The organism is Sphaerisporangium aureirubrum, from assembly GCF_042658925.1.
GTDB lineage: Bacteria > Actinomycetota > Actinomycetes > Streptosporangiales > Streptosporangiaceae > Sphaerisporangium > Sphaerisporangium aureirubrum.
Genome location: NZ_JBHSRF010000043.1, coordinates 1 through 56,481 on the forward strand (window position 1 = coordinate 1; position 56,481 = coordinate 56,481).

The window sequence follows — 56,481 nt, forward strand, 5'->3', positions numbered from 1 at the left end:
GGCCGGGGAGGAGGTGGTGGGGCTGGAGGCTCGGCGGGGGGATGAGGAGCGGTGGGGGGAGGTGGAGGGGGCGCTGGCCGAGTTGGAGGAGCGGTTGTCGGGGGTCGCTCGGCGGGAGGGGGAGCTGGCGCGGGCGCGGGACGCGTTGCCGGCGCGGGTCGCTGAGCTTGAGGAGCGGTTGGTGGCGGTGCGGGGGGATGCGGCGCGGGTGCCGGGGGCGCGGGTCGTGCGGGACGCGGCGGTGCTTCAGGCGGAGCATGTGGTGCGGCGGGACGCGTTGGAGGGGGAGCTCGCGGAGGCCGAGGAGGAGCGGCGGGCGGCCATCGATGAGGCGCAGGAGGCGCGGGACCGGTTCCAGGCGGTTCGGCAGGCCCGGATGGACGGGATGGCGGCCGAGCTGGCGCGGGCGCTGGCGCCGGGGGAGCCGTGCACGGTCTGTGGCTCGGCCGAGCACCCGGCACCCGCCGAGCTGGAGGACGCGGGGCCTACCGCCGAGGACGAGCATGAGGCCCAGGCCCGTGGTGAGGCGGCGCAGGAGGCGCGGCAGGTGGCCGAGGGGCGGGTCGCGGGGCTGGCGTCCCTGCTGGAGGAGGCCGCCGCGCAGGCCGGAGGGCTGACGGTCGCGGAGACGCTGGCGGCGTGCCAGGAGGCCGAGGCGGAGCTGGCCCGGCTCGGCGCGTCCGCCGAGCAGGAGTCCCGGCTGGTGGCCGAGATCGCTCAGGTGCGGGCCGAGCTTGAGGACGCGATGGGTGGCGCGCGTGAGCTGGCCCTGGAGGCCGCTCAGGGGCGGGCCGCGGAGGTCGTGCTGCGCGAGGAGCGGGAGCGCCTCACCCGTGCCCTCGACGCCGCCCGGGGTGAGGACCCCAGCGTCACCGCCCGGTGGAGTCGCCGCACCGAGGAGTTCCGCCTCCTCCAGGCCGCCGCCGAGGCCGCCGCCCGCGCCGTCGAGGCGGAGACCGCCCACCACCAGGCACGTGCCGCCGCCCGCCTCGCTCTCACCCGTCCCCGGCTCACCGCCGGATGGGACCTGCCGTGGCACTCCACGGCGAACCCCCTCGGGCGGGACGCGGAGTCGGACGCCTCTCAGGGCGGGGAGGGGGTGGAGGAGCCCTCGGAGGAAGGAACGGCAGAGGTGCTCGCCGAGGCGGAGAGGGTTCTGGGATGGGCGGAGGCCGAGGCGGGGGAGGAAGAGGGGCTGGTCGAGGAGTGGGGGCGGGTGGAGGGGGAGCTGGCCGAGGCCGGGGAGGTGGTCGTGCGGGTGGGGGTCGAGATCGCGGGCGAGAAGGCACGGCGGGAGGGGCTGCTGGGGGAGGCCGAGCGCCTGGCGGGGGTGCTCGACGGGGCTCGGGGGCAGGACGCGTCGCTGACGGCGCGGATCGAGCGGCTGGGGCACGAGGTCGAGTCGCTGCGGGACGCGGCGGAGGCGGGACGGGCGGCGGAGTCGGCGAGAGGTGAGGCGGACGAGGCGTGGGCACGGGCCGATCGGGCGGCGGTGGAGGCCGGGTTCTCCGGCGTCGCGGACGCCCGGGCGGCGCCGCGTACCGCGGCGTCGCTGGAGGAGATGACCGAGCGGCTGCGCGCGCTGGACGCGGAGCGGGTGGCGGTGGGCAAGGCGTTGTCCGACCCGGTGCTGGTCGCGGCGGCGGGCCTACCGGAGCCGGATCTCGGCGCGCTGGAGGCGGCGCACGACGAGGCGGAGCGTGCGCACGCGGCGCGGGCGTCGGCCCGCGACCAGGCGGCGGCGCGGCACGGGCAGCTCGTGGGCCTCGCCGCCACGCTGGACGTCACGCTGGCGGACTGGCGTCCGGCGGAGGAGCGTCATCTGCTCGCCAAGCGGCTGGCCGAGCTGGCCGGCGGCACCTCCCCGGACAACACCGAGCACACGCGGCTCTCGTCGTACGTGCTCGGGGAACGGCTCCGGCAGGTCGTGGACGCCGCCAACCACCGCCTGGAGCACATGTCCGGCGGCCGGTACCTCCTGCTGTACGACAAGCGGAAGTCGGCCGCCGACCGCAAACGCGCCGGTGGCGGGCTCGGGCTGCGCGTCCTGGACGGCTGGACCGGGACCGACCGCGACCCCGCCACCCTCTCCGGCGGCGAGGCGTTCATGACGTCCCTGGCGCTGGCCCTGGCCCTCGCCGACGTGGTCACCGCCGAGGCGGGCGGCGTCGAGCTCGGCACGCTGTTCATCGACGAGGGCTTCGGCACGCTGGACGAGGACACCCTGGACGCCGTGCTCGACATCCTCGACGACCTCCGCGACGGCGGCCGCGCCGTCGGCATCGTCAGCCACGTGGCCGAGCTCAGGTCCCGCGTCCCGGCCCAGCTGAGGGTCCAGAAGCATCGTCACGGCTCGACGTTGTCGGTCGCCGTCCCGGGCTGACCCGTCAGAACGAGAGCGGGGGCAGCGTGATGGGGGCCAGGAGGTAGGCGCCGACGGCGAGGCACGCGGTGGAGACCAGGAGGAAGAGGAAGACGTAGAAGCCGGCGGGGAACGGCGTGAGGCGGGCCAGCTGGTCGGCGTCCGAGTCGGGGGCGCGGCCCCGGCGGCGTTTGCGGCGCAGTTCGAGGATGGGACGGATGCCGCCGAACAGGAGGAACCAAGACGCGGCGTGGGCGCCTAAGCCCTGGACCTCGGGCGGCGTGAACATGGAGAGCGTGAAGACGGCGCCGCCGATGGTGATGAGCGCGATGGCGCCGTAGATGTTGCGGATCATCAGGAGCATGCCCGCCAGCAGGAGCAGCACCGTCCACAGGAAGATGGTGATGTAGCCCGCGGCGGTGAGCCAGGCGGCGCCGAGCCCGATCAGCGACGGGGCGACGTACCCTGCGGCGGCGGTGAAGATCATGCCCGGCCCGGTGGGGCGGCCCCGGGTGAGGGTGACGCCCGAGGTGTCGGAGTGCAGGCGGATGCCCTGGAGCTTGCGCCGGGTGAGCAGTGCGACGATGGCGTGGCCGCCCTCGTGCGCGACGGTGATGAGGCCCCGGGACAGGTGCCACGCGGTGGGGTGGAGGACGACGCCGAGGGCGGCGAGCGCGGCCAGCAGGATGATCCACAGAGGTGGGCCGGGCTGTGTCGTGATCAGGCGCGACCAGAGAGCGTCGAGCGTCTCCAGGGTGTCACCTCCGTCGATGGGCCCCCGTACGGCGGGACATAGCATCCCATGATCGGGAGGAGATCGGGTACGGCAGGCGATTTCCCGGGAGGGCGGGACGGTTCACCGGGTGTTTGGAATGGGGGGCTAAGGTCAGACACCGGTTGGGGGAAGGAGGGGTCGTGGTGGAGCGGCGGACGCGCGGGTTGCGGGGGTTGGTGCGGGGGAGCGGGCGGGGCGGGGAGCACGGGGAGGTGGCTCCGGAGCGGTCCATGGATCCCCGGGGGCGGGAGGGGGAGGTCTCGGAGCGGTACAGCGTGGTGGACAACGCTGTCTACGTGGACGGATGCCGGGTCGCGTCGCCGCCCTCGCTGTCGGAGGCGGTGGCCGCGCTGCGGGCGCGGCCGGGGAGCATGGCGTGGATCGGGCTGTACCGGCCGCCCGAGAGCGAGATGCTGCACATCGCCGAGGAGTTCCGGCTGCACGAGCTCGCGGTCGAGGACGCCATCGTGGCCCACCAGCGGCCGAAGGCCGATCGGTACGGCGAGACCCTGTTCCTGGTGCTGCGGGCGGCCCGCTACCTCGACTCCCCGGAGAAGGTGGAGTTCGGCGAGCTGCACGTCTTCGTCGGCGCCGACTTCGTGCTGACCGTCCGCCACAGCGAGGCCCCCGACCTGGCCAAGGTCCGCCGCCGCATGGAGGACGACCCCGACCTGCTGCGCCAGGGTCCGCAGGCCGTCCTGTACGCCATCCTGGACGCGGTCGTCGACGGCTACGCCCCGGTGGTCGCGGGCCTGCAGAAGGACATCGACGAGATCGAGGTGCAGGTCTTCGGCGGCGACCCGGCGGCGCCGAGGCGCATCTACGCCCTGTCCCGCGAGGTGATCGAGTTCCAGCGCGCCACCCGCCCCCTGCTCGCCATGCTGGAGGGCCTGATCGCGGGCTCCACCAAGTACGGCGCGGACGGCGAGCTGCAGCGCTACCTGCGCGACGTGGCCGACCACGCCATCACGGTCGTGGAGCGGGTGGACAACTTCCGGCAGATGCTCCAGGACATCCTGATCGTCAACTCCACGCTGGTGAGCCAGGCGCAGAACGAGGAGATCAGGAACGTCACCCAGGCCAGCTACCAGCAGAGCGAGGAGGTCAAGAAGATCTCCTCCTGGGCGGCCATCCTGTTCGCCCCCACCCTGGTCGGCACCATCTACGGCATGAACTTCACCCACATGCCGGAGCTCGGCTGGGTCTTCGGCTACCCCTTCGCGGTGGCCCTGATGGGCGCCGTCTGCCTGACCCTCTACCTGGTCTTCAAGCGCCGCGACTGGCTGTGATCACGAGCCGCGGTTCGGGGTAGGTCCGCCGGTATGGAAGACCGTGATCTGGAACTGCACGCCGTCGGGATGGACGAGTTCGGCCTGCGCGTCGGCATGGTCCGCGAGGACCAGTGGGACGCCCCGACGCCGTGCGAGGACTGGACCGTCCGGGACCTGGTCAACCACCTGGTCGTGGAGCAGCTGTGGGTGCCCCCGCTGCTCGGCGGCGCGACCGTGGACGAGGTCGGCGGCCGGTTCGACGGCGACCACCTCGGCGACGACCCGGTGGACGCCTGGAACCGCGCCGCGGCCGACGCGCAGGCGGCGTTCGCCGCGCCGGGGGTGCTGGAGCGCGAGGTGCGCCTGTCCTACGGGACGGTGCCGTGCCGGACCTACTGCAGGGAGATGACGGCCGACCTCGCGGTGCACGCCTGGGACCTGGCCAGGGCCCTCGGGGTGGACGAGCGCGTCGACCCCCGGCTGATGGCGGCGGCCTACGACCACCTGGCCCCGATGGCGGGCGAGCTGACCGGCACGGGGCTGTTCGCCGCCCCGGTGCCGGTCCCGGACGACGCCGACGCGCAGACCCGCACCCTCGCCCTCACCGGCCGCCGCCCCTGAAGAGGGATCAGCCGAGCATCTTGCGGGCGGCCTCCTCGATCTCCGCCTCCGACAGCAGCACGTGCGCCGCCGCGTCCCCGAGCGGCACGAAGCTGTCCTTGGACGTGACCCGGGCCACCCGCCCGCCGAACCCGGCGTCGGCCAGCGCCGCCATCACCGACTCCGACACCCCGCCCGAGGCGCGGGTCTCGTCGGCGATCAGCACCTTGCCGGTGAGGTCGGCCGCGCGCAGCAGGTCGTCCACCGGCAGCGGCGCCAGCCAGCGCAGGTCGAGCACCCGGCACCCGTACCCCTCGGCGGTCAGCCGGATCGCGGCCCGCAGGCTCATCCGCAGGCCGTTGCCGAACGTCACGATGGTGAGGTCCCGCCCGTCGCCGTACGCCCGCCCCCGCCCGATCGGCACGTGCGTCTCGGCCCACCGGGACGGCGGCGCGTACGGCGAGAGCCAGCCGTTGTCGCCGTCGTCCATCAGGTCGCGGGTGTTGTACAGCGCGATCGGCTCCAGGAACACGCACACTTCGCCGTCGGCCCTGGCGGCGGCGACGCAGGTGCGCAGCATCGCGGCGGCGTCGTCGGGCCGGGCGGGGGAGGCGACGACCAGCCCGGGGATGTCCCGCAGCGCGGCGACGGAGTTGTCGTTGTGGAAGTGGCCGCCGAAGCCCTTCTGGTAGGCGTACGAGGCGACCCGCACGACCATGGGGTTGCGGTAGGCGCCGTTGGAGAAGAACCGCAGGGACGCCGCCTCGCCGCGGAGCTGGTCCAGGGCGTTGTGGAGGTAGGCGAGGTACTGGATCTCGGGGATCGGCAGCAGCCCGGACACCCCCGACCCGAGGGCCAGCCCCAGCACGGCCTGCTCGTCGAGCACGGTGTCGAACACCCGGCCGGCGCCGAACCTCTTGAGCAGGCCCCGGGTGACGCCGTACACGCCGCCCTTGCGCGCGACGTCCTCGCCGAACACGATCGCCTCGGGGTAGGCCCCGAGCAGGTCGGTCAGCGTGCGGTTGATCGACTGGGAGAGCGTGAGCGGGCCCTCGCGCTCGGGCGGCGGCGTGCCGAACAGCGCGGCGCGGTCCGGCGCCCTGCGGGTGACCCGCGCGGCGACCTGGGCGGGACGGCGCGGCGCCAGCGGCTCCATGACCTCGTGGGCCGAGCGCAGCCGGGGCCGCCGGGTGGACTCCAGCGCCAGCTTGAGCACGTGCTCGCGGATCGTCTCGTACCGCCCGAGCAGCTCGTCGGGCACCGCGAGCCCTGCCTCGACGAGCAGCCGGGCGGTGGTCACCAGCGGGTCGTGCTCCAGGTCGGCGGCGATCTCGCGCGGCGTGCGGTACGCCGACTCGACGTCGGAGCCCGCGTGGCCCATCAGCCGCACGGTGCGCAGGTGCAGGAAGGCGGGGGCCCGGCGGGTGCGGACGTGCTCCGCGGCGCGGCACGCCACGTCGTACGCCTCGGGCAGGTCGCAGCCGTCGGCCCGGAAGCGGGGGATCAGGGGGTGCCCGGCGGACTCCACCCAGCCGCGAGGGGTGCGCACGCTGATGCCGATGCCGTTGTCCTCGCAGACGAACAGCACGGGCAGCGGCAGCCCCTGGTAGGCGCAGTAGGCGGCGGTGTTGAAGCCGGTCAGGGCGCTGGCGTGGTTGGCCGACGCGTCGCCGAAGCCGCACACCACGATCGAGCCCTCCGGCCAGGGTGTGCCGGGGACGCCGAGCTTGCGGGCCCGCTCGATGGCGAACGCGACGCCGACGGCGCGGGGAAGGTGGCTGGCGATGGTGGAGGTCTGCGGGATGATCGCGAGGTCGGGGTGGCCGAACACCTTGTGCCGCCCGCCCGCGATGGGCTCCTCGGTCGCGGCGGCGAGCCCGAGCAGCACGTCGCGCAGCCCTTCCTCGGCCAGCCGGCCCGCCTGCGCGGACCGGGCGAGGTAGAAGGCGCCGGAGCGGTAGTGGAGCAGCGCGGGGTCGGTGGCCCGGACCGCGGCGGCCACCGCGGCGTTGCCCTCGTGACCGGCCGAGCCGATCGTGTAGAAGCCCTCGCCCTGCTCGCGCAGCCACCGGGCCGCGATGTCGAGCAGCCGGCTGGCGACCTGAACCTCGAACAGGTCGCGGCACCGGGCTCCGGTCAAGGTCGTGCCGGGCCGGATGGGAAGGCCGGGATCACGGCGTTCCCCCGGCGTCAGCGCGGCGACCGACTCGGTGAAGTGCGTCTCGACTGCGTCGCGGGCCACATCACCGATTATGTCGCCCCCTGGCGGGCCGCGTCCCGGGGCTTGCCGGATACGGCTCACCCCGGGACGGCCCGCCGCTGTCCGTCGCGGCGGAAATGCGTGGTTCGTCCGGGCCGGGTCAGCCGTCCCGGCGGAACTGGGCGATCGCGACGCCGAGCAGCGCGGCCCCCATCGCCGCGATGATGATCAGCTCGACCCCGACGGGCACGTGCCAGTCGAACCAGTGCACGCCCGGGTTGAGCGCCTGCATGGCCTGCGGCGTCACGTCCAGGTGGGTGAAGACCGCGTGGCGCATCGGGTCGACGGCGTACGTGAGCGGGTTGATCTTCGTCAGGAAGGCGAGCCACCCGGGCAGGTTGGCCAGGGGGAACATCGCGCCACTCAGGAAGATCATGGGCATGATCGCCATCTGCATGATCCCGAAGAACGACTGCATGTTCTTCATCCGCGCCGCCAGGCTCACGCCGAACGCCGTGATGGTGAACGACGCCAGGAACATCTCGCCGAGCAGCGTGAGGATCAGGCCGGGGGAGTAGGGGACGTGCACGAGCCCGGCCATCGCGAGGATGATCACACCCTGCACGGTCGCCACGATGCCGCCGCCGAGGCACTTGCCGATCACGATCGAGGACCGGCTGACCGGCGCGACCAGCATCTCGCGCAGGAAGCCGAACTCCCGGTCCCAGACGATCGACCCGGCGGAGAACATCGCGGTCGTGATCACCGTCATGGCGATCACGCCGGGGTACATGAAGGTGCGGAAGTCCACACCCATGGACGGCCCCTGCGAGACCAGAGTGCTCAGGCCGGTGCCCATCACGAACAGCCACAGCACCGGCTGGATGAGCGTGGAGATCATGCGGGAGCGGTCGTTGACGAACCGCAGCATCTCGCGGTGCAGCACGATCTTGACGGCCCGCAGGTCGTGCCCGACGCTGCGCCGGGGGACGTGCACCCGGACCACGCCGGGCGTGGTGACGCCGGTGGTCATCGCCTACCTCCTCGCCATGGCCCGCATCCACGCCGTCGCGCCGTTCTCGGCCTCGGCGTCGCGGATGGTGGAGCCGGTGTAGTTCATGAAGACGTCGTCCAAGGACGGACGGGACACGCTGACCGAGCGGATCGGCACGCCGAGCTCGGCGAACAGGCGGGGCACGAACTCCTCGCCGGAGTGCACCGCGAAGGTCACCATGCCCTCGCGGACGGCCGCCTCGATGTCGAAGCGCGCCTTCAGGGCGTCGATGGCGGCGGCGTCGTCACCGGTCTGCATCTGCACCCGGTCCTTGCCGACGCTGGCCTTGAGCGCCTCGGGGGAGTCGACCACCACGATCTCGCCGTGGTCGATGATCGCGATGCGGTCGCAGTACTCCGCCTCGTCCATGTAGTGCGTCGTCATGAAGATGGTGATGTCCTCGGTGTGACGCAGCTTGTTGATGTAGCCCCAGATGGCGGACCGGGTCTGCGGGTCGAGGCCCACCGTGGGCTCGTCCAGGAACAGCACCCGCGGCGAGTGCAGCAGGCCCCGGGCGATCTCCAGGCGCCGCTTCATGCCGCCGGAGAACGTCATCACCCTGGCGTCCTTGCGATCCCACAGCGCCACCATCTCCATGACCTGCCGGATGCGATCGGCGACCAGCTCGCGCGGCACGCCGTACAGCTCCGCGTGGAAGCGGAGGTTCTGCTCGGCCGACAGGTAGCCGTCCAGCGTCGGGTCCTGGAACACCAGCCCGATGTTGCGCCGGACCTCGTCGCGTTCCCGCACGATGTCGTGCCCGGCGACATCCGCCGAGCCGCCCGTGGGCCGCGACAACGTGCACAGCATGCTGATCGTGGTGGTCTTGCCCGCGCCGTTCGGCCCGAGGAACCCGAACACCTCGCCCGGCCGGACATCGAAGTCGATGCCCTTGACCGCGTCCACCTTGCCGAAGCTCTTCTTCAGGCCCCGTACCGCGATGGCCGGCGCCTCGTCCCTTTCGTTCGCTGTCACTTCTCCCCCTTGCCGGTGTCCGGCCGGTTCGATGCGCCGTCGTCGTCCCCGTCGTCGGCGAGGATGGCGAAGATCGAGCGCCTGGTCTTCTTGAGGAGATCTCGGGCCGCGGCCACCTGTCGGGGGTTGGCCACCTGGGTGAGCTGCCCGAACGCCTCGTTGAGCTGGCCCCACAGCATGCGCAGCTCCATCATCTCCTCGGGCAGGGTGCGCGCCACCTCGGCCCACGGGGAGCCGATGTGCTCGGAGCACCGCGCGAGGAGGTCGCGGCCGTCCTCGGTGAGCCGGTAGACCCGGCTGCCCGCGGTGTCCTCGCCGGTGACGAGGCCCTCGTCCTCCAGCTGCTGGAGCGCCGGGTACACCGACCCGGGGCTCGGCCGCCAGATGCCGTGGCTGCGGGTGTGGATCTCCTGGATCATCTGGTAGCCGTTGCGCGGCTTCTCGTGCAGCAGCGCCAGCAGCGCCGCGCGCACGTCGCCCCGCCGCACGCGGGGCGCGAAGTGCTGCCCGGGCGGCCCCGGGGGGCCGGGCGGGCCGGCCGGCCCGGGCGGCCCAGGTGGGCCCCACAGGCGATATCCGTACGCCTCGGGGGGTCCGGGCGGGCCGGGAGGAACGGCCGGGGGGCCCAGCCAGTCCCGCGGTTCGCTCATGTCCTCACCTTCCCAACTATCGAGATACGTGAACGATATATCTAGATAGTTGAGACGAACAACCCCTTTCTCCTGAAGGGTGGAAAAGTTAACTCTCGTTAACGAAGGTGTGCAGCGCGACCCGCGCCATGCGGTGCAGCAGCCCGGCCATCTCCTCGCGGGGAAGCTCGCCCGCGCTGTGCGGCGTGGAGTTCAGCAGCCCGAACACCGCGTGGGTGGCCGCGCGCAGCCGCGCCGGCCGCGCCGAGGGGTACAGCTCGCTGAGCACGGTGACCCATTCCTCGACGTACAGCCGCTGGAGCCGCCGGATCCGGCGCCGCTCGGCCTCCGGAACGTTCCCGAGCTCGCGGTCGTGCACGGTGATCAGCGCGGGGTGGTCCAGGGCGAACTCGATCTGCCCGGAGATCAGCGCGTCCAGCGCCGAGGCGCCGTCCGCGGCGCGGGTCACCCGCTCCACCGCCGAGCCGCGCAGCCGTTCGCTGATGTCGAGCAGCATCTCGGCCAGCAAGGACTCCTTGCCGTTGAAGTGCCGGTACAGCGCGGGTCCGGAGATGCCGACGGCCGCGCCGATCTCCTCGGTGGACACTCCGTGGAAGCCGCGCGCGGCGAACAGGGTGGCCGCGGCGGTGAGGATCTCCCCGCGCCTACGGCCCGGAACTCGGGTAGGACTCCGCACAACGGTCACGAGCCGCAATGGTAGACGAATACGTTAATGCTGACTAACATCCGAGGGCGGTGTTAGCGCGCGTTAACCGGATTGGAGGCAGGCCATCATGGCGCCTGTGCTGCGGACGGCCGCCGTCCCGGAGGGCGAGGAGTACAAGCGCAACGCCGAGGTCAACGAGCGCCTGGCGGGCGAACTGCGCGAACGGCTCGCGACCGCCGCCCTCGGCGGCCCCGAGCGCGCCCGGCTGCGCCACCTGGAGCGCGGCAAGTTGCTGCCCCGCGACCGCGTGGCCACCCTGCTCGACCCCGGTTCCCGCTTCCTGGAGCTCTCGCCGCTCGCCGCCACCGGCCTGTACGGCGACGAGGCCCCGGCCGCCGGCATCATCACCGGCGTCGGCCGGGTGAGCGGCCGCGAATGCGTGATCGTCGCCAACGACGCCACCGTCAAGGGCGGCACGTACTACCCGGTCACGGTGAAGAAGCACCTGCGCGCCCAGGAGGTCGCCCTCCACAACCGGCTGCCGTGCCTCTACCTGGTGGACTCCGGCGGCGCGTTCCTCCCGCTGCAGGACGAGGTGTTCCCCGACCGCGAGCACTTCGGCCGCATCTTCTACAACCAGGCCACCATGTCCCGCCAGGGCATCCCCCAGATCGCCGCGGTGCTCGGCTCCTGCACGGCGGGCGGCGCCTACGTCCCGGCGATGAGCGACGAGGCGGTCATCGTGCGCGGCCAGGGCACGATCTTCCTCGGCGGCCCGCCGCTGGTGAAGGCCGCCACCGGCGAGGAGGTCAGCGCCGAGGACCTCGGCGGCGGCGACCTGCACGCCCGGGTCAGCGGCGTCACCGACCACCTCGCCCGCGACGACGCGCACGCGCTGTCCATCGTGCGCGACATCGTGGCCACCCTGGCGCCGCGCGCCCCCATGCCCTGGGAGCGGGCCCGGCCCGAGGAGCCGCTGCACGACCCGCGCGAGATGTACGGCATCGTGCCCGCCGACACCCGCACCCCCTACGACGTGCGCGAGGTGATCGGGCGGCTGGTGGACGGCAGCCGGTTCCTGGAGTTCAAGGCCGAGTACGGCCCGACGCTGGTCACCGGGTTCGCCCACCTGCACGGCCACCCGGTGGGGATCGTCGCCAACAACGGCATCCTCTTCAGCGAGTCCGCGCTGAAGGGCGCCCACTTCATCGAGCTGTGCGACCAGCGCGGCGTGCCCCTGGTGTTCCTGCAGAACATCAGCGGCTTCATGGTGGGCCGCGCCTACGAGGCGGGCGGCATCGCCAAGCACGGCGCCAAGATGGTCACCGCCGTGTCCTGCGCCCGGGTGCCCAAGCTGACCGTCGTGGTCGGCGGGTCGTTCGGCGCGGGCAACTACGCGATGGCCGGGCGGGCGTACTCCCCGCGTTTCCTGTGGATGTGGCCGAACGCCCGCATCTCGGTCATGGGCGGCGAGCAGGCGGCGAACGTGCTGGCCACCGTGCGTCCCGCCGGGTCGGGGGACGAGGACGAGTTCAAACGGCGCATCCGTGAGCAGTACGAGGAACAGGGCAACCCGTACCACTCCACCGCCCGCCTGTGGGACGACGGCGTGATCGACCCGGTCGACACCCGCACCGTCCTCGGGCTGGCCCTCTCGGCGGCGGCCAACGCCCCGCTGGACCCTGTCGGCTACGGCGTCTTCCGGATGTGAGGCATGTTCGACACCGTTCTCGTCGCCAACCGAGGTGAGATCGCCCTGCGCGTCATCCGCACCCTGCGCCGCCTCGGCGTGCGGGCCGTCGCCGTGTACGCCGACGCCGACGCGGGCGCCCGCCACGTCGCCGACGCCGACATGGCCGTACGGCTGCCCGGCGGGTACCTCGACATGGAGGGCGTCGTCGCGGCGGCGCTTGCCACCGGCGCCCAGGCGGTGCACCCGGGATACGGCTTCCTGGCGGAGAACGCCGCGTTCGCCCGGCGCTGCGCCGAGGCGGGCCTGGTGTTCGCCGGGCCGCCGCCCGCCGCGATGGAGGCGATGGCCGACAAGATCCGCGCGAAGGCCACCGTGGCCGCCGCCGGGGTCCAGGTGGTGCCGGGCGGCGCCGAGCCCGCCGACGACCTCGCCGAGGCGGCCCGCGCCATCGGCTACCCCGTGCTGATCAAGCCCTCGGCGGGCGGCGGCGGCAAGGGCATGCTGGTCGTGCGCTCCCCCGAGGAGCTGCCGCGGGCTCTTGAGTCGGCCCGCCGCACCGCCGCCGCGGCGTTCGGCGACGACACGCTGCTCGTCGAGCGGTTCGTGGCGAACCCCCGGCACATCGAGATCCAGGTGATGGCCGACGCGCACGGCCACGTCGTCCACCTCGGCGAGCGCGAGTGCAGCCTCCAGCGCCGCCACCAGAAGATCGTCGAGGAGGCGCCGTCGCCGCTGCTGGACGACGCCACCCGCGCCGCGATGGGCGCCGCCGCGGTCCGGGCGGCGGCGGCCGTCGGATACACCGGCGCGGGCACCGTCGAGTTCATCGTGCCAGGAGACGAGCCGGGGCACCCGGGCTACTTCATCGAGATGAACACCCGGCTCCAGGTCGAGCACCCCGTCACCGAGCTGGTCACCGGCCTCGACCTGGTGGAGCTCCAGCTGCGGGTCGCGGCGGGGGAGCCGCTGCCGTTCACCCAGGACGAGGTGCGCACGCGCGGCCACGCCGTCGAGGCCCGCGTGTACGCCGAGGACCCGGCGCACGGCTTCCTGCCCACCGGCGGCCGGGTGCTCGCGCTCGCCGAGCCGGACGCGTCGGCCGGGGTGCGGGTCGACTCCGGGATACGGGCCGGGACGGTCGTCGGCAGCGACTACGACCCGATGCTCTCCAAGGTGATCGCCTGGGGCCCGGACCGCCCGGCCGCGCTGCGGCGGCTGGACGCGGCGCTGCGCGACACCACCGTGCTCGGGGTGACCACCAACATCGCGTTCCTGCGCGCCCTGCTCGCCGACCCCGCCGTGGTGGCCGGGGACCTCGGCACCGGCCTGATCGACGACCGCCTGGACGCGCTGCTCGCCGCCGCGTACGGCCCCGGCGAGCTGCCGTGGGACGTGCGGGCCGCCGCCGCGCTGGTGTTCCAGGACGACCTGGTGGCCGCGGCCGGCGACGACCCGTGGGACGTCCCCGACGGCTGGCGTCTCGGCGAGCCCGCCTGGACGACGTGGATCCTCGCGACCCGGGACCGCACCACCGGCGTCCGGGTGCGCGGCCTGCCCGCGGCCGGCGCCGAGGTCGCCGCCGCCGGCTCCGGCGAGGTCTCCCGCGCGCGGCTGGCCCGCCGCGCGGACGGTGAGGTGCTGGTGACCCTGGACGGGATCTCCCGCCGGTACGCCTGCGCCTCCGACGGCCGCGCCGTCTGGCTGGGCCGCGACGGGCACGCCTGGGCGATCACTCCGCACGTGGCGGGCGACCCCGGCGACCAGGCCGGGGCGGGCGGGGCCGGCGACGGCGTGGTGCGCAGCCCGATGCCCGGCACCGTGCTTCTGGTCAAGGTGGTGCCCGGCGAGCGGGTCACCGAGGGCCAGCCGCTGCTGGTCGTCGAGGCGATGAAGATGGAGCACACCGTGACCGCCCCGATGGACGGCGTGGTCGCCGAGCTGTCCGCCCGCGCGGGCCGCCCGGTCGACATGGACGCCGTGCTCGCCGTCGTGCGCCCGGAGGAGGAGTCGTGATGCGCGCGCCCATGGAGATCCCCGCCGAGGGACTGCCGGACCGGGTGACGATCTACGAGGTCGGGCCGCGGGACGGCCTGCAGAACGAGTCGGTGATCGTGCCGGTGGAGACCAAGGCCCGGCTGGTGAGCCGCCTGGCCGCCGCCGGGCTGACCACCATCGAGACCACGAGCTTCGTCCACCCCAAGTGGGTGCCCCAGCTCGCCGACGCCGAGGAACTGCTGGAGCGGATGGAGCGGGTCCCCGGGGTCCGCTACCCGGTGCTGGTCCCCAACGAGCGGGGCCTGGACCGGGCGCTGGAGCGCGGCGTCACCGAGATCGCGATCTTCGGCAGCGCCACCGAGACGTTCGCCCGGCGCAACCTCAACCGGGGCCTGGACGCCTCCATCGAGATGTTCGCCCCCGTGGTGGCCCGCGCCACCGCCGCCGGGATGAGGGTCAGGGCGTACCTGTCGATGTGCTTCGGCGACCCCTGGGAGGGCCCGGTGCCGGTCGAGCAGGTCGTGCGGACCGGCCGCCGGCTGCTCGACCTCGGCTGCGCCGAGCTGTCCCTCGGCGACACCATCGGCGTCGGCACCCCCGGGCACGTCACCGCGCTGATCGGCGCCTTCGCCGCCGCCGGGACCGGCCCCGGGCGGCTGGCGGTGCACTTCCACGACACCTACGGCCAGGCCCTGGCCAACACGCTGGCCGCGCTGCGGGCCGGGGTGACCGTCGTCGACGCCTCCGCCGGAGGCATCGGCGGCTGCCCGTACGCGCGCAGCGCCACCGGCAACCTCGCCACCGAGGACCTGGTGTGGATGCTGACCGGGCTCGGCGTGCGCACCGGCGTCGACCTCGAATCCCTGGTCGCGACCAGCGCCTGGCTGGCCGGGGAGCTCGGCCGCCCGAGCCCGTCCCGCGTCGTCCAGGCGATGTCCTCAGAACAGGAGCCAGATCATGCACCGGCTTGACGACGAGTACGAGGCACTGCGCAAGACCGTCGAGGAGTTCGCCAGGGACGTGGTGGCCCCGGTGATCGGGGACTACTACGAGCGCTGCGCCTTCCCCTACGACATCGTCTCCCGGATGGGGCGGATGGGGCTGTTCGGCCTGCCCATCCCCGAGGAGTACGGCGGCATGGGCGGCGACTACTTCGCCCTGTGCCTGGCCCTTGAGGAACTGGCCCGGGTGGACTCCTCGGTGGCCATCACCCTGGAGGCAGCGGTCTCGCTCGGCGCGATGCCCGTCCACAGGTTCGGCACCCCCGAGCAGAAGGCCGAGTGGCTGCCCCGGCTGGCGTCCGGCGAGGTGCTCGGCGCGTTCGGGCTCACCGAGCCGGGCGGCGGGTCGGACGTGCCGGGCGGCATGCGCACCACCGCCGTCCAGGACGGCGACGAGTGGGTGATCAACGGCACCAAGGCGTTCATCACCAACTCCGGCACCGACATCACCGGCTTCGTCGCGGTCGCCGCGATCACCGGTCGCCGGGAGCGGCCGGACGGCACCACCGCGCCGGAGATCAGCACCGTGATCGTCCCGGCGGGCACCCCCGGCTTCACCGTCTCCAAGAAGTACTCCAAGGTCGGCTGGTCGGCCTCCGACACCCGCGAGCTGTCGTTCTCCGACTGCCAGGTGCCCGTCGCCAACCTGCTCGGCGAGCGCGGCCGCGGCTACGCCCAGTTCCTGCAGACGCTGGACGAGGGCCGGGTCGCCATCGCGGCGCTGTCGGTGGGGCTGGCGCAGGGCTGCGTGGACGAGAGCCTGAGGTACGCCGCGGAGCGGCACGCGTTCGGCATGCCCATCGCGGGGTACCAGGCCATCCAGTTCAAGATCGCGGACATGGAGGTGCGCGCGCACACCGCGCGGCTGGCGTACTACCACGCGGCGGAGAAGATGCTGGCCGGGGAGCTGTTCAAGAAGGAGGCCGCCATCGCCAAGCTGGTCGCCTCCAACGCCGCGATGGACAACGCCAGGGACGCCACCCAGATCTTCGGCGGCTACGGCTTCATGAACGAGTTCCCGGTGGGCCGCTTCTACCGCGACGCGAAGATCCTGGAGATCGGCGAGGGCACCAGCGAGGTGCAGCGCATTCTGATCGCCCGCCACCTCGGGATGCCCGCCTGACGCTTCCGCTGGATGACTAAGGGGTCGAGGTCTGCCCAGAAGCGGGCAAAGTTCTCGGCCTCACGGTTCACTCGGCCCCAGGGCGGCACCGACACTTGTCGATATGCAGCGTGAGAGACGTTTGGGGGAGTTCCTCCGCGCGCGACGTCATCTGACGGCCCCCGAGCAGGTAGGGCTGCCGGGTCTGCACGATCGTCGCCGCACTCCCGGGTTACGCCGGGAGGAGGTGGCCATGCTGGCGGGCGTCAGCACCGACTACTACGTCCGGCTGGAGCAGGGCAGGGAGCGCAACCCGTCCGACCAGGTGCTGGACGCGCTGGCCCGGGTGTTCCAGCTCGACGTCGAGGCGGCCGAGTACCTCCACGAACTCGCGCGCCCGCGCGGGCGCCGCCGCCCCCACACGCCGACCTCCCGGGTCGATCGCAACGTGGTGCTGCTGATGGAGGGCTGGGACAGGGTGGCGGCCTACGTGGTGAACCAGCGGCTGGACGTGCTGGTCAGGAACATGGTGGCCGCCGCGCTGTACGACGGGCTGGAGCACAGCGACAACCTGCTGCGGCTCGCCCTGCTCAACCCCCACGCGCGGGAGTTCTACCTGGACTGGGAGAAGGACACCCGGCAGAAGGTGGCGCACCTGCGGGCGGCGGCCGGCGTGTGCCAGGACGATCCCTCGCTGGGCGAGCTGATCGAGGAGCTGACCGGCGCCAGCGAGGAGTTCCGGCGGCTGTGGGGCCGCCACGACGTGCGGGGCCGCATCCGCGCGCCCGTGCGCTTCCACCACGAGGTGGTCGGCGACGTGATCACGACGATGGAGGTGATGACCATCGACAGCAGCCCCGGGCAGAAGCTGATCACCTTCCAGGCCGAGCCGGGCAGCCCGTCCGAGCGTGCCCTGGGCCGCCTCGGCGCCATGAGACGGCGCGGCAGGACGGTGGCGCGGGACGCGGCGCGCCCGCTGCCGTCGTACGGTGGGTGACGATGGGACAACTCAACGGGTACGCGCGGCGCGCCGGGAGGGGTGAGGCGGAATGGACGGACGACGGGTCTACTCCCTAAAGTCCTTTTCATGACATCTGATGATCTCCTGGTGCGCAGGGCGGAGCAGAAGGATGCCGAGGAGATCTTCGGACTGACCCGCGAGTTCGCCCTGTCGGTGCGGCCTCGCCGCGAGCCGTTCGACGTCTCCTTTCCCGCTCTGCTGGCCAACCCCGACGCCCTGGTGCTGGTCGCGGCGGTGGGCGGCCACGTCCGCGGCTACCTGCTCGGCTTCGTCCACCTGACGTTGTTCGCCAACGGGCACGTCGCCTGGGTCGAGGAGGCCATGACCCAGCACGGCTTCCGCCGCCGGGGTCTCGGCCGCGCCCTGCTGGAGGAGTTCGAGACCTGGGCCCGCACCCGGGACGCCGGCTACATCGCCCTGGCCACCCGCCGCGCTCCCGAGTTCTACCAGGCCCTGAGCTACGAGAGCGCCGGCACCTACTACCGCAAGACGATCAGGCCCGCCGAGGACGCGCCGGGGGCCCCGCCCGCGTGACCACGAGGCTCACGACGATCACGAGGTGAGCTGGGCGTCCAGGCGGTAGCCGTCGACGGTGACGTATACGGAGTCGCCCGGGCGGGCGTTGAGGCGCATCAGGACCGGCTGCAGGGAGTCGAAGACGGGCTGGCGGTCGCGCCAGACCAGGACCACGGCGTTGTCGCCGGGGCCGGTCACCGACAGCAGGGTGCCGGGGCGCATGCCGAGCTGGGTGGCGTACCCCTCGGGGACCGGGACGGGCTCGCCGCGCAGGTGCTCGCTGGTCACGTCGATGCGCTGCCAGCGCCGCGGATCCGAGTTGGGGCCGGGCAGCGGCGTGCGCGACTGGCGCGGCTCGGGGACCAGATGGGGACGCGGCGGGCCGGACAGGGCCGTGAGGGCGGCGAGGGCCGTCTGGGCGGTGTGGGCGTCGGGGAGGCTCTGCGCGACCGACGGGATGGGCAGGCCGCCGCGGATCTGGTGGCCGTTGGCGCCGGGGGTGCGGCGCGGCAGGGGCGCGGGGAAGCCGCCGGTGGTGGTGGCCGCGTGGGACGGCTCCATCGAGGAGATCGGCGTCTTCGGCAGCGAGTCGATCCACGCCTGGGCGGAGTGGGCGCGGATGCCGAGCTGGGCCAGCAGCTCCACCGCGTCCTCGCCGCTGGTCTTGCCGCCGAGCACCTGGACGGTCCGCTCCCGCAGCCGGGTCAGGTCGCCGACCACCAGCCAGCCGTCCTGCAGCCGCCGGTCGGGCATCAGCGCGACCAGCACCCGCCACAGCGGCGTGCCGAGCGAGGGCACGTCGATCGGGTGCGCGGGGTCGGCCGCGATCAGCTGATCCTCGGTGGCGGCGGCGCCCAGCCACTCGGTCAGCCGGAACAGGTGCCCGGTGACGGCCGTGGACTCCGGGGAGCGCAGCCAGTGGAGCACCCGCTCCTCGGCGGCCCGCTGCGCCTGGGACAGCACGTCCCGGTCCACGTGCAGCTCGTGGGCGAGCGTGCGCAGGCTGATCGGCTCGGCCGCGAACAGCCGCTCGATGGCCACGGCCCGCTCCATCGGCGTCCACTCCCGGAACACCGCGTCCACCAGCCGCACGAGCGGGTTGTCGGAGACGGGAGGGGCGGGCGGCGCGGGTGGCGGCGCGGGGGCGGCCGCCGGCACGGCGAGGTGGGGCTGGCCGCCGAGGCCGGGCGGCGCGGACGGCGTGGGCATCCCGGCGGGGGCGGGCCCGCGGGTCGGGGGCACGGGCCGGGTCAGCGGGGAGGACGGCACCGGGGGCGCCTCCGCCGGGGCCGCGAAGGCCGGGGCGGGCGGGGCGGCCGACGGGGACAGGGTGGCGGACGGCACCTGGGACGACACGGCGGGCACCCGGCCGAGGATCTCCCGGAAGACCGTGGTGATGATGACCTCGGGGGACGCGGGGACGGCGGGCCCCCGCAGGTCGGCGGCCGTCAGCCTGCGCAGCCGGTCCCAGCCGCCCATCCCGTTGATCGCCGAGCGGGCGGGCTCGGGCCAGCCGGGGAGCGCGGGGTCCACGGTGTGCACCTGGAGCGCGGGCAGAAGGTCCATCAGCGCGAGGTGGTCCCAGCGGTGCACGGCCAGCCGGGACAGACGGTCGCAGACCCAGTCGACACCGGTCGTGCCGAGCGCGCGGCCCAGCGCCACCGATCCCCACCAGCCTCCGGGAAGCCGGGGATCCGCGAGAACCTCGGCGACCTGCTGAGGGCGGCTCCAGCGCAGGGCGGGTACCAGATCACTCAGGCAGATCATTGAATCGGCGTCCATCGGCTGACCGCATCCTCCCGAGTGTGACGCATGTTGCTAATGGTGCAGCTTACGCCGGACGCTGGCAATTGGCGTCATCAAGGAGAACATAGTCCTCGGCCTACGATTTCGTATGCCTGAACCCGTGACGAGGACGTAACCGCACGTCAGCGCTCTGGCGCGGAGAGCACCCGGGTGCCGCCGCGCGGACTCGGGCACCGGGCGGCGTGGGGCCGTTCGTCACTCTCGGTCACCGGCCGCTGCCGATCGCGGTCACCGGCCCGCCGTCGCCACCGGCCGCCCGGAATCCGGGCGTCCGCCGACGCGGGTCACCGCGGCGGCTCCCGCTCGGCAGCCCGCCTCCACGGCCTCCTGGGCGGTGGCGCCGGCGAGCAGCGCCGCCAGCGTCCCGGCGGCGAACGCGTCCCCGGCGCCGGTGGAGTCGACGACGCCCTTCCCGTCCCCGGCGTCCGCCGAGTCGGCGGCGTCCCCGGTGACGGTCGTCCCGGGGGCGTGGTGGACGACCGTGCCGCCGACGGCGAGGAGGGCGCCGGACGGGCCGAGTTTGACCGCGGCGGTGCCGTAGCGGGCGCTGAGCGCCTCGGCGGCGGTGGCGGCGTCGGGGGCGCCGGTGAGCAGGAGGGCCTCGTCGCGGTTGGGGACGACCAGGGTGGCGGCCGCCGTCTCGCGCAGGAACCGGTCGGGGCCGAACTCGCGCAGGAACCCGGTGGAGGCCGGGTCCACGCTGACGGGCGCGCCCCGCTCCAGCGCGGCCCGCGTCGCCAGCCGGACCAGCTCCAGGCCCGGCGGGGCGAACAGCGTGTACCCCGAGACGTGCACCCGGCCGACGCCGTCCAGCAGCGCGTCGTCCCAGTCGTCGGGGCCGATGCGGCGGCTCGCCCCGCGGGTGGTGAGCATGGTCCGTTCCCCGGCGGCGTCCACCATCGCGATCACCACGGCGGTCGGGTGCCCGGCGTCGATCCGCACATGGGGCCGTACCCCCGCGCGGGCCAGTTCGGCGACGTGCCAGGAGCCGGTGTCGTACCCGGCGCGGGCCAGCAGCCGGGCGTCCGCCCCGAGGTGGGCGGCCCACGCCGCGGTGTTCGCCCCCGAGCCGCCCGCCCGCAGCACGATGTCCGCCTCGGTGTCGGTCCCGGGCGCGACCGGCGTCCGGTGCCGGGCCACCACGTCGGTGACGACGTCCCCGATGATGAGCAGCCCCGCCACTCAGCCCTCCACGGCGGGTGACGCGTCCCCGGAGGCGGCGGTGAAGCCGACGGGGTGCGTGACACCCGATGGGGCGCGGTCGCCCCAGCGCGCGGTGGGGGCGGGGAAGGCGGCCCAGGCGGTGGCGATGCGGGCGGCCAGGCGGGTGTTGCCGCGGACGGCGGCCAGGTTGGCCTCCAGGGAGGCGCCACCGGTGCCGCGGACCAGGTAGTCGAGGAGGAACGGCGTGATCGCCTGGCCGGTGACGCCCTGCCGGCCGGCCTCGGCGAGGGCCTCGGCGAGCACGCGGTCGTGCAGCGCCGGGTCGAGCTGCTCGTCCTCCGGCACCGGGTTGGCGACGATCAGCGCGGCCTCCGGGCCGCCGAGCCGGTCTTGCGCCCGCATGATCTCCGCCGCCTGCGCGGGGTCCTCCAGCCGCCAGTCCACCGGCAGGCCGGAGGTGTGCAGGTAGAAGCCGGGGAAGTCGCCGGTCCGGTACCCGGCCACCGTGACTCCTCGCGTCTCCAGCCGCTGGAGGGTGGCGGGCACGTCCAGGATGGACTTCACGCCCGCGCAGACGACCGTGATCCGGGTCCCGGCGAGGGTGTCCAGGTCGGCGGACTCGTCCTGGCTGGCCGTCCAGTCGCGGTGCACGCCGCCGAGGCCGCCGGTCGCGAACACCCGGATCCCGGCGCGGGCGGCCAGGAAGGCGGTGGCCGACACGGTGGTGGCGCCGCTGGCGCCGAGCGCGGCGGCGGGGGCGAGGTCGCGGAAGCCCAGCTTGCGCAGGCCGGACTCGCCGGCGATCCGCTCCAGCCCTTCCTTGCCCAGGCCCACCTGGGGTACCCCGTCGAGCACGGCGATGGTGGCGGGCACCGCGCCGGCCTCCCGGACCAGCTCCTCCAGCTCGATGGCGACCGCGAGGTTGCGCGGCTGGGGGAGGCCGTGCGAGATGATCGTGCTCTCCAGCGCCACGACCGGCGCGCCGGTGGTCAGTGCCTCGGCGACCTCGGGGGAGGTCTCGATGATCGTCGCGCCGGGACCGCTCGTCTGCATGCTCGCTCCGTGCCCTTTCCGTCGGTACGCTCCAGGGGGATTTGTTCCCCTGATGTGCTGTCTCACCGTACTGTCCGGGTTAGGAGACTTTGTCATGCGACGCTCGCATTACCAGGTGGTCATCGCGGGCGCGGGGCACAACGGCCTGGTCGCCGCCGCGTACCTCGCCCGGGCCGGCCGGCGGGTCCTGGTGCTGGAACGGCAGCCGTACACCGGAGGGCTCGCCGTCTCCGCGCAGGCGTTCCCCGGCGTGGACGCCCGGGTGTCGCGCTACTCCTACCTGGTCAGCCTGCTGCCCGGCAAGATCGTCGCCGACCTCGGGCTCGGCCTGGACCTGCGGCGGCGGCGCTTCGCCTCCTACACCCCGGTCGGCGACGGCGGCCTGCTGGTGGACAACGGCGACGACCGCCGCACCGCCGCCTCCTTCGCGGCCGTCACCGGCGGCGGCGCCGACCTCGCGCGGTGGCGCCGCTTCTACGCCGGGACGGCCCGGCTCGCCGCCCGCCTGGCCCCCACCCTGGTGGAGCCCCTGCGGGACCGGGCGGACGTCCGGGATCACGTGGTCGCCGACCCCGAGCTGTGGCGGGACGTGTTCGAGCGCCCCATCGGCGAGGTGGTCGACGAGACGTTCACCGACGACACCGTACGGGGCGTGGTGCTCACCGACGCCCTCATCGGCACCTTCGCCGACCCCGCCGCCGACCTGGTCACCAACCGGTGCTTCCTCTACCACGTCGTCGGGGACGGCACCGGGGACTGGAACGTCCCGGTCGGCGGCATGGGCGCGGTCAGCGGCGCCCTCGCCGAGGCCGCCACCCGGGCGGGCGCCGACATCCGCACCGGCATGGAGGTCGTCGCGATCGACCCGTCCGGCGAGGTCTGCTTCCGCGACGGGGAGGGCGCCGAGCACACCGTGACCGCCGACCGCGTCCTCGCCAACACCCCGCCGGCCGTCCTGGCGCGCCTGCTCGGTGCGGCGGAGACGGAGGCGCCCGAGGGGGCCCAGCTCAAGGTCAACATGGTGCTGTCCCGGCTGCCGCGCCTGAAGGACCCCACCGTTGACCCGGCCGAGGCGTTCAGCGGCACCTTCCACATCAACGAGGGCCGCGACCAGCTCGCCCGCGCGTACGCCGAGGCCGCGGCGGGCGCGATCCCCTCGCTGCCCCCCGCCGAGGTGTACTGCCACTCGCTCACCGACCCCTCCATCCTCGGCCCCGGGCTGCGCGCGGCCGGCGCCCACACCATGACCCTGTTCGGCCTGCACATGCCCGCCCGCCTGTTCCGCGCCGACCCCGAGGCGGCCCGCGCCGAGGCCCTCGCCGCCACCCTGGCGTCCATCGGCACCGTGCTCGCCGAGCCGCTGGAGGACTGCCTGCTGCGCACCCCCGCCGGTGACCTGTGCCTGGAGGCCAAGACCCCCGTGGACCTGGAGAACGAGGCGGGCCTGCCCGGCGGCCACATCTTCCACCGCGACCTGACCTGGCCGTTCGCCGAGGACCCCGCCGAGACGGGCCGCTGGGGCGTGGAGACGCCCCACGAGCGCGTCCTGCTGTGCGGGGCGGGTGCCCGGCGCGGCGGCGGCGTCAGCGGCATCCCCGGCCACAACGCCGCCATGGCCGTGCTCGCCACCTCGTGATCTACCTCGCGGGCCGCATCGGCGCGCCGATCCGGGGTAGGGGGCGGCACCACGGCTCGCGGAAAGGATGGTCAGAGTGGACCAGCAGTCTTTCGTCGCTCTCCTGAACGAGGACCTGGAGAGCGAGTACCGCTCCATAGTCCAGTACACGCAGCACAGCGTGACGATCAAGGGCCCCGAGTACCAGAACCTGGTCGAGGAACTGAAGGCCCACCTGCGACAGGAACTGGAACACGCCACCACCCTCGCCGAACAGATCACCTTCCTGGGCGGCGTCCCCTCGGTGAGGGTCCCCCAGATCGAGAGCGTCCCCGACGGCGCCGCCGCCCTCGAACAGGACCTGACCCTGGAGGAGACCCAGCTCCAGCGCTACCGCGACCGCGTGGCCCAGGCCAACGACCTCGGCCTCCCCGACGTCGCGGAAGCCCTGCGCCCCCTCCTCCAGCAGACCCAGGACCACGTCATGGACCTGCAGAACGCCCTGGGACGCTGACGTTCTCCTGCGTACCAGTACAGCGGCCGGGTGCCGTCCCCGCGGAATGCCTTGGGACGCTCTCACCCGTGGAGCTATTTCGCCGAAGATGGCCGGGCCCCGACAACGGCCCGGCTTATCCATTTCACAGCCCATTCCCGTCATATGGCGGGAATGGGCTCGACGTCCTTGGCCGGGCTGAAAGATCAGCTAATACCGGCGGTGACGCGCGGGGGATTCACGGCAATTAATGGTATTTGCCCGGTTTCATAACGTTGCGAGGAAAGCGCGGGGAGGACCGCTCGCCGTCACGCGCCGGCCCGTACGATCACCGCGTCGACGGCCGTCACGTCGCCGGGCCCGCCTCCGCCGCCAGGCCCCGGCACGGTGGTGGCAGGTGTGGCGACGACGACCGCGTCCGGCCCGGCGGGCAGGTCCCTGATCCGCGGCACGCACGGCACGCGTGCACCTCGCCGGCGGCGGCGGTCGGCGTCAAGCCCTCGCCGCCACCCCGCGCCCGCCGCGGAAAACGCACAGAGGCGAGAGCGGGCACGGCCCCGTGAGCTGCGGTTACGCCGGTGGCTCTGGCCGGAAACAGCATTGATGGCGAGAAAGTTTACATTTAATCCGTTCCGGATTGATCGGGTTAGTTGCCTAAATCAACCGATAGCGGTTTATTTTTCCGGGTACAGGCCGCGCACGCTCATGATATTTTCCGGCGTCAAACAGAAAAACGGGACACCCGGACGGGGCGAGGAAACACGGGATGGTCGGATGAGCGGCCTCAGAACGGGCCTGCGAATCATGACGGGCGCGGCGGGAATGGTGGCGGTTTCCGTGGCGACCAGCCAGGTGTTCGGCGACGGGAGGCTGAGCTGGGGCTGGGCGTACGTCTCGGTGGCCGTGGCGGCGCTGAGCCTGTGGTCGGGCGAGGTGCTGGCCGGGGGGACCACGGCGGTGGGGGCGCCGCGGGGGCCACGGGGACGGCGCGGGACGTACATGCGGCAGTTGCGGGACAGCGTCCGCGCGATCGAGACGATCGGTGTCGGCACCAATCCGCCGTACGCCCTGCAACTACGGCAGGTCTACGTGGACGTGAGCCTCACCCTGAAAGCGCCGCACGACGACGGGCGGACGCCGCGGAGCGGCCCGCCCGGCGAGCGGAGGCCGCTGGAGTCGTTCCTGCGCGGCGGCGCGAGCCCGGTGCTCGTCGTCAAGGGCGACCCCGGGTCGGGGAAGACCACGCTGGTCCGCCACACCGCGCAGCGCCTGTGTGAACGCGGGTGGTCCGGCGCGCCGCGACGGCTGTTGCCGGTGCTGCTGTACCTGCGCGAGCACGCCTGCGCGATCGTCGGAGAACAGCCCCCCACGCTCGGCGCCGCGGCGGTCTCCGCGGGCTGGCTGCAGGGCAAGGTGCCCGCGTCGTGGGTGGAGCGCCGCCTCGACCGCGGCGGGTGCGTCGTCATGCTGGACGGCCTGGACGAGGTGCCGGACGGCGTGGTGGCCTGGGTGCGGCGCCAGATCGAGCGGTATCCCCGCAACCGGTTCATCATCACGTCCCGCTCCCACGGCTTCCAGCCCGACGGGCTGCCGGGAGCGGAGGTCCTCCAGGTGCGCAGGTTCACCGGAGAGCAGATCTCCCGGTTCCTGGACGGCTGGTACTACGCGATCGAGTGCAGGGACGCCGAGGCGACGGGCAAGCAGGTCCGCGCCGCGGCACGCGCCAAGGCCGAGGACCTGATCGCCCGCCTGCGCGCGACGCCGGCGCTGTACGACCTGGCCGCCAACCCGCTGCTGCTCACCATGATCGCCAATGTGCACCTGTACCGGAACCAGTTGCCGGGCAGCCGCGCCGAACTGTACGCCGAGATGTGCGAGGTGCTTCTGCATCGCCGCCAGGAGGCCAAGCGCCTCGCCGACGCCACCGGCCTGCGTGGCCCGCAGAAGGAGAACGTCGTGCGGCGTCTGGCGCTCGCCATGACCCGCGACCACGTCAACGACATCTCCGTGGCCGGCGCCGAGGACATGGTCGAGGAGGCGCTGCGGCAGATCTCCCCGGGTGTGGACTCGCGCGTCTTCCTGGAGGAGGTCGTCAGGAGCGGTCTGCTGGTCGAGCGGGGACCGGAGCTGTACGCGTTCGCCCACCCCACGCTGCAGGAGTACCTGACCGCGGAGCAGATCCGCCGCAACCCCGAGCTGCTCGGGCTGCTCACAGAGAACGTGGACGACCCGTGGTGGAGGGAGACGACGCGCCTGTGGGCGGCCGGCGCCGACGACGCCACCCTCGTCATCGCGGCGTGCATCGCCTCGGGAACGGTCCGCGCGCTGGCCCTCGCGCTGGACTGCGCGGAGGAGGCCGTGGCCGTGGACCCCCGCACGCGGGCCGAGCTGGAGACCCTGCCGGCCGAGAAGGAGCCGCACGGCGAGGACGACGCGCGCCGCCGGCTGATCACCGGCGTGAAGGCGGCACGCGGCCTGCGCGACGTCATCGTGCTCGGCGAGGGCACCGCCGTCTGCGCGCACCCGGTGAAACGCGAGCTGTGGGCGCTGTTCACGAAGGACAGGCGGGCGGCCGGGCGGCACATTCCGCGGGACGACCCCGCGCCAGGTCAGGAGAGCGATCCCGCCACCGGCATGTGGGGCGCGGACGCGGCCCGCTTCGTCTCCTGGCTCAACACGCATTTCGACGACGGCACCGTCTACCGGCTGCCCACCGACGCCGAGCTGGCCGACCCCGCCGCCGGCCTGGTCGGCGGCGTCGCGGGCCACACCGTGTGGGCACACGGCGAGGCCCGGCCCCGGCTGTACCGGCCGGACGGCGCGCCGTGGCCCTACGAGGTCGGCGCGCGGACGCTGCGCCGCCGCCCGGCGGCCGACCGCGCGAGCACGACCCCCTACCTGCGGATCGTGGTGCGGCAGCGGGCGTTCGACGGAGGTGTCGGCTCCGCCGGTCTTCTCGACCTCGGCAGGGACGGCCGCCTTTCCCCCGGCCAGGTCGAACGGCTGCCCCGCATGATCTCCTGGGCCGACGCCATGCAGGTGCGCGAGCTGGCACGGGACCTCGCGCGCGAACTCGGCGTGCGCGTCGGCGGCCCCGCGAAGGAACGTGACCGTGACTCCGCGCTCGACCACGCGAGCCTGTCCGGTTTCCGGTCCTCCGTCCTGGACGCGTTCCAGCTTCTCGTCGCGTGCCGCGCGACGACCAGGAACCGTAGATCACGCACGGGTGAGGAGGTGGCGGACTTCGACGACTACCTCACCGGCCTGGTAAGCGGCCCGCTGAAGTCACGCGAGACCGCTCGCAAGCCGCCGGACGTCCAGATGCGGCGCGCCTGTGACCTGCTGCGCGATCTGCCCGGCGACGGTGAGGCGATGGCCACGGCACTGCGGCTGGCCGAGGGCGTGCGGGCGTCGATCGTCCCGATCCTGGACCGCTCGGCTCCCTGTGACCCGATGACGCTGACCTGCGCGCGCGTCGAACTGCTCGCCGTCCTCGCGGTGCTGTCGATGCCCGCCACGTCCGCCACGCCGTCCCCGGTGAGCAGGTTCGCCGGCGCGTCCGCCGGGCGGGCCGTCGTGTCGCTGGCCGAGGCGTTCCGCGGGCTGGTCGCGATCCAGGAGCGGGCCGAGGGGCACATCGTGGGGAACGAAATACTGCTGCTGGTTCGGCAGTGACGACGCGGCCCGCCGTGCGCGGCCGATGTTCACGGCGAGATCTCTACGCTCTCTCGAGCACGGCGTCGACGGCCGTGGCGCCGCCCGGCGAGACGATGACGGGGTTGAGCTCCAGCAGATCCAGGTTCTCGGTGAGCGCGAGCACGGCCGCGCGGGCGGCCAGCTCGCCGAACGCGTCGAGGTCGGCGGCAGCGCGGCCCCGCCCGCCCGTCAGCAGCGCGGCCCCCCGCAGCCGCCGTACGGCCGCCGCCACCCGTCCCGGCGTCACCGGAAGCGGCACCAGCACGACGTCGTCCAGCACCTCCACCCAGACACCTCCCAGGGCCACGGCCAGCACCGGCACCACCCCGTCCCTGCGCACCGCCACCATCAGCTCCACCCCCGGCGCCACCATCCGCTCGACGAGCAGCACCGCCTCCCGCGCGTCGGGCAGGCCGAGCAGCCGCGTGGCCGCCGTGCGCACCCCCTCCGGGTCGCCGAGCCCGAGCACGACCCCCCCGATGTCGCTCTTGTGCCGGATCCCGCGACCGCTGAGCTTGAGCGCGACGTCCCCCCCAAGCCTTCCCGCCGCCACAACGGCCTCCTCGGCCGTCCGCGCCACGACCCCGTCGGGCACGGAGACCCCGTACTCCCGCAACAGCGGCTTCGCCTCGTGCTCGGCCATCGGTGTCCCGCCGTGCGACGGCGCCGACGGGTGACCTCCGGCCGGCGGGGAGGACGCGGCGCCGGCGATGGCGCGCAGGCGGTCGCCGCCGGCGGAGTGGGCCAGTAGTGCTCCGGCGCAGAGGATTCCCTCGGTGAGGCCGGATACGGGGACGATTCCGTGGTCGACCAGGAGTTCGGCGATGGCCTCGGGCATGAGGTCGGGCAGGGTGGAGGCGACGAGGAGGGGGCCGGGGACGGTGGCGGAGAGGATGCCGTTCAGGGCGGCGTCCCATTCGGCCGCGGCGTCCTCGGGCATGCGGGCGGGGCGGTCGTAGTAGACGAGGACGGGGCCGACGGACTCGTCCGAGGCGGCGACGGTGATGAGGTCGGCCACGCGGCGGGTGTCGCCGAAGATGACGGCGGTGTAGTCCAGGGGGTTGCCGGGGGTCGCGGTGGCCGGGAGCACGGGGATGAGGGCCGCTTCGGTGGTGTCGCTCAACGTGGCCAGGGGGATGCCGTGCCGGGCCGCCTCGTCGGCGGCGACGGCCGCGTCACCGCCGGAGCAGGTGACGATCAGGACGCCCCGCGCTCGTGCGGGGGGTTCATGGCGCGGGGCATTCTCCACCGGGGAGGCCGGGGCGTGCTCCACGCGGTGGAGCGTGTCGTGTTCTTGACCGGGTGGCGCCGGCCGGGGGGTGCTCGGGCGTGGGTGGCCGGCGTGGGCGAGTGTTTTGGCTAGTTCGAGGAGTTCGTGGGGGTTGTGGGCCCAGGCGCCGCCGGCTTCCTCTATGAGAGCTCTGAGGATGCGGGTGTCCCCGGCGAGGGCGCCGGTGTGGGCGGCGGCGGCCGAGGCGCCGAGCGGGCTGGTGCCCGCCTTGAGGACGGCGACGCGGACGCCGTGGTCGGCGCAGGCGGCCAGGGCGGTGGCGAGCCGGGCGCCGTCTCCCTCGTCCTCCAGGTACAGGGCCACGGAGCGGACGCCGTCCGTCTCGGCCAGGGCGGACAGGTACGCGGCCGCGTCCACCACCGCCTGGTTGCCGCAGGAGACGACGGTGTGCGGGCGGAGCGCCCGGGTGCTGAGCAGCGCGTTGACGGCGACGTTGCCGCTCTGGGAGATCAGCGCGACCGGCCCTGCCCGGCGGGGCGCGTACGCGTCCCCCCACAGCGGCGCCCTGGCGGCCACCGCCACGATCCCGTTCCCGTTGGGCCCGCACACCGGCATGTCGTACCGCGCCGCCGCCGCGACCAGTTCCTCCTGCAGCCGCACCCCCGCGGGGACCGCGCCCGTCCCCGGCACGGCGGCGGTCTCGGCGAACCCCGCCGCGAACACCACCGCGCCACCGCAGCCGTGTTCCCCCGCCTCGGCGACCAGCGCCGGGACGGTCGCCGCCGGAGTGGCGATGACGACCGCGTCGGGTGCGACCGGCAGATCCCGGATCCGGGGAACGCACGGGACCCCGTGCACCTCCGCGGCGCTGGGGTGCACGCCGAACACCGGCCCGGAGAACCCGGCCGCCACCAGGTTGGCCACCGCGAGGTTCCCGTACGACCCGGGCCGCGTGGAGGCCCCGACCACCGCCACCGAGCGCGGCGCCAGCAGACGCGTGAGCTTCACACCAGCCAACCCTGACTGAGTACCCAGTCAGCGTCAAGCCTGGCGGCCCCGCCCCGGCCGCGCGCGTCCCCCGCGGGCCGCCCGCGTTCCAGCGCGGTGCGTCAGGCCGGCTTCTCCGCGGGGACGGCGGCACCGGTGTCCGGCTCGTCGGTTTTCGGCCGGTCGGTTTCCGGTATGTCGGGCGCCGGATCTTGGGGTGGGTCGCTGAGTTGTTCGCGGAGGTAGTTCCACATCACGGCGATCAGGGCGGCGATCGGTACGGCGAGCAGGCTGCCCACGATGCCCGCCAGGCTGCCGCCCAGCGTCACCGCCAGCAGGATCACCGCCGCGTGCAGGCCGAGACCGCGGCTCTGCACCATGGGCTGGAACACGTTTCCCTCGAGCTGCTGCACGGCGACGATGATGGCGAGCACGACCAGCGCGTCCGGCCACCCGTTGGACACCAGCGCGATGAGGACCGCGACGAAGCCGGCGAACAGCGCCCCGATGATGGGGATGAACGCCGAGACGAAGGTCAGGACGGCCAGAGGGAGAACCAGCGGCACGCCCACGATCCACAGGCCGAGACCGATGAAGACGGCGTCCAGCAGGCCCACGAAGGCCTGGGAGCGTACGAACGAGCCGAGGGTGTCCCAGCTGCGCGCGGCCACGGCCGGCACGTCCGTGGCGAGGCGGCCGGGCAGCTGGCGGGTCAGCCAGGGCAGGAACCGCGGGCCGTCCTTGAGGAAGAAGAACATCAGGAAGAGCGCCAGGACGGAGGTGACCAGGCCGTTGACGACGGTGCCCACGCCGGTGAGGGTGGCGGTGACGATGCTGCCGACGCTGGACTGGATGCGTTTGACCGTGGCGTCGAGCGCGGTGCTGACCTGATCCGCGCCGATGTTCAGCGGCGGCCCGGCGGCCCAGTCGCGCAACTGCTGGATGCCGTTGCCCACGCCGGTGGACAGCTCACCGGCCTGGGACGCCACCGGGACCGCGATCAGCACCACGGTGCCCGCGGCGACCAGGAGGAACAGGATGGTCACGGCCGAGGCGGCCAGAGCCGGAGGCCAGCCATGCCGGCGCAGGAACCGCGTCAGAGGCCAGGTCAGCGTGGTGAGGAGCAGGGCGATCACGAGCGGCCAGATGACGGACCACATCCGGCCCAGGATCCACAGGCTCACCGCGGTCATCAGCACGACGAGCAGCATCTCCAGAGAGATACGCGCCGACGTGCGCAGCGCGGAGCGCGTCTTCGTGGCATTGGGCGTGGCAGTCACAAGGACACCCTAGACATAGTCCGGCGGATCGGACTCAGACCGGCGTGGATGAGTGTCGTCGCGCGGATCCCCGGAACTCGGCGCCTACCGGGTGTCGAGAACGTGGCGGCGGCTCCGTCCCAGGCACATCAGCGACAACGGGAGGAGTAACCGTGCGACCGCACGAGATCACCGAGGTACTGAACCGGCCGATCAGTAAGGAGCTGCTGGCGCGCGACGTGACCCGCCTGGCCTACGTCGCCAAGGACGGCACGCCTCGCAACGTCCCGATCATCTTCACCTGGAACGGCTCGGAGATCGTCATGAGCACGTCGAAGAACGCTCCGAAGCTTCAGGGCCTGAGCGTGAACCCGATGGTCGCCCTGACGATCGACACCGAGGTGCACCCGCCCAAGATCCTGCTCATCCGGGGCCGGGCCGAACTGGACTTCGTCGACGGCATCCCGGACGAGTACCTCCAGGCGACCAGCACCTACGAGATGACGCCCGAGCAACGGGTCGAGTGGGAGGCTGAGGTCCGTTCGCTCTACCACGAAGGCATGGTCCGGATCGTCGTGACCCCGAGCTGGGCGAAGCTGATCGACTTCGAGACGACCCTGCCGAGCGCGGTGGAGGAGCTGGTCCGGCAGCGGGAGGAGCGCCGGCGCGGCTGAGCGGCGCGAGGCCGATGTCGATGTCGAGAACCCGGGCGCGGCTCCGTCCCCGGGGCGAACACGGCCACAATGGGGTCGTACCACACCAAGGAGAAACACCATGGCCAAGTACCTGCTGCTCAAGCACTATCGGGGCGCGCCGGCAGCGGTCAACGACGTGCCGATGGAGCAGTGGACGCCGGAGGAGGTCTCGGCCCATGTGCAGTACATGCGTGACTTCGCCGCTCGGCTGGAGGGCACCGGCGAGTTCGTCGACGCTCAGGCGTTCTCCCCGGAGGGCACGTTCGTCCGTTACGACGGGGAGGGGCGGCCGCCGGTCACCGACGGGCCGTTCGCGGAGACCAAGGATCTGATCGCCGGCTGGATGGTGATCGACGTCGAGACCTATGAGCGGGCGCTCGAGCTGGCCGGCGAACTGTCCGCGGCTCCGGGTGCGGGTGGGAAGCCGATCCACGAGTGGCTCGAGGTGCGGCCCTTCCTGGCCGAGCCGCCCACGGTGACCGAGTGAACGAGCCGCTGCTGCGGGAGCTGGTGCCCGCGGTGATCGGTGTCCTCGTCCGTCGCGGAGCCGGCTTCGCGGCGGCCGAGGACGCCGCGCAGGACGCCCTGGTCGAGGCCGTGCGCGTGTGGCCGGACGACCCGCCGCGGGACCCCAAGGGCTGGCTGGTCACCGTGGCCTGGCGCAAGTTCCTCGACGCCGCCCGCGCCGACACCTCCCGGCGGCACCGCGAGGTGCGCGTCGAGACCGAGCCCGTGCCCGGCCCGGCGGAGGCGGTGGACGACACGCTCCGGCTGTACTTCCTGTGCGCGCACCCGTCCCTGACACCGGCCTCGGCCGTCGCGCTCACGCTGCGCGCGGTCGGCGGCCTGACCACGCGCCAGATCGCGCGGGCCTACCTCGTGCCGGAGGCGACCATGGCCCAGCGGATCAGCAGGGCCAAGCGGACCGTCTCGGGCGTCCGGTTCGACCAGCCCGGGGACGTCGCCACCGTGCTGCGCGTGCTCTACCTGGTCTTCAACGAGGGCTACTCCGGCGATGTCGACCTCGCCGCCGAGGCGATCCGGCTCACGCGCCAGCTGGCGGCCAGGATCGACCACGAGGAGATCGCGGGACTGCTCGCGCTCATGCTGCTGCACCACGCCCGGCGCCCCGCACGGACCGGCCCGGGCGGCAGGCTCGTACCCCTGACCGAGCAGGACCGCGGCCTGTGGGACACCCGCCTGATCGCCGAGGGCGTCGACGTGCTCCAGGCGGCCCTCGCCCGCGACCGCCTGGGCGAGTTCCAGGCCCAGGCCGCCGTCGCCGCGCTGCACGCCGACGCCCTCACGGCCGAGGAGACCGACTGGGTGCAGATCGTCGAGTGGTACGACGAACTGGTGCGCCTCACCGGCAGCCCGGTGGCCCGCCTCAACCGGGCCGTCGCGGTCGGCGAGGCCGACGGCCCCCGGGCCGGCCTGGCCGCTCTGGCGGAGCTCGACCCCGCCCTGCCCCGCCACACCGCCGCCGCGGCGTACCTGCACGAGCGTGACGGTGACCCGGTGACCGCGGCACGCCTCTACGCCGAGGCCGCCCGGTCGGCGCCCAGCCTCGCCGAACGCGACCACCTCACGCGACAGGCCGCGCGGCTCAACGCGCGACTGCGCGGGTGAACGAGCGGCGGGCGGCCACTCTCGGTCACTTAAAGCGATTGTATTGCTACGTTCAGTGAACCTAGGCTCGGCTCCGCGGGCCGTCCGGTGCACACGGAAGGTCATCGGGGCCGGCGGCCGGGCGGTCATGCCCGTCCGCCCGCCGGTGGGCCCGCGTTCCCCCCGGTATCGACGAGACGAGGATTCATCATGGGACGTGGGGTGCGTACGACCGTAATCGCCGTGGCGCTGGGGCTGGGGGTCGCCCTGGGCGGGCCGGGGGTGGCCCGGGCCGACGAGGCGACGCTCACCGCCGTCGAGGTGCTCTATCACACCAACGACGACGACAAGGATCACAACACCGAGCTGTTCACCTCGATACGGGACAACCGCGGGATCGAGGTGGCGACGCTGGAGGAGCACTTCGGCGACGACACCTGGGACGACGACGAGGACGACGGGCCGTACGGGCTGACGGTGACGGGACGCGGGACCTGGTCGTCGATGAAGGGCGGCAGGCTCGTCATCCGCATCCACCCGCAGGGCGGGCGCGGGCACGACACGTGGAAGTTCAACGTGTCGGTCACGCTCTTCTTCTCCGACGGGGAACGCCGTCACGCCGGAGGGCGCAACGAGTACCTCGACCAGAACCGGCAGCAGATCGAGATCGAGATCGTCTGACGGGAAAAAACACCGATGGGGAAGGGCCTGCCGCCGGCGTCGGGGCCGTTACGCGGAGCGGTTACGGAGTAGCATCTAGCCGTGCAGAGTGCCGAGCGTTCGCCCGGGATGCGGGGCAGCAGGGCCGACCAGGCGGACCAGCGCCGGGCCGAGTTGCTGGACGCCGCGCGGCGTGTCGTGCTCGAGCGCGGCATCTCCAGCACCCGCGTCGCGGACATCGCCAAGGCGACCAACGTCAGCGGCGGCCTGATCCACTACCACTTCGCCACCAAGGACGAGCTGATCACCGCGATGCTCCGCTCGACCATCGACGGCGAGGTGGTCCGCCTCGGTGAGATCGTCCGCGGCACCGGCCCGGCCGTCGAGCGGCTGGACCGGGTGCTGCGCTACTACATCCCGCGCACCCGCGCCGACCAGAGCTGGATCCTCTGGATCGACGCCTTCGCCGCCGGCCTGCGTGAGGCGGTGCTCCAGGAGATCATGCTGGAGCTCGAGTCCGCCTGGATCGGCGCCGTCCACCAGGTCATCGAGGCCGGCGTCGAGTCGGGCGAGTTCACCTGCGACGACCCCCTCGGCGCCGCCGAGCGCCTCGACGGCATGCTCGACGGCCTGATCATCCGCTACACGCTCCACCCCAGCGTCCTGTCCCGCAAACGCGTCCTCGAACACGCCCGCATCGCCGCGGCCCGCGAGGTCGGCCTGCCCCGCTCCGCCTTCCCCGCCTAGAAGACCGATGAAGATCTTGTGTTCTGGCCTCGCCGCGTGATCAGCGGGGCCAGACTCGTGTCCCGTGGTGATGGGGCAGTGGGCCGGGGAGACGATCGGGCCGGATGTGTGGCAGACCTGCCGGGAGCTGATCCCGTCCGGGAGCGTGTTCGCGTTCTTGGCCGAGCATCGTGACCGGTTGTTCCCCGCGTCGATGTTCGCCGACATGTATCCCTCGGCCAACGGTCGCCCGAGTATGCCGCCGCAGATCCTGGCGGCCGCGATCATCCTGCAGAGCCTGCATGGCTTATCGGACTTCGACACCGTCCAGGAACTGCGCTGTGACCTGCGGTGGAAGGCCGCATGCGGGCTCGGGCTGCACGACACCGCCTTCGATCCGTCGCTGCTGGCTTACTTCCGCCGTCGGCTGGCCCGCACGACGCGCCCGGAGCGGGTCTTTGAGGTGGTGCGGGAGGTGGTCAAGGCCACCGGGGTGCTTGCCGGACGCCACCGCCGGGCGTTGGACTCGGCCGTGCTGGATGACGCGGTCGCCACCCAGGACACCATCACCCAGCTGATCGCCGCCATCCGCGCGGTGATCCGCCACGTCCCCGGAGCCGCCGACATCGCCGCCGCGCGCTGCACCGCCACCGACTACACCACCACCGCCAAACCGCCGATCGCCTGGAACGACGAACACGCCCGCGCCGACCTCCTCGATGCCCTGGTCAAAGACGCGCTGCATCTGCTGGAGCACCTGCCCGCCCAGCGCCTGGACGACAAGGCCGCCCATGCGGCCGGGCTGCTGGCCCTGGTCGCCGGGCAGGACGTCGAACCCGACGGCGACGGCCGCGAGGGACGCTGGCGTATCGCCCGCGGCACCGCTGTCGACCGTGTGGTCTCCACCGTCGACCCTCAGTCCCGCCATGTCCACAAGACCCGCAGCCACCACCAGGAGGGATACAAAGCCCACCTGGCGGTCGAACCCCACACCGGCCTGTTCACCGCCGTGGTGTTGGCCCCCGGCGCAGGGGCCGCCCACCACGAGTCCAGCCTCGCCCTGCCCCTTCTGGCCCGCGAGGACGACCCGGTAGAGGTCTTCGCCGACAGCGCCTACTCCGCCGCAGTGACCCGTCAGGCCCTGCAGCAGGCCGGTCACCGGCTGTTCGTCAAACCGGCACCGCTCAAGACCGCCGTCCCCGGCGGGTTCAGCCTCGACGACTTCCTCATCGACACCGCCGCCGGCACGGTGACCTGCCCTGCCGGGCACCAGGTCCCGCTGGCGGCACCGGCGGGCCGCTACCAGCAGCGCAAGGCGTTGTTCACCGGCCAGTGCACCGGCTGCCCGCTCCGCCCCCGATGCACCACGGCCAAGTCCGGGCGGATCCTCACCATCCGGCCACACCATGACGATCTGGCCGCCGCCCGCCGACAAGCCGCAACCGATCCCGACTGGCAGGCCGCCTACCGCCGCTGGCGACCACCCGTCGAACGCGCCGTCGCCTGGCTCGTCCACCGAGGCAACCGCCGCCTCCGGTACATCGGAACCATCAAGAACAACGCCTGGCTCCACACCCGCGCCGCCGCCCTCAACCTGCGCACCCTCATCAGCTTTGGACTCCACCACGATGGCGTCGCCTGGCGAATCACGACCATGCCCTGAAAGACAGCACCACCTGACAATCCAAGATCTTCATCGGTCTTCTAGTCCGGGGGCCGGCCGCGCATGCCGGCGAAGACGATGGCGAGGGTGCGTTCCTGAAGGCCCGCGTCCCAGCCGGAGCGCAGCGCGCCCTGGCAGGTGGCGGTGAGCAGGGCGAGCACCTCGTCGAGGCGGATCTCCGGCCGCACGGCGCCGCACTCCTGGGCGCGCAGCAGCAGGGTCTCGACGGCGGAGCGCAGCGTGAGCACCGGCCCGGTGACCTCCAGCTCGACGCCGGTGTCCGCGGCCAGCAGGTCGGCGACCGTCTTCTTGGCCGCGGCCTGCCGCACCATGCCGCCGAAGAAGACGAACAGCGACGTCGCGGGGTCGCCGTCCGCGGCCAAGGCGCCGATCTCCCCGGTGAGCCGTTCCAGCAGGTCTTTGACGATCGCCTGGAGCAGGTCCTTCTTGGTGGGGAAGTGCCGGAAGACCGTGCCGATCGCCACGCCGGCCCGCGCGGCGACCTCCTCGGTGGACGCCCGCGCGCCCTTCTCGGCGAAGACGGCCTCGGCCGCGGCGAGGATGCGCGCCCGGTTGCGCCGCGCGTCGGCCCGCAGGGGCAGGGGTGCTGGTTCAGGCATGGGTCCCGTCCGTTGACAACATGAGTCATCACTCATTATTTTGCATCATGAGTAGCCACTCATCTTAGTCCGGCCGAAGGGACTCGCCATGCCCACGCCCCGTGAACTGTTCGAGAGCTTCCAGGTGTTCGGCGCCGACGAGGACCTCCTGGCCGAGGACCTCGTCGTCGAGACCCCGTTCGCCCCGCCCGGCCGGCCGCGCCGCTGGGAGGGCCGGGACGCGTGGCTCGCCTTCGCCCGCCCGGCACGGGCGACCTTCCCGTTCGAGCTGCGGCGCCGCGGCGTGGTGGTGCACGAGACCCCCGACCCCGAGGTGATCGTGGTCGAGTACGAGCTCGGCGGCGCGCTCCCGGGCACGGACCACGAGGCCTGGGCCCCGTTCATCGGTGTGCTGCGTGCCCGGGACGGGAAGGTCGTGCACTGGCGCGAGTACCAGAACGCCATCGCGATCGCCGCCGCGACCGGAGGGCTGCCGGACCTGCTGGCGTCGCTCGGGGCGGGGAACGCTATTGACACCGGTCGCCGCACTGAGTTGACTGGGTGACCAGTCAGCGTAACAGTGATCTGGTGGTGCCATGACTTCCCTGGTACGGCTAACGCGGCAACAGGCCGAGCTGCGCGAACGGGCCCGGAACTTCGTCGACAACGAACTGCTCCCGCACGAGGAGGCCGCCGAGCGCGCCGGCGGCCGCCTGCCCGCCGACGTGGTGGACGGCATCATGAAGGCCGCCGTGCGGGCCCGCCTCAACGGCGGCAGGCACGCCCCCGGGCACGGCGGCCAGGGCTGGTCGGCCGTCGACTACGTCGTGGCGCACGAGCAGCTCGGCCGCAACACCAACGGCCTGTGGTGGTGGGTGCCGGACGCCTACAACGTGCTGTCGGCGGGCACGCCCGAGCAGATCGACCGCTACCTGCGCCCCGCGCTGCGCGGCGAGGGCTGGCTGTCGTACGCCGTCACCGAGGAGCACGCCGGGTCCGACCCCTCCGGCATCGCCACCACCGCGCGCCCCGACGGCGACGGCTGGGTGCTGGACGGCGAGAAGTGGTTCGTGACCAGCGGCGACGTCGCCGCAGCGCACATCGTGGTGGCGATCGCGCAGGGCCACGGCCCCACGCTGTTCATCGTGGACGCCGGCACCGAGGGCCTGTCCTTCGCCGACGACCCGCCGTTCACCCACACCTTCCCGCACGGCCACCCGACCCTGCGCCTGGACGGCGTGCGCATCGGCCCCGGGGCCGTGCTCGGCGGCCTCGGCGCCGCGGACGACATCCAGCGCGCGTGGTTCGTGGAGGAACGCCTCGGCATCGCCGCCCACTGCGTCGGCGCGATGAGCCGCCTGCTGGAGGAGGCGGTCGCCTGGGCCACCACCCGTGTCCAGGGCGGCGTGCCCATCATCGAGCACCAGGGCGTCGCCTTCCCCCTCGCCGACTCGGCCGCCGACGCCGCCGCGGCCCGCCTGCTGGTCTACGAGGTCGCCGAGCTCACCGACTCCGGCGCCGACCCCAAGATCGTGCACGCCAAGGCGTCCCTCGCCAAGCTCTTCGCCAGCGAGGCCGCCGGCCGCTGCGCCGACCGCGCCGTCCAGACCTTCGGCGGCCGCGGCTACATGCGCACCACCCCGGCCGAGCGGTTCCTGCGCGAGCTGCGCGTCGACCGCATCTGGGAGGGCACCAGCGAGATCCAGCGCCTCATCATCGCCCGCTCCATGACCCGCCGCGGCGTCCCGTCCGTCATCGCCTGACCGGGCCTCTCGGCGAGTGTGATTAGTCACATCGTTGAATAGGTGACGAGACAGGTAATCAACTCGGCGATATCGTTGGCGCCATGTCGTTGCGCCACGCCGTGATGGCCGCGCTCCTGGAGGGCGAGGCGTCCGGGTACGACCTGGCCAAGGGGTTCGACGCCTCGGTGGCCAACTTCTGGATGGCGACGCCCCAGCAGCTGTACCGGGAGCTGGAGCGGATGGAGGCCGAGGGCCTGGTCCGCGCACACGTCGTCCAGCAGGAGCGCCGTCCCAACAAACGGCTGTTCTCCCTGTCCGATGCCGGGCGCCGGGTGCTGCGCGAGTTCACCGCCACGCCGCCGCGTCCGGGGGCAGTCCGCGACGAGCTGTGGGTCATGGTCCAGGCCGTGGACGCCGGCGACGCCGATGGCGTACGGGCCGCCATCGAGGAGCGCATGGCCTGGGCCGAGGCCAAGATCGCCCGGTTCGACCGGCTGCGCGCCCGGATGCTGGACGGCCGCACCGAGGACGAGTTCCTGGCGCACGCCGAGCGCGTCGGCCCCTACCTGACGCTGACCCGCGGCCTGTCCCTGGAACGGGAGAACCGCCGCTGGGGCGAGTGGGCCCTCGCCGTGCTGGCGCGGCGCTCGGCCGCCACCGGAAGCAAGTGATCGAAGGGGGAGCGGGCCCGATGGGATACCTGAGATACGTCGCGGTCGGGGACAGCCAGACCGAGGGGCTGAACGACGGCGACGAGACGGCCGGCTACCGGGGCTGGGCCGATCGGCTCGCCGAGATGCTGGCCGTGGGGGAGCCGGAGTTCCGCTACGCCAACCTCGCGATCCGCGGCCGGGTGGCCGCGCGGGTCAGGGCCGAGCAGACCGAGGCCGCCCTGGCCATGGAACCGGACCTGGTGACGGTCATGGCGGGCATGAACGACCTGATCAGGCCGGGTTTCGACGCCCGCGCCGTCGCCGCCGAGCTGGAGGCGATGCTGGCCGCCTTCACCGCCTCCGGCGCCCGGGTGGTCACCTTCACCTATCCCGACGTCGGACAGATCGCCCCCCTGGTCCGGCGCCTGCGCCCGAGGGTCCTGGCCCTCAACGACCACGTCCGGGACGCGGCCCACCGCCACGGCGCGCTGCTCGTGGACACCTTCCCCCACCAGGTGACCACCGACCCCCGCCTGTGGAGCCCCGACCGCCTGCACGCGGCCCCCCTCGGCCACGCCCGCATCGCCGCCGCCGTCGCCCACACCCTGGGCCTGCCCGGCAGCGACCCCACCTGGTCCGACCCGCTCCCGTTCCTCCCGCCCACGCCGTCCTGGCGCCGCGCCCGCGCCGAACTGACCTGGGCCGCGTCGTTCCTCGGCCCGTGGGCGGTCCGCCGCGTGCGGGGCCGCTCCTCGGGCGACGGCCGCGCCCCCAAACGCCCGGCGCTGAGCCCGGTCCTCGCGGACCTGCCGTAGACCGCTAGCGGCCCGCGCCGCGCCGCCCCTGGGGGAGGGACCAGCCCGCCAGCAGGAGGAACAACGCGAAGGCGGGCAGGAACGAGTAGTTCCAGATCTGGTCCCTGGCCACGACGAGGACGGCGGCGGTGACCACGTCGGCGATCAGGAACCCCAGGTAGACCGGCGCCGGAACTCCCCGGAGGCGGGATCGCCCGTCCGGGCCAGCCGCAGGCAGATCAGCGCCGCGCAGAGGACGAAGAAGAAAGCGCTCACGGGCATGGCGTCCACGGTCTCCGCCGGGACCCGGCCCGTGTACTCGGCCAGGATCGACTCCCAGCCGACGACGTGCCACCACCCGATGAACAGCACGGGGACGTGGACCAGGGCCACGATCCACGGAACGGCCCCGCCGACCGGCGAGCGGTACGAGGGCGCGGGCGGGACGTATACGCCCGGCGCGGGGGACTGGGCGTACGAAGGGTGGACGGGGCTCTGCGGGGGAGCACAGTACTGCGGGACGGGATCCTGGACGACGGTCCGCGGTGACCGATCGCGTCCCCGCCGGGAGCTCAGCCACCCGTCCACGGCGATCAGGGTGGCCACGAGGGTGAGAAGGGGGGTCACCAGGGTCCATGATGGTCTGGACCGCATCCATCGGCCAAGCATCACACCGGCGCAGCCCCCCGGCAAGGATCGGCCCGGCGGACCGGCGCCGGAGAATCAGCGCCCAGGACGAATACCGCTATCACCGGTAAGTAATCGTTTTTGTCTGCTATGGGCCCCCTTATTGCCGGTTGTCCCCGTCTAACACCTCGGCCAGGCGTGTCGTCAACTCCGGCACTCCATCAGAGGTGAGTGATTTCACGCCTTTCGCGGAAACCTCGATCTCCCGGTCTCCCCGCGTCAGCCGCACCGTGACCTCTTCCGGCCGGGTCCCCAGCCAGTTGACGACCATCCCCGCCAACGCCGCCACCGCGTCCCCGGACCCCAGTGCCACCTGCAGGGAGTCCGCCACCGGCCCCAGCCGGTCGCCGTCCGGCTCCACCGCGACGATCCGCGCCCGGCCCCGGATCAACGGCTCCTTGATCACCCAGGTGTGCAGGCCCCGCAACTCCCCCGCGTTCTCCGACCATATGGTGACCACGAACGTCATATGCCCTCTTCGATAAAGTCCGCCCATTCTCCATCAGTGTGACGCAGGAGTCCCCGAAATCGATGACTCCCGCACCGGCGGTGGATCGCCCGGCGAACAGGGTCAGGCCGCGCGGGTGGTGGCCACGACGGTGAGCAGCGAACCCGCCGTGTAGAGCGCCGCCACGATCGCGAACACCGCGCGCGGCGCGAGGGTCTCCGCGACGGGCCCGCTGATCGCGAGCCCGACGGCGCCCGCCGCCAGCACGACCGTCACGAAGGCGGACATGCCCTGGGCACGCAGGTGCGGCGGCATGCGCTCGATCTGCATCGCCGCCCCGGGACCGTTCATCAGGCCGAGGAACACCCCCGCGAGCAGCAGCACCACGCCCAGCGTCACCAGGCGCGTGTCGACGGCCAGCACCCACAGCGCGACCGGCTCCAGGACGCACCCCGCCACGATCAGCCGGGCCCCGGTGAACCTGCGCAGCAGCGCCAGCACGACGACGTTGCCCGCGACGGCGCCCCCGCCGAACGTCATCAGCAGCGCTCCCGCGGTGCGCGCGTCCCCGCCGTACCGCAGGAACGCCATCACCGGGATCGCGGCGAGGACGATCTGCACGGCCATCTCGCACGCGCACTGCCCGGCCGTCCACGGCCGCAGCACGCGGTCCCGCACCGTCAGCACCACCCCGGCGAACACCCTCGCCGGCCCCGGCGCGGCCGGGTTCCCGTCCCGCACGGACAGCGTGACCAGCAGCGACGCCGCGACGAAGCTGACCGCGTCCAGCACCAGCACCTGTGCCGCCCCCACCTCCGCGATGAGCACCGCCGCCACCGCCGGGCCGAGCAGCGCCGCGCTGCGCGCCGCGCCGACGAGCAGCGTGTTGGCCCGCGTCAGCGCCCGCTGGTCGTTCCCCACCAGGGACGGCAGCAGCACCCGCTGCGCCGCGTGGTACGGCGCGAAGAACGAGCCCACGAGGAAGACGACGACGAGCAGCGCGGGGAACGAGAGCATCCCCGCCCCGTGCAGGACCGGCACCAGTCCGATCAGCATCCCCTGCGCCAGGTCCGACACCTGCATGACCCGCCGGGGCGGGAACCGCGCGGCGAACGTCCCCGCCGGGATGCCGCAGAGCGCCATGGAGGCCATCTGGGTGGCCAGCACCGCGCTCATCTGACTCGCCGACGTCGTCGTCTCCAGGACGAACCAGGGCAGGGCCAGCCGCGTGGCGTGGTTACCCGTGACCGAGACGACCTCGGCCACGAGCAGGGCCGTGAGGGAAGCCCGCGCCACCAGTCAGCGGCGCATCACATCGAGGCCATGTCCCGCAGGGCGGCGGTGGAGCCCCGGCGGCGCAGGACGAGCCAGGCGAGCAGCAGGGCGAGTGCGGAGGCGGCCAGCAGGAGGGTGGCGAGGGCGTTGAGCGCGGGGCTGGGGGCGGCGCGGACGGCGCTGTACAGCTTGATGGGGACGGTCACCGAGGAGGCGTCGGGGGACAGGAAGGCACTGATGACGAAGTCGTCCATGGACGACGCGAAGACGATCATGGCGCCGGCGAAGACGGCGGGGGCCAGCAGCGGCAGGACGATGAGGCGCAGGGCGGTGGCGCGGCTCGCGCCGAGGTCGCGCGCGGCGGTCTCGTACTCGTCGCCGATGGAGGCCAGGCGGGAGCGGACGATCACCACCACGTAGGAGATGGAGAAGGTGACGTGGCCCAGCACCTGCGCGGGGCGGCCCAGGGGCACGAACAGGTACAGGTTGGTGAAGACCAGGTAGAGGGCGCTGCCCATGACGATCTCGGGGGTCGCCAGGGGCAGGAGCATCAGGCCGTTGGCCGCCTTGCTGGTGCGCCCGCGCCACCGGGACAGGCCGATGGCGAGGGCCACCCCGAGCGGGGTGGCGACCAGGGTGGTGAGGGCGGCCAGCACCAGGCTGTTGAACAGCGCGGTGTGCAGGCCGGGGTCGGCGGCCACCGAGGACGGGTCTCCGGCGTACCAGCGCAGGGAGAAGCCCTGCCACGTGCTGCGCGAGCGTCCCGCGTTGAAGGAGAACTGCACGGCCACCAGGACCGGCACGATCGACCAGACGACGTACAGCCAGGTGAGGGTGGCGAGCACGATCGGCCTGCGGCGGGCGGCGGGGCGTCTGCGGGTCATGTGAGGTCGCGTTCTGCTCGGCGGGTCGCGATCAGGTAGTAGGCCATGAGGGCCATGAGCAGGGCGGAGAGGATGAGGACCAGACTGGCGCCCAGTTCCTTCCTCGAACCGCCGAGGAGGTAGAACTCGATCTGGTTGCCGATCATGGTGGTGGTGGGGGAGCCGGAGACCAGGTTGGTGGTGTAGTAGTCGCCGAACATCGGCAGGGCGGTGATGGCGGCGGCGGTCATCAGGCCGTGGCGGGACAGGGGGAGGGTGACGTGCCAGAAGGCCCTCGGGCCGGTGCATCCGAGGTCCCTGGCGGCCTCCAGGAGGCGTTCGTCCACGCGGTCCAGGGTGGAGAACAGCGGGACGATGAAGAACGGGATGTAGCCGTAGACCAGGGCGAAGATCACCGTGTAGGGGTTTCCCGACAGCCAGCGGACGGGCTCGCTGACGAGGTGGCCCGCCATCAGGAGGTCGTTGACGTAGCCGTCGTCCTGGAGGAGGTTGAGCCAGGCGAGCATCCGGGTGATGTAGTTGACCCACCAGGGGGCCAGGACGAGGGCCAGCAGGAGGCCCTTGCGGCGCCCCGCGTGCCTGGCCAGGTAGTAGGCCACCGGGTAGCCGACCAGCACGCAGGCTCCGAGGGCCAGCGCCACGTACAGCAGGGTGCGCAGGAACACCGGCTGGAGGTCGCCGGTGAGGCTGCGTTCCAGGACGGCGTTGAACGTGGTGAAGTCCCAGTATCTCGGGTCCCACTCGGGGACCGGCGCGTTGAAGATCGGGTCGGTGTACCCGAACGCCACCGCCGCGACCGCGTAGAACGGCACCGCGAACAGCGCGAGGATCCACAGCGTCCCCGGTGCCGCGAGGGCCGCCCACAGTCCCGTGCGCGCCACCGATCCCCGGCTTCCGGCCGTCCTCCCGGTGGCCGCCGTACGCGTGTCCGTAGCCCTCACCCGCTTCGCCGTCTCCACATACGGATCCCTATCGTCCTACGACCGCTCGGCGTTGTGCCGCCCCGGTGTCCGTTACCCGCGCTCGAAGACCGCTACGACCGGTGCGAACGAACTGTCCCGTTGCGGACACGGGGGCCGGTGGTCACCGGCCGGCCTTGAAGGCCGCCCAGGCGTCGTTCCACAGCGCCTCGCCGGGAGGGCTGATCTGGAGGATCTGCAGGCTGCGGGCGTAGACGTCGGGGGTGACGATGGTGGGTTTCAGCTGTTCGGTGACGAAGCCGTCGGAGACCATCTTGTCGGGGGTGATGGCGGTCAGGGCGGGCTGGTAACCGGTGTAGGAGAAGTTGCTCTCGGCCACCTTGGTGTCCAGCAGGTGGTTGAGGAACATGTGGGCGAGCACCGGCTTGGGGGCGTTGCGCGGCACGGCGACGGTGTCGGTGCCGACGATGCCGGTGGAGCCCTCCGGGTACCAGTAACCGAGGACGTCGGCGTCGACGCCCTTGGGGAGGTAGGACTGCGCGTTGACCATGTCGCCGGACCAGCAGTGGTGGACGGTGGCCTGGCCCTCGGCGACCAGCTGGTAGGCGAGGATGCCCAGCTTGATGTTGGTCCGCGGGACGAGCTCGGCCAGCCAGGCGCCGGCCTGCTTGATCTTGGCGGGGTCCTCGGTGTTGATGTCGGTGACCCCGTTGCGGAGCATCGCCAGCGCCAGGCCCTCACGGGCGTCGTCGATGAGGTACGCCTTGCCCTTGTACGCGGTGTCCCACAGCAGGTCGTAGCCGTTGGCGGGGACCGTGGACACCCGGTCGGCGCGGTAGCCGACGCCGGAGGTGTAGGCGTTGTAGGGCACGGTGTACCGCGCGCCCTGGTCGTAGAACGGGTCGCGCAGCTGCGGCCAGACGTTGGCCAGATTGGGCAGGTAGGAGGCGTTGAGCGGCTGAAGCAGCTTGCCCACCGCGACCTTGCCGACCACGTCCGGCGTGGGGAAGCACACGTCGAAGCCCTCCCCGGCGGTGCGCAGCTTGGCCACCATCTCGTCCATCGTGGTGAACGTGGTCACCTCGACCTCGACGCCGTGCTCCTTGCCGAACGCCTTGCACACGTCGGGGGAGATGTACTCGGCGTAGTTGAGGAGCTTCAGCTTCCCGCCCCGCTCGGGTGGCAGCCCGGCGGCCATCATGGGCACGTCGGCGTGAAGGGGCAGCTGCGCGGGCGCGCTCGGCCGGCTGAGCGGCACGGTGGACGCGCCGGCGGCCGGACGTCCCGGCCGGTCGCCGCAGGCCGCGGTCAGCCCGATCAGCCCGGCGGCCAGCAGGAATCGGCGCCGGTCCAGAGGTTCGCGGGGGTGGGGGGGCATGCGCGGCTCATTTCTCGCGTCAGGTCACCTCTTGCCAGACTGACTGGTTAACCAGTTAGTCTGGAGGCGAGGGTCTGCAGCCACAAGGCTCTCAGGCCAAGTTTTCCAGGTCGTTACGGGTGAACGGAACCCGCGAATGTGGCAGGAAGGGCCCGGCCAGTGGACCGGAGAGCGGACATCGCACCGCGCAGCACCTACGACGCCATCATCGTGGGCGGCGGGCACAACGGCCTCGTCGCCGCCGCCTACCTCGCCAGGGCAGGTCTACGGCCCCTCGTACTGGAGTCCCGCGCCGTGACCGGCGGGGCGGCCACCACCGAGACGCCGTGGGGACCGGAGTTCAAGGTCACCGCCCTGTCCTACGTCATGAGCCTCATGCCCCCGACCATCGTCAACGGCCTGAGACTGCCCGAGCACGGTTACCGGGTGGTCCCCATGGGCCCCGACTTCATGCCCTTCCCCGACGGCAGGTCGCTCCTGCTCACCGGGGACGAGGCTCACGACCACACGCAGCTCGCGGCCTTCAGCCGCCGCGACGCCGACGCCATGCCCCGCTACGAGGCGTGGCTGCGCGGCGTCGGCGACGTGCTCGCCCCGCTGCTGATGAAGACCCCGCCGAACATCGGCTCGGCCCGGCCCCGCGACCTGATCGAGCAGCTGCGCCTGGCCTGGGCCATGCGCGGCCTGTCCACCCGCGGCACCGCCGACGCGGTCCGCCTGTTCACCATGTCCATCTCCGACCTGCTGGACGAGTGGTTCGAGTCGCCGCAGGTCAAGGGCACCATGGCCATCAACGGCGTGATCGGCACCTGGGCCGGTCCCGCCGAGCCGGGCACGGCGTACGTCATGATGCACCACACCATCGGCGACGTCGGCGACGGCAAGATGGGCGGCTGGGGCTACCCGATCGGCGGCATGGGCGCGGTCTCGGCGGCGATCCGCGGCTCGGCCGAGGCGTTCGGCGCGCACGTGCTCACCGACGCGAAGGTGGAGCGCATCCTGGTGCGCGGCGGCCGGGCGAGCGGGGTCGCGCTCGCCGACGGCCGCGAGTTCACCGCCCCGGTGGTGGTCGCCGCCACCCACCCGAGGATCACCTTCCTGGAGCAGGTGGAGCGCGCCGAGCTGCCGGACGACTTCGTCACCGACATCGAGCGCTGGCGGTCCCGCAGCGGCGTGGTGAAGATCAACATCGCGCTGTCTGCGCTGCCCCGCTTCACCGCGCGCCCCGACCTGGCGCCGGAGCAGCTGAGCGGCTCGGTGGAGCTGTGCCACGACCTGGAGTACGTCGAGCGCGCCTTCCAGGACGCCCGCGAGGGACGCCCGGCCGCCGCGCCGTTCTCCGACAGCGTCATCCCGTCCGTCCTGGACCCGAGCCTGTGCCCGGAGGGCACACACGTCATGTCCATGTTCACCCAGTGGGTGCCGCACACCTGGTCCGCCGAGCCGCACCAGGCCGAGCTGGACGCCTACGCCGACCGGGTGATCGGCCTGTACGACGACCTGGCCCCCGGCTTCAAGGCGTCGGTCCTGCACCGGCAGGTGATCGGCCCGCACCAGATGGAGCGGGAGTACGGGCTGATCGGCGGGAACATCTTCCACGGCGAGCTGTCCACCGACCAGCTGTTCCACCTGCGCCCGGCCTCCGGTTACGCCGACTACACCACGCCGGTCCGCGGTCTCTACCAGTGCTCCTCCGCCACGCACGGCGGTGGCGGGGTCACCGGCATCGCCGGATACCTGTGCTCGAAGCGAATCCTGCGCGACCGGAGGTGGCGTCGATGACCAACTCGGCCCGGGGGCGCACCGCCCCCCTCGACCTGGACCAGGTGCGGGCCTGCATGAAGGCGCCGGGCACGATGCTGCCCGCCGCCGCGTACCTGTCCGACGACGTGCTGGCGTTCGAGCGGGAGGTGATCCTGTCCGGCGGCTGGGTGTGCGCCGGGCGGTCCGCCGACCTCGGCCCGCGCTCGCGCATGGCGGTCGCGGTCGGCGACGACAGCGTGCTGCTGGTGCGCGACGAGCACGGCACCCTGCGCGGCTTCTACAACGTCTGCCGCCACCGCGGCCACGAACTGCTGCCGTGCGGCTCGCGGGCCACCGGCCGCCTCATCGCCTGCCCGTACCACAACTGGGTGTACGACCTGAAGGGCGCGCTGCACCGCCTGCCCCGCGACCACGGCGACGCCTACGACACGACGGGGCTCGGCCTGGTGCCCGCCGTGGTGGAGGAGTGGCACGGTTTCGTCTTCGTCAACGCCTCCGGCGACGCGCCGCCGCTGCGGGAGTACCTGGCCGGCCTGGAGGAGATCGTCGCGCCGTACGAGATGGAACGCCTGGTGGTGGCCGCCACGCACGAGTACGACCTCGCGGCCAACTGGAAGCTCGCCGTGGAGAACTACCACGAGTGCTACCACTGCCCGGCGATCCACCCGGAGCTGTGCCGGGTCTCCCCGCCGGACAGCGGCGACAACTACCCGCCCACCGGGCTGTGGGCGGGCGGCAGCATGACCCTGGTGGACGGCGCCGACACCATGTCGATGACCGGCGCGTCCGGCGGGACGTACCTGCGGGGGATCGTCGGATCGCTGCGGCGCAAGGTCGAGTACATCCAGCTTTTCCCCAACCTGCTGATCAGCATGCACCCCGACTACGTCATGACCCACGTGCTCGAACCGGTCGCCGCGGGGCGTACCAAGGTCACCTGCCAGTGGCTGTTCCCGCCGGAGGCGGCGGGCACCGACCCGTCGTACGCGGTGGACTTCTGGGACGTCACCAACCGGCAGGACTGGGAGGCGTGCGAAGGCGTGCAGCGCGGCGTGGCCTCACGCGGCTACGTGCCGGGCCCGCTCGCCCCCGAGGAGGAGGTCACCTACCAATGGATCGCCTGGGTCGGCGCCGCATACCTGACCGGCCGGTTGCCGGCGGTCGAAAGGAACGAAGATGTCCGTCGCCAGTGACTCCATCGTCGAACGAGATCTGAGCCTGCTGGACCGCCTGATCGCCGAGGAGGAGGCCGTCTTCCTCTCCCGCACCGCCGAGTCGCGCCGGGTCCGCGCCGCCAGCTCCGACGTGCTGCCCGGCGGCGTCGCCTCCAACTGGCAGGACGCCCCGCCCGGCGCGGTGTGGGTCTCCCACGGCACCGGCTCGCGGCTGGTGGACGTGGACGGCACCTCCTACGTCGACCTGCACGGCGGCTTCGGCGTGGGCCTCGCGGGCCACGCCCACCCGGCGATCGTGGAGGCGGTGTCCGACCGGGTGCGCCGGGGCACGCATTTCGCCCAGCCCACCGGGGACGCGGTCGTGGTGGCGCGCGAGCTGGCCCGGCGGTTCGGGCTGCCGCTGTGGCGGTTCGGCAACTCCGGCACCGAGTCCACCATGGACGCGGTCCATCTGATGCGGGCCGTCACCGGCCGAATGAAGATCATCAAGGTGGAGGGCACGTACCACGGGCACCACGACAGCGTGCAGGTGTCGGTGTACCCCGACCCCGTGCTGTCCGGCCCCGCCGAGCGCCCCTACTCGGTGCCGGTGGGCCGGGCCGTGCCGCCCGCCCTGGCGCAGCTGACGCTGGTGGTGCCGTTCGGCGACCTGGAGCCGGTGGAGCGGCTGCTGGTGGAGAACCCCGGCGAGATCGCCGGCATGATCATCGAGCCGATCATGATGAACATCGGCCTCATCTCGCCGCCGGACGGCTACCTCGCGGGACTGAAGCGGCTGCTGCACCGGCACGGCGCCTACCTGGCGTTCGACGAGGTCAAGACCGGCCTCGCCGTCTCGCCCGGCGGGGCCACGCAGTGGTCCGGGGTGGTGCCCGACCTGATCTGCCTGGCCAAGGCGCTGGCCGGCGGCATCCCCTGCGGCGCGATCGGCGGGGTGCCCGAGCTGATGAACAGGATCGCGGACGGCACCTACGAGCAGGTGGGCACGTTCAACGGCAACCCCCTCACCATGGCCGCCGCCCGCGCCATGCTGCTCGACGTCCTGGACGACGGGGCGTACCGGCACTTCGAGCGGCTGCGGCGGGTGATGTCCGACGGCGCCGAGGAGGTGATGCACCGGTACGGGCTGCCCGGCCACGTGCGCTCCTACGGCGCCAAGGGGGCCGTCGTCTTCAACGACCGGCCGCTGCGCGACTACCGCGACTTCGTGCTGTACCCCGACCAGTGGGGCAACGCGCACTGGCTGTACCAGCACAACGGCGGGGTGTTCCTGCCGCCGTGGGGCAAGTGCGAGCAGTGGACGGTGTCGGTGCAGCACTCCGAGGCGGACGTGCGGCGGTTCGTCGGCAACCTGGAGCGGATGGCGTCGAGCCTGCGCCCGCGGTGACCGTGTTCGCGCGGTGGGCGGCTCAGGCGGGCAGCGCGGCGAGGAGGTACGCCAGCCGGCCGGCCGCGGCTTCGATGTCGTCCACCGTGCCGAGGCGGTATCCCCAGGAGGTGACGAACGCGCCCTGGGAGCTGCACGTGACGATCTCGTGCAGGTTGCTGCTGAAGCGGTTGCGCACGCGCACGCTCGCCGGGGTGCCGTGGACGACCCTGACCGAGAGGTCGATGTGGGTGCGGGCGGAGTCCGCGAAGAGCTCAAGGGATGACATGGTGTCCAGCACCGGCCTCACCTCCGCATCATCCCGGGAGGTAAGGATTGCATGATCACGTCATTTTCGGCAAGCAATTGTGCGGATTAAGGCTCCGATTGTTTTGAGTACTCGACCAGAACGCGGACGATGAGCTCCCGCGCCTGCTCCTGGAACGCCGCCACCGCCCTCAGTTCCTCGAACGCCGCCGCGTGGAACGTGATCTCGTCGGGGTCGCGCAGCACCAGCTCCTTGGTCCGGGTGGCCACCCCCACCAGCGTCTCGTCGTAGAGCCAGAATCCGTTGAGCAGCGCGGACGGCAGCTCCGCCTCGAACGGGATGAGGCCGAACTCGACGTTCGGCAGCGTCGTCACGGCCAGCAGCCGGTCGAGCTGGCCGCGCATCACCTCGTCCGGGGCCAGCCGGTAGCGCAGCACGGCCTCGGGCATCAGGAAGTGGAACCGCCGCGCCGGGTCGTAAAGGATCTCCTGCCGGCGCATCCGCACCCGGATGGCCGCGTCGATGTCGTCGCTCGACCCCTGCACACGGCGCACCTTGGCGAAGATGTGCCGGGCGTACTCGGCGGTCTGCAGCAGGCCGATGATCAGGCCGGGCTCGAACACCCGGAGCAGGCGGGTGCGGGACTCCAGCTCGCGGACCTCCTCCTGGAGCGCGGCCAGCCCGCTCTTGTGCCGCTGCCTCCAGGAGTCCTGCCGCTCCACCAGCGTGATCGCCTGCGCGATCAGCTCGTCCATCACCTCGGACGGCGCGTCCACCGCCTGGGCCCAGACGACCACGTCCTCCTCGGAGGCGCTCTGCCGGGCGTTCTCGATGCGCGACACCTTGGACGCCTGCCAGCCGAGGCGTGCCGCGAGATCCTTGCCCGACAGTTGTGCGGTTTCGCGCAGTTGCCGAAGCTGCGTGCCCAGATGGACCCGCGCCTGCTGAAAGCCGCTCACACCTACCTCCGGCTCGGCCGTCGGACCTGCCTGAGGGTAGACCCGGGGGCCCGCTACCGCCATAGGGATCTCCCTATTCGTGATCAGAGAGATGTTCCCGCAGGTGGGGCTAGAGAAGCAGACGGCGGGCGATCTCGGTGAGCAGTTCCCGCGGCACCTCGACGGCGTCCTCCCCGTCCAGCACGTGCAGCAGGTCGGCACGGGCCTCGGGGTCGGTCACCGCCAGCCCCTGCACGACGATCGTGCCCCGGTCCGTCTCGTACAGCGACGGGCAGGCTCCGGCCTCCGACGTGGATCCTAAGAACCGCAGGCGCATGGAAGTTCCCCCGAAGGCAGTTGCCGCAATTGCGCGCAATTGTAGAGCATGTCGGCCCACTGGGTGGGTCAGTCTCCGGTCACCCCGTCCGCCATTTCGCGGAGTATGTCGATGTGACCGTTGTGCCGGGCGGTCTCCTCGATCAGATGGTGGTAGATCCATCGCAGGCTCACGTGCTCCCCGGCCCGGGTGGGCTTCACGGCCCGGGTGTCCAGGTCCATGTCCGCCAGCTGCCGCCGGTACTTCTCGCTCTGCTCCTCGTACTCACCCAGCAGCTGCTTCAGCGGGATGTCCACCCCGATGCGCATCTCCCGGTCGGGGTCCTCGTCGGTCCAGGGCCCGTGGTCGTCCTCCCCGAACAGGCGCACCTGGATCCAGGAGTACTCCACCCACCGCAGATGGCTCACCAGCCCGCTGATCGTCATCAGGGGCGACGTCGCGAGCGGCGCGCTGCGCGCGTGCTCGTCGCTCAGCCCCTCGCACTTGGCGCGCACGGTGGCGCGGGTGTAGTCGAGAAACGTCTCCAGCATCGCCCGTTCGTCCCAGGCGTCCGGCATGTCGGTTCGTGTCACGCTGGCCGAGCATGCTGGACGATCCCTCCCGTGTCCAATCGTTATTCCACGCCGCTGACGTGCCCGTACGCCCTCGCCGGCTCTCACCCGGCCTCGGGTGCCTCCCCGGGCCGCGCCGGCAGCACGTCGAAGTGGACGACGACCCTTGCCATGGCGGGATCCGGGGTGACCGGGGACTCGCCCCCCCGGCGGTCGGACAGCTCGCGGTAGACGGCGAGCACCTCGTGCACCTGGCGGGACATCTCTTCCACCTCCTCCAGGGTCAGCCGCAGTGAACGACGGGTGAGCCCGCTCGCCTCGGCCCACCCCGGCGCCAGCGTGGCCTCCTCCGCCCGCCACCGGGCCAGCTCGGCGCCGCGCTGCCGCACGAGGTGGTCCATCAGGGTCTCCACCGCCGACACCGTGTCGGCCCCGTCGTCCGGCGGCGGCCCGAAGGAGAAGCCTCCCGGCGTGACGCGCCAGTACTTCTCCTTGCCCTTGCCGAGCCCCGGAACCTGCTCGATCATCCCGTGCTTGGCCAGCTCCCGCAGGTGGTAGCTGGTCACGCCGGTGTTCTCCCGCAGCCGCTCGGCGAGCCGGGTCGCGGTGGAGGGCCCGTGCTCGTCCAGCAGCTCGTACAGGCGCAGCCGGGTGGGATGCGCGAACGACTTCAGCGCGCCCGCGTCGAGGGTGCGCGCGGAGAACGACTTGCCTTCCATGGGCGTGCACACCTATCTTTGCAAACAAACCTATGCACAGTTTTCCTTGCACAAACTCTATCGGAGGAGCCGCGATGCCCACCAGGACCTTCGCCTACCTGTGGTCCTCCACCACCCTGTCCAACCTCGCGGACGGCGTCCTGAAGGTAGGCGCCCCCCTGCTGGCGGTGACCCTGACCCGCTCCCCGTCCCTGGTGGCCCTGACCGGAGCCGCCGTGACCCTCCCCTGGCTGCTCCTGGCCCTCCACGCCGGCGCCATGGCCGACCGCCACGACCGCAGACGCATCATGATCGCCACCAACACCCTGCGAGCCTGCGCCCTGACCCTCACCGCCGCCGCCACCGCCCTCGGCCACCTGACCCTGCCCCTCCTCCTGGCCGCCCTCCTCCTGACCGGCACAGCCGAGGTCTTCTCCGACACCTCCGCCCAGTCGATCCTCCCCATGACCGTCCCCCCCGACCGACTGACCACCGCCAACGGCCGGATAGTAGGCGCCCAGACCGTGGGCAACGACTTCCTGGGCGGCCCCACCGCCGGCGTACTGGCAGCCCTGAGCACCACCGCCCTCTTCCTCACCCCCGCCACCCTCTACGCCGCCGCCGCCACCCTCCTACTGGGCATGCGCGGCCACTTCCACCCCCACTCCCACCATCTCCAGGACGTCTCGGCCGGCTCTCAGGACGTCTCGACCCGTCCCCAGGACGTCTCGACCCGTCCCCAGGACGTCTCCGCCGGTACCCAGGACGTGTCGCCGTCCCCCCGCCCCCTCCGCGCCGACATCGCCGAAGGCCTGCGCTACCTGCGCGGCCACCGCGTCCTGCGCGCCGTGGCCGTCGCCGCGGGCCTGCTCAACACCGCCAACGCCGCCTACTGGGCCGTCTTCGTGCTGTGGGCCGTAGGCGACGACTCCCCGATCGGCCTGACCCCCGGCGGCTACGGCCTCGTGATGACCGCCATCGCCACCGGCGCCCTCCTGGGCTCCCTGACGACGGCCCCCCTCCTGCGCCTGCTCGGCGACAAGCCCACCCTCCTCGCCACCTGGCTGACGAACAGCCTTCTCCTTCTAACCCCCGTCCTCCTCCCGCACCCACTCCCCACCTACACCGCCGCCGTCCTCATCGGCATCACCGGCGCCATGTCCAACGTCATCGTCGTCTCCCTGCGCCACCGCCTCATCCCCACCCCCCTCCTCGGCCGCGTCAACTCGGCCTACCGCCTGATCGGCATGGGCGGCATGCCGATAGGTGCCGCGGCGGGCGGCCTCCTGGCGGACCTCACCACCCTTCCCACCGTCTTCCTCACCTCCGTGGCCATCTGCCTGATCGCCGTGACCGTGATCGCCCGAGCCGTCCCCGCCGACCAGAAGCTCGTCCCCGCCTGACCGTGCGCATCGATCGGCCGGTCAGCGGAGGCGGCGCCCGGCCAGAGGCACGAGCCCCGCCAGTGACGCGATGAGGCCGCAGCCGATGGTGATGGGGACGAGTGTCGTCCAGGGCACCACGATGACCATCCGGGAGACGGCCGGGAGCAGGGCGGCCGTGACGAGTCCGAGGGTGGCGGCGACGACGGCGAAGGCGAGCAGGGCGCCGGTCGCGGTGACGAGGACGGCCTCGCGGCCTACGATGCGCCGGAGCTGGCGGCGGGTGGCCCCGGCCAGGCGGAGTGCGGTGAGATCTCCCGAGCGGCCGCTGGTGGCCATCAGCTGGGTGTTGGCGACGGAGACGCCGGTGTAGGCCAGGGCCATGCCGATGATGGTGAGCAGAGCGAGCCGGGCCAGGCGGTCGAACTCGGCGTCCAGGGTGGACAGGTGGTCGCCCGCCGAGACCAGCCCGGCGCCGAGGGGTCGCAGGGCCTCGCCGATGGCCGTGCGGTCGGCTCCCGCGTCCAGGGCCAGGTAGACGGCATCGGGCCGTGGCCGGGCGGAGTACCCGGAGGCCAGCGTCCAGGGGAGGACGACGTCGGGCAGGCCGAGCCGATCCTCCACGACGGCGACGACGCGCAGCCGCGCCGCGGCGCCGTCGCCGAGCCACAGGTCCGCCTGGGTGCCCACGGTCCAGCGGTGCGTCTCGGCCATGGCACGGGACACGGCGACGGTCTCGCCTGTCAGGCGGTCGAGCGTGCCGGCGACGACCGGCAGGCGGAGGACCGCCGGCGACGACGGGCCGTCGACGTACCACGCGGCGCGCTGCCTGATCATGCCGTCGCGGTCGTCGTACGCCGAGGACCGCTTCACGGGGACGGCCGAGGCGACACCGGGGGCGCGGCCGGCCTCCGCGGTGACGGCGTCGGACAGCGCCGCCGGGCCGTACGGGACGACGATCGCCGCGGCGGTGACGTGATCGCGCATACCGAGAGCCTGCGTGGCGGAGAGAGTGGCGGTGCCGGCGAGGCTCGCCCCGGCGAGGCCGATCGTCATCAGGACCGGCGTGGCGGTCGACGCGGTCCGCCGCGCGGCGGCCAGGGCGCTCTCACGGGCCAGCGACCCGGCCGGCCCACGGGCCCCCACGCTGAGCAGGCGCACCAGGGGCGGCGCGAGAGCCGGCAGCAGCAGGGCGCACCCGAGGATCAGCAGCATGGCGACCACGAGCAGGTACGCGGCACCCTCCGGGGCCCTCAGGAGCGGGGCGAGCGGTACGGCGCCCGCGACGCACGCCAGTCCGCACACCCAGCGGGCCGGTGTCATGGCCCGCGACTCGGCCGCGCTGTCGCGCAGCGCCTCGACGGGCCGCACCCTGCCCGCGCGCCTGGCCGCCGCCCACGCCCCGATCACCGCCATGACCAGGCCGAGCGCGAACGCCGCGGCCAGGGGCCACCAAACGACGCGTGCGGTGAAGCCGTCCGGGGCGAGCCCGGCGTCCGCGAGCCAGTGGGCGAGCGGCGGCGCGATCACGACCCCGAGGACGCAACCGGCCACCCCGCCCAGCACGCCGACGCAGCACGCCTCGCCCAGCACCAGCCTGCGGACCTGCCGCGGCGTGGCTCCGGCCACCCGCAGGAGCGCGAACTCCCTGCGCCGCTGGTTGACGGTGAAGGCGAAGGTACCGGCCACCACGAACGCGGACACGAACGCGGAGATGCCCGCCATCTCGCCCAGCAACGTGCCCGCGGCCAGCATCAGGCCCTCGTCGGGGTCGGGCTCTGCGGCCCGGCGGGCGTCGCCGGTGAGGACCCGCAGGGCCGGCCGGCCGGCGAGCGCCGCGCGTACGCCGGTGGCGAGCGCGGCGGCATCGGTTCCCGGCGAGGCGAACAGGGCGACCGCGGCGATACGGCCCCGCGACAGCCGCAGCGCCGTCGCATCCGTGACGTACAGCACGGGCGGGGCATCCGACCTGAGCACGCCGCTGACGGTGAACCTCCGGGCACCGTCCACCGTGTCCACGGTGACCCGATCCCCTGGCCGGTGTCCCGCGGACGCCGCCACGACGATCTGTTCGCCGGTCACGGGCGGCTCGCCGGAGACGA

Annotated in this window: 52 protein-coding genes (1 of these 52 only partly in view); 26 read left to right on the forward strand and 26 right to left on the reverse strand. The window is 72.7% G+C overall.

What is annotated here, in order from left to right:
• Positions 1 to 2,383, forward strand: a 2,383-nt coding sequence (locus ACFP1K_RS25010; RefSeq protein WP_380757500.1) for an SbcC/MukB-like Walker B domain-containing protein, incomplete at its 5' end; no start/stop codon positions are given.
• 4 nt (positions 2,384 to 2,387) lie between these two features.
• Here the strand turns inward: ACFP1K_RS25010 and ACFP1K_RS25015 are convergent.
• Positions 2,388 to 3,161: a M50 family metallopeptidase gene (locus ACFP1K_RS25015; protein ID WP_380757503.1), complete on the reverse strand. Its 774-nt coding sequence runs from the start codon at positions 3,159 to 3,161 to the stop codon at positions 2,388 to 2,390.
• 116 nt (positions 3,162 to 3,277) lie between these two features.
• Between ACFP1K_RS25015 and ACFP1K_RS25020 the strand changes: the two genes are divergently transcribed.
• Positions 3,278 to 4,426, forward strand: a complete 1,149-nt coding sequence (locus ACFP1K_RS25020) for a magnesium and cobalt transport protein CorA (RefSeq protein WP_380757505.1) — start codon at positions 3,278 to 3,280, stop codon at positions 4,424 to 4,426.
• A gap of 33 nt (positions 4,427 to 4,459) precedes the next feature.
• On the forward strand, positions 4,460 to 5,029 hold the full coding sequence (locus tag ACFP1K_RS25025; protein ID WP_380757507.1) for a TIGR03086 family metal-binding protein: 570 nt from the start codon (positions 4,460 to 4,462) through the stop codon (positions 5,027 to 5,029).
• A 7-nt stretch (positions 5,030 to 5,036) separates the two neighbouring features.
• Here the strand turns inward: ACFP1K_RS25025 and ACFP1K_RS25030 are convergent, their stop codons facing one another.
• The 5 genes from ACFP1K_RS25030 to ACFP1K_RS25050 form a co-directional block, all read right to left on the reverse strand.
• Positions 5,037 to 7,250: a thiamine pyrophosphate-dependent enzyme gene (locus tag ACFP1K_RS25030; RefSeq protein WP_380757509.1), complete on the reverse strand. Its 2,214-nt coding sequence runs from the start codon at positions 7,248 to 7,250 to the stop codon at positions 5,037 to 5,039.
• Positions 7,251 to 7,368: 118 nt separating this feature from the next.
• Positions 7,369 to 8,241 (reverse strand): ABC transporter permease, encoded by an 873-nt coding sequence (locus tag ACFP1K_RS25035; RefSeq protein WP_380757511.1) that lies wholly within the window; start codon positions 8,239 to 8,241, stop codon positions 7,369 to 7,371.
• Between the two features lie 3 nt (positions 8,242 to 8,244).
• Complete coding sequence (locus ACFP1K_RS25040) at positions 8,245 to 9,237, reverse strand: ATP-binding cassette domain-containing protein (RefSeq protein ID WP_380757513.1); 993 nt, start codon at positions 9,235 to 9,237, stop codon at positions 8,245 to 8,247.
• Entirely contained in the window at positions 9,234 to 9,887 is a 654-nt protein-coding gene (locus ACFP1K_RS25045) for a PadR family transcriptional regulator (protein WP_380757515.1), read from the reverse strand. Before ACFP1K_RS25045 ends, ACFP1K_RS25040 begins: the two co-directional genes overlap by 4 nt.
• A gap of 88 nt (positions 9,888 to 9,975) precedes the next feature.
• A complete protein-coding gene (locus tag ACFP1K_RS25050; protein WP_380757517.1) occupies positions 9,976 to 10,572 on the reverse strand; it encodes an SACE_7040 family transcriptional regulator in 597 nt (198 codons plus the stop codon).
• 88 nt (positions 10,573 to 10,660) lie between these two features.
• Between ACFP1K_RS25050 and ACFP1K_RS25055 the strand changes: the two genes are divergently transcribed.
• From ACFP1K_RS25055 to ACFP1K_RS25080, 6 genes are all read left to right on the forward strand, one after another.
• Positions 10,661 to 12,244, forward strand: a complete 1,584-nt coding sequence (locus ACFP1K_RS25055; RefSeq protein WP_380757519.1) for a carboxyl transferase domain-containing protein — start codon at positions 10,661 to 10,663, stop codon at positions 12,242 to 12,244.
• A gap of 3 nt (positions 12,245 to 12,247) precedes the next feature.
• Positions 12,248 to 14,239 carry an acetyl/propionyl/methylcrotonyl-CoA carboxylase subunit alpha gene (locus ACFP1K_RS25060; protein ID WP_380757521.1) on the forward strand — a complete coding sequence of 664 codons (1,992 nt, stop codon included), beginning with the start codon at positions 12,248 to 12,250 and terminating at the stop codon, positions 14,237 to 14,239.
• Positions 14,239 to 15,192 carry a hydroxymethylglutaryl-CoA lyase gene (locus ACFP1K_RS25065; RefSeq protein ID WP_380757523.1) on the forward strand — a complete coding sequence of 318 codons (954 nt, stop codon included), beginning with the start codon at positions 14,239 to 14,241 and terminating at the stop codon, positions 15,190 to 15,192. The genes ACFP1K_RS25060 and ACFP1K_RS25065 overlap by 1 nt, the downstream gene beginning before the upstream one ends.
• Positions 15,179 to 16,345 carry an acyl-CoA dehydrogenase family protein gene (locus ACFP1K_RS25070; protein WP_380757525.1) on the forward strand — a complete coding sequence of 389 codons (1,167 nt, stop codon included), beginning with the start codon at positions 15,179 to 15,181 and terminating at the stop codon, positions 16,343 to 16,345. The genes ACFP1K_RS25065 and ACFP1K_RS25070 overlap by 14 nt, the downstream gene beginning before the upstream one ends.
• Positions 16,346 to 16,448: 103 nt before the next feature.
• Positions 16,449 to 17,321: a helix-turn-helix domain-containing protein gene (locus tag ACFP1K_RS25075; RefSeq protein WP_380757527.1), complete on the forward strand. Its 873-nt coding sequence runs from the start codon at positions 16,449 to 16,451 to the stop codon at positions 17,319 to 17,321.
• Between the two features lie 90 nt (positions 17,322 to 17,411).
• The gene (locus ACFP1K_RS25080) at positions 17,412 to 17,879 is read left to right on the forward strand and encodes a GNAT family N-acetyltransferase (RefSeq protein WP_380757529.1); all 468 of its coding nucleotides are present in this window, start codon (positions 17,412 to 17,414) and stop codon (positions 17,877 to 17,879) included.
• Between the two features lie 18 nt (positions 17,880 to 17,897).
• Here ACFP1K_RS25080 and ACFP1K_RS25085 read toward each other — a convergent pair whose 3' ends face one another.
• From ACFP1K_RS25085 to ACFP1K_RS25095, 3 genes are all read right to left on the reverse strand, one after another.
• Positions 17,898 to 19,643, reverse strand: coding sequence for a hypothetical protein (locus tag ACFP1K_RS25085; protein WP_380757531.1), 1,746 nt, complete (start codon positions 19,641 to 19,643; stop codon positions 17,898 to 17,900).
• Positions 19,644 to 19,895: 252 nt separating this feature from the next.
• Positions 19,896 to 20,849, reverse strand: a complete 954-nt coding sequence (locus ACFP1K_RS25090; protein WP_380757533.1) for a carbohydrate kinase family protein — start codon at positions 20,847 to 20,849, stop codon at positions 19,896 to 19,898.
• Positions 20,850 to 21,884 carry a pseudouridine-5'-phosphate glycosidase gene (locus ACFP1K_RS25095; RefSeq protein ID WP_380757535.1) on the reverse strand — a complete coding sequence of 345 codons (1,035 nt, stop codon included), beginning with the start codon at positions 21,882 to 21,884 and terminating at the stop codon, positions 20,850 to 20,852.
• A gap of 94 nt (positions 21,885 to 21,978) precedes the next feature.
• Here ACFP1K_RS25095 and ACFP1K_RS25100 point away from each other — a divergent pair, with 94 nt between their 5' ends.
• Together ACFP1K_RS25100 and ACFP1K_RS25105 are read left to right on the forward strand one after the other, a co-directional pair.
• On the forward strand, positions 21,979 to 23,520 hold the full coding sequence (locus tag ACFP1K_RS25100) for a phytoene desaturase family protein (protein ID WP_380757537.1): 1,542 nt from the start codon (positions 21,979 to 21,981) through the stop codon (positions 23,518 to 23,520).
• Positions 23,521 to 23,596: 76 nt separating this feature from the next.
• Positions 23,597 to 24,013, forward strand: a complete 417-nt coding sequence (locus ACFP1K_RS25105; protein ID WP_380757539.1) for a ferritin-like domain-containing protein — start codon at positions 23,597 to 23,599, stop codon at positions 24,011 to 24,013.
• A gap of 287 nt (positions 24,014 to 24,300) precedes the next feature.
• On the opposite strand, the gene ACFP1K_RS25110 is transcribed toward ACFP1K_RS25105, so the two are convergent.
• Positions 24,301 to 24,453 carry a hypothetical protein gene (locus ACFP1K_RS25110; RefSeq protein ID WP_380757540.1) on the reverse strand — a complete coding sequence of 51 codons (153 nt, stop codon included), beginning with the start codon at positions 24,451 to 24,453 and terminating at the stop codon, positions 24,301 to 24,303.
• A 313-nt stretch (positions 24,454 to 24,766) separates the two neighbouring features.
• Here ACFP1K_RS25110 and ACFP1K_RS25115 point away from each other — a divergent pair, with 313 nt between their 5' ends.
• Positions 24,767 to 27,667: an NACHT domain-containing protein gene (locus tag ACFP1K_RS25115; protein ID WP_380757542.1), complete on the forward strand. Its 2,901-nt coding sequence runs from the start codon at positions 24,767 to 24,769 to the stop codon at positions 27,665 to 27,667.
• Positions 27,668 to 27,710: 43 nt separating this feature from the next.
• Here ACFP1K_RS25115 and ACFP1K_RS25120 read toward each other — a convergent pair whose 3' ends face one another.
• Positions 27,711 to 29,927: an acetate--CoA ligase family protein gene (locus ACFP1K_RS25120; RefSeq protein ID WP_380757544.1), complete on the reverse strand. Its 2,217-nt coding sequence runs from the start codon at positions 29,925 to 29,927 to the stop codon at positions 27,711 to 27,713.
• Between the two features lie 101 nt (positions 29,928 to 30,028).
• Positions 30,029 to 31,186, reverse strand: a complete 1,158-nt coding sequence (locus ACFP1K_RS25125) for an AI-2E family transporter (RefSeq protein ID WP_380757546.1) — start codon at positions 31,184 to 31,186, stop codon at positions 30,029 to 30,031.
• A gap of 152 nt (positions 31,187 to 31,338) precedes the next feature.
• Between ACFP1K_RS25125 and ACFP1K_RS25130 the strand changes: the two genes are divergently transcribed.
• The 6 genes from ACFP1K_RS25130 (at position 31,339) to ACFP1K_RS25155 (ending at position 36,517) form a co-directional block, all read left to right on the forward strand.
• Positions 31,339 to 31,839 carry a pyridoxamine 5'-phosphate oxidase family protein gene (locus ACFP1K_RS25130; protein ID WP_380757548.1) on the forward strand — a complete coding sequence of 167 codons (501 nt, stop codon included), beginning with the start codon at positions 31,339 to 31,341 and terminating at the stop codon, positions 31,837 to 31,839.
• Between the two features lie 100 nt (positions 31,840 to 31,939).
• The gene (locus ACFP1K_RS25135; protein ID WP_380757550.1) at positions 31,940 to 32,347 is read left to right on the forward strand and encodes a YciI family protein; all 408 of its coding nucleotides are present in this window, start codon (positions 31,940 to 31,942) and stop codon (positions 32,345 to 32,347) included.
• Positions 32,344 to 33,489 carry an RNA polymerase sigma factor gene (locus tag ACFP1K_RS25140; protein WP_380757552.1) on the forward strand — a complete coding sequence of 382 codons (1,146 nt, stop codon included), beginning with the start codon at positions 32,344 to 32,346 and terminating at the stop codon, positions 33,487 to 33,489. Before ACFP1K_RS25135 ends, ACFP1K_RS25140 begins: the two co-directional genes overlap by 4 nt.
• A gap of 201 nt (positions 33,490 to 33,690) precedes the next feature.
• On the forward strand, positions 33,691 to 34,149 hold the full coding sequence (locus tag ACFP1K_RS25145; protein ID WP_380757554.1) for a hypothetical protein: 459 nt from the start codon (positions 33,691 to 33,693) through the stop codon (positions 34,147 to 34,149).
• Between the two features lie 81 nt (positions 34,150 to 34,230).
• Positions 34,231 to 34,875: a TetR/AcrR family transcriptional regulator gene (locus tag ACFP1K_RS25150; RefSeq protein ID WP_380757556.1), complete on the forward strand. Its 645-nt coding sequence runs from the start codon at positions 34,231 to 34,233 to the stop codon at positions 34,873 to 34,875.
• 70 nt (positions 34,876 to 34,945) lie between these two features.
• A complete protein-coding gene (locus ACFP1K_RS25155) occupies positions 34,946 to 36,517 on the forward strand; it encodes an IS1182 family transposase (protein ID WP_380757623.1) in 1,572 nt (523 codons plus the stop codon).
• Positions 36,518 to 36,558: 41 nt separating this feature from the next.
• Here ACFP1K_RS25155 and ACFP1K_RS25160 read toward each other — a convergent pair whose 3' ends face one another.
• Positions 36,559 to 37,137 carry a TetR/AcrR family transcriptional regulator gene (locus tag ACFP1K_RS25160; protein ID WP_380757559.1) on the reverse strand — a complete coding sequence of 193 codons (579 nt, stop codon included), beginning with the start codon at positions 37,135 to 37,137 and terminating at the stop codon, positions 36,559 to 36,561.
• Positions 37,138 to 37,225: 88 nt separating this feature from the next.
• Between ACFP1K_RS25160 and ACFP1K_RS25165 the strand changes: the two genes are divergently transcribed.
• The 4 genes from ACFP1K_RS25165 (at position 37,226) to ACFP1K_RS25180 (ending at position 40,329) form a co-directional block, all read left to right on the forward strand.
• Positions 37,226 to 37,681: a nuclear transport factor 2 family protein gene (locus ACFP1K_RS25165; protein WP_380757562.1), complete on the forward strand. Its 456-nt coding sequence runs from the start codon at positions 37,226 to 37,228 to the stop codon at positions 37,679 to 37,681.
• A 31-nt stretch (positions 37,682 to 37,712) separates the two neighbouring features.
• The gene (locus tag ACFP1K_RS25170; RefSeq protein WP_380757564.1) at positions 37,713 to 38,879 is read left to right on the forward strand and encodes an acyl-CoA dehydrogenase family protein; all 1,167 of its coding nucleotides are present in this window, start codon (positions 37,713 to 37,715) and stop codon (positions 38,877 to 38,879) included.
• 83 nt (positions 38,880 to 38,962) lie between these two features.
• On the forward strand, positions 38,963 to 39,532 hold the full coding sequence (locus ACFP1K_RS25175; protein ID WP_380757566.1) for a PadR family transcriptional regulator: 570 nt from the start codon (positions 38,963 to 38,965) through the stop codon (positions 39,530 to 39,532).
• 20 nt (positions 39,533 to 39,552) lie between these two features.
• Complete coding sequence (locus ACFP1K_RS25180) at positions 39,553 to 40,329, forward strand: SGNH/GDSL hydrolase family protein (RefSeq protein WP_380757568.1); 777 nt, start codon at positions 39,553 to 39,555, stop codon at positions 40,327 to 40,329.
• Positions 40,330 to 40,333: 4 nt separating this feature from the next.
• On the opposite strand, the gene ACFP1K_RS25185 is transcribed toward ACFP1K_RS25180, so the two are convergent.
• The 7 genes from ACFP1K_RS25185 to ACFP1K_RS25215 form a co-directional block, all read right to left on the reverse strand.
• On the reverse strand, positions 40,334 to 40,465 hold the full coding sequence (locus ACFP1K_RS25185) for a hypothetical protein (protein WP_380757570.1): 132 nt from the start codon (positions 40,463 to 40,465) through the stop codon (positions 40,334 to 40,336).
• An 8-nt stretch (positions 40,466 to 40,473) separates the two neighbouring features.
• Positions 40,474 to 40,935 carry a hypothetical protein gene (locus ACFP1K_RS25190; RefSeq protein WP_380757572.1) on the reverse strand — a complete coding sequence of 154 codons (462 nt, stop codon included), beginning with the start codon at positions 40,933 to 40,935 and terminating at the stop codon, positions 40,474 to 40,476.
• 160 nt (positions 40,936 to 41,095) lie between these two features.
• Positions 41,096 to 41,464: an effector-associated constant component EACC1 gene (locus tag ACFP1K_RS25195; RefSeq protein ID WP_380757574.1), complete on the reverse strand. Its 369-nt coding sequence runs from the start codon at positions 41,462 to 41,464 to the stop codon at positions 41,096 to 41,098.
• Positions 41,465 to 41,566: 102 nt separating this feature from the next.
• Complete coding sequence (locus ACFP1K_RS25200; RefSeq protein WP_380757576.1) at positions 41,567 to 42,739, reverse strand: MFS transporter; 1,173 nt, start codon at positions 42,737 to 42,739, stop codon at positions 41,567 to 41,569.
• A 14-nt stretch (positions 42,740 to 42,753) separates the two neighbouring features.
• Positions 42,754 to 43,602, reverse strand: a complete 849-nt coding sequence (locus ACFP1K_RS25205; RefSeq protein WP_380757578.1) for an ABC transporter permease — start codon at positions 43,600 to 43,602, stop codon at positions 42,754 to 42,756.
• Positions 43,599 to 44,483, reverse strand: a complete 885-nt coding sequence (locus tag ACFP1K_RS25210) for an ABC transporter permease (RefSeq protein ID WP_380757580.1) — start codon at positions 44,481 to 44,483, stop codon at positions 43,599 to 43,601. The genes ACFP1K_RS25205 and ACFP1K_RS25210 overlap by 4 nt, the downstream gene beginning before the upstream one ends.
• A 202-nt stretch (positions 44,484 to 44,685) precedes the next feature.
• Positions 44,686 to 45,900, reverse strand: coding sequence for a polyamine ABC transporter substrate-binding protein (locus ACFP1K_RS25215; protein WP_380757583.1), 1,215 nt, complete (start codon positions 45,898 to 45,900; stop codon positions 44,686 to 44,688).
• A gap of 159 nt (positions 45,901 to 46,059) precedes the next feature.
• On the opposite strand from ACFP1K_RS25215, the gene ACFP1K_RS25220 reads away from it, so the two are divergent.
• The 3 genes from ACFP1K_RS25220 to ACFP1K_RS25230 are packed head-to-tail and all read left to right on the forward strand — an operon-like array spanning position 46,060 to position 50,226.
• Positions 46,060 to 47,682 (forward strand): phytoene desaturase family protein, encoded by a 1,623-nt coding sequence (locus ACFP1K_RS25220; protein ID WP_380757585.1) that lies wholly within the window; start codon positions 46,060 to 46,062, stop codon positions 47,680 to 47,682.
• The gene (locus tag ACFP1K_RS25225) at positions 47,679 to 48,857 is read left to right on the forward strand and encodes an aromatic ring-hydroxylating oxygenase subunit alpha (protein ID WP_380757587.1); all 1,179 of its coding nucleotides are present in this window, start codon (positions 47,679 to 47,681) and stop codon (positions 48,855 to 48,857) included. The genes ACFP1K_RS25220 and ACFP1K_RS25225 overlap by 4 nt, the downstream gene beginning before the upstream one ends.
• Positions 48,841 to 50,226: an aspartate aminotransferase family protein gene (locus tag ACFP1K_RS25230; protein WP_380757589.1), complete on the forward strand. Its 1,386-nt coding sequence runs from the start codon at positions 48,841 to 48,843 to the stop codon at positions 50,224 to 50,226. Before ACFP1K_RS25225 ends, ACFP1K_RS25230 begins: the two co-directional genes overlap by 17 nt.
• A gap of 22 nt (positions 50,227 to 50,248) precedes the next feature.
• On the opposite strand, the gene ACFP1K_RS25235 is transcribed toward ACFP1K_RS25230, so the two are convergent.
• The 5 genes from ACFP1K_RS25235 to ACFP1K_RS25255 all read right to left on the reverse strand — a co-directional run bounded on the left by ACFP1K_RS25235 (position 50,249) and on the right by ACFP1K_RS25255 (position 53,018).
• Entirely contained in the window at positions 50,249 to 50,506 is a 258-nt protein-coding gene (locus tag ACFP1K_RS25235; protein WP_380757590.1) for a hypothetical protein, read from the reverse strand.
• A gap of 74 nt (positions 50,507 to 50,580) precedes the next feature.
• The gene (locus ACFP1K_RS25240) at positions 50,581 to 51,432 is read right to left on the reverse strand and encodes a helix-turn-helix domain-containing protein (RefSeq protein WP_380757592.1); all 852 of its coding nucleotides are present in this window, start codon (positions 51,430 to 51,432) and stop codon (positions 50,581 to 50,583) included.
• A 109-nt stretch (positions 51,433 to 51,541) separates the two neighbouring features.
• Entirely contained in the window at positions 51,542 to 51,748 is a 207-nt protein-coding gene (locus ACFP1K_RS25245; RefSeq protein ID WP_380757594.1) for a hypothetical protein, read from the reverse strand.
• Between the two features lie 68 nt (positions 51,749 to 51,816).
• Entirely contained in the window at positions 51,817 to 52,320 is a 504-nt protein-coding gene (locus ACFP1K_RS25250) for a DinB family protein (protein WP_380757596.1), read from the reverse strand.
• Between the two features lie 83 nt (positions 52,321 to 52,403).
• Positions 52,404 to 53,018 (reverse strand): helix-turn-helix domain-containing protein, encoded by a 615-nt coding sequence (locus tag ACFP1K_RS25255; protein ID WP_380757598.1) that lies wholly within the window; start codon positions 53,016 to 53,018, stop codon positions 52,404 to 52,406.
• Between the two features lie 74 nt (positions 53,019 to 53,092).
• On the opposite strand from ACFP1K_RS25255, the gene ACFP1K_RS25260 reads away from it, so the two are divergent.
• Positions 53,093 to 54,400, forward strand: coding sequence for an MFS transporter (locus tag ACFP1K_RS25260; protein WP_380757600.1), 1,308 nt, complete (start codon positions 53,093 to 53,095; stop codon positions 54,398 to 54,400).
• Positions 54,401 to 54,421: 21 nt separating this feature from the next.
• Here the strand turns inward: ACFP1K_RS25260 and ACFP1K_RS25265 are convergent, their stop codons facing one another.
• On the reverse strand, positions 54,422 to 56,481 hold the 3' portion of the coding sequence (locus ACFP1K_RS25265) for an ABC transporter permease (protein WP_380757602.1). Its footprint extends 367 nt past the window's final position; only the last 2,060 of its 2,427 coding nucleotides appear in the window; the start codon falls outside the window, past its right edge — the gene reads right to left on this strand; its stop codon occupies positions 54,422 to 54,424.

Excerpts from the sequence above, each read along its gene's own strand:
- ACFP1K_RS25015 (WP_380757503.1), bottom strand. The coding sequence starts at position 3,161 with ATGCTATGTCCCGCCGTACGGGGGCCCATCGACGGAGGTGACACCCTG.
- ACFP1K_RS25025 (WP_380757507.1), top strand. The coding sequence starts at position 4,460 with ATGGAAGACCGTGATCTGGAACTGCACGCCGTCGGGATGGACGAGTTC.
- ACFP1K_RS25035 (WP_380757511.1), bottom strand. The coding sequence starts at position 8,241 with ATGACCACCGGCGTCACCACGCCCGGCGTGGTCCGGGTGCACGTCCCC.
- ACFP1K_RS25045 (WP_380757515.1), bottom strand. The coding sequence starts at position 9,887 with ATGAGCGAACCGCGGGACTGGCTGGGCCCCCCGGCCGTTCCTCCCGGC.
- ACFP1K_RS25055 (WP_380757519.1), top strand. The coding sequence starts at position 10,661 with ATGGCGCCTGTGCTGCGGACGGCCGCCGTCCCGGAGGGCGAGGAGTAC.
- ACFP1K_RS25060 (WP_380757521.1), top strand. The coding sequence starts at position 12,248 with ATGTTCGACACCGTTCTCGTCGCCAACCGAGGTGAGATCGCCCTGCGC.
- ACFP1K_RS25065 (WP_380757523.1), top strand. The coding sequence starts at position 14,239 with ATGCGCGCGCCCATGGAGATCCCCGCCGAGGGACTGCCGGACCGGGTG.
- ACFP1K_RS25070 (WP_380757525.1), top strand. The coding sequence starts at position 15,179 with ATGCACCGGCTTGACGACGAGTACGAGGCACTGCGCAAGACCGTCGAG.
- ACFP1K_RS25075 (WP_380757527.1), top strand. The coding sequence starts at position 16,449 with ATGCAGCGTGAGAGACGTTTGGGGGAGTTCCTCCGCGCGCGACGTCAT.
- ACFP1K_RS25080 (WP_380757529.1), top strand. The coding sequence starts at position 17,412 with ATGACATCTGATGATCTCCTGGTGCGCAGGGCGGAGCAGAAGGATGCC.
- ACFP1K_RS25085 (WP_380757531.1), bottom strand. The coding sequence starts at position 19,643 with ATGGACGCCGATTCAATGATCTGCCTGAGTGATCTGGTACCCGCCCTG.
- ACFP1K_RS25095 (WP_380757535.1), bottom strand. The coding sequence starts at position 21,884 with ATGCAGACGAGCGGTCCCGGCGCGACGATCATCGAGACCTCCCCCGAG.
- ACFP1K_RS25100 (WP_380757537.1), top strand. The coding sequence starts at position 21,979 with ATGCGACGCTCGCATTACCAGGTGGTCATCGCGGGCGCGGGGCACAAC.
- ACFP1K_RS25115 (WP_380757542.1), top strand. The coding sequence starts at position 24,767 with ATGAGCGGCCTCAGAACGGGCCTGCGAATCATGACGGGCGCGGCGGGA.
- ACFP1K_RS25135 (WP_380757550.1), top strand. The coding sequence starts at position 31,940 with ATGGCCAAGTACCTGCTGCTCAAGCACTATCGGGGCGCGCCGGCAGCG.
- ACFP1K_RS25155 (WP_380757623.1), top strand. The coding sequence starts at position 34,946 with ATGGGGCAGTGGGCCGGGGAGACGATCGGGCCGGATGTGTGGCAGACC.
- ACFP1K_RS25160 (WP_380757559.1), bottom strand. The coding sequence starts at position 37,137 with ATGCCTGAACCAGCACCCCTGCCCCTGCGGGCCGACGCGCGGCGCAAC.
- ACFP1K_RS25165 (WP_380757562.1), top strand. The coding sequence starts at position 37,226 with ATGCCCACGCCCCGTGAACTGTTCGAGAGCTTCCAGGTGTTCGGCGCC.
- ACFP1K_RS25170 (WP_380757564.1), top strand. The coding sequence starts at position 37,713 with ATGACTTCCCTGGTACGGCTAACGCGGCAACAGGCCGAGCTGCGCGAA.
- ACFP1K_RS25175 (WP_380757566.1), top strand. The coding sequence starts at position 38,963 with ATGTCGTTGCGCCACGCCGTGATGGCCGCGCTCCTGGAGGGCGAGGCG.
- ACFP1K_RS25180 (WP_380757568.1), top strand. The coding sequence starts at position 39,553 with ATGGGATACCTGAGATACGTCGCGGTCGGGGACAGCCAGACCGAGGGG.
- ACFP1K_RS25195 (WP_380757574.1), bottom strand. The coding sequence starts at position 41,464 with ATGACGTTCGTGGTCACCATATGGTCGGAGAACGCGGGGGAGTTGCGG.
- ACFP1K_RS25205 (WP_380757578.1), bottom strand. The coding sequence starts at position 43,602 with ATGACCCGCAGACGCCCCGCCGCCCGCCGCAGGCCGATCGTGCTCGCC.
- ACFP1K_RS25215 (WP_380757583.1), bottom strand. The coding sequence starts at position 45,900 with ATGCCCCCCCACCCCCGCGAACCTCTGGACCGGCGCCGATTCCTGCTG.
- ACFP1K_RS25225 (WP_380757587.1), top strand. The coding sequence starts at position 47,679 with ATGACCAACTCGGCCCGGGGGCGCACCGCCCCCCTCGACCTGGACCAG.
- ACFP1K_RS25230 (WP_380757589.1), top strand. The coding sequence starts at position 48,841 with ATGTCCGTCGCCAGTGACTCCATCGTCGAACGAGATCTGAGCCTGCTG.
- ACFP1K_RS25245 (WP_380757594.1), bottom strand. The coding sequence starts at position 51,748 with ATGCGCCTGCGGTTCTTAGGATCCACGTCGGAGGCCGGAGCCTGCCCG.
- ACFP1K_RS25255 (WP_380757598.1), bottom strand. The coding sequence starts at position 53,018 with ATGGAAGGCAAGTCGTTCTCCGCGCGCACCCTCGACGCGGGCGCGCTG.
- ACFP1K_RS25260 (WP_380757600.1), top strand. The coding sequence starts at position 53,093 with ATGCCCACCAGGACCTTCGCCTACCTGTGGTCCTCCACCACCCTGTCC.